The 41,549-nt window shown below is 60.6% G+C and carries 46 protein-coding genes and 1 pseudogene; 11 read left to right on the forward strand and 36 right to left on the reverse strand.

Features of this window, described 5'->3' with window-relative positions:
* Positions 1–387: HU family DNA-binding protein (locus AC1DS6_RS36880; protein ID WP_477104350.1), on the forward strand; the 387-nt coding region annotated here is incomplete at its 5' end.
* Between the two features lie 604 nt (positions 388–991).
* Here the strand turns inward: AC1DS6_RS36880 and AC1DS6_RS36885 are convergent.
* The 3 genes from AC1DS6_RS36885 to AC1DS6_RS36895 form a co-directional block, all read right to left on the reverse strand.
* Positions 992–2,218 (reverse strand): serine hydrolase domain-containing protein, encoded by a 1,227-nt coding sequence (locus AC1DS6_RS36885; RefSeq protein ID WP_477104351.1) that lies wholly within the window; start codon positions 2,216–2,218, stop codon positions 992–994.
* A 69-nt stretch (positions 2,219–2,287) separates the two neighbouring features.
* Positions 2,288–3,430, reverse strand: a complete 1,143-nt coding sequence (locus AC1DS6_RS36890; RefSeq protein WP_477104352.1) for a CaiB/BaiF CoA transferase family protein — start codon at positions 3,428–3,430, stop codon at positions 2,288–2,290.
* An 81-nt stretch (positions 3,431–3,511) separates the two neighbouring features.
* A complete protein-coding gene (locus AC1DS6_RS36895; RefSeq protein WP_477104353.1) occupies positions 3,512–4,498 on the reverse strand; it encodes a Bug family tripartite tricarboxylate transporter substrate binding protein in 987 nt (328 codons plus the stop codon).
* 97 nt (positions 4,499–4,595) lie between these two features.
* Between AC1DS6_RS36895 and AC1DS6_RS36900 the strand changes: the two genes are divergently transcribed.
* Complete coding sequence (locus tag AC1DS6_RS36900; RefSeq protein ID WP_477104354.1) at positions 4,596–5,648, forward strand: LysR substrate-binding domain-containing protein; 1,053 nt, start codon at positions 4,596–4,598, stop codon at positions 5,646–5,648.
* Positions 5,649–6,276: 628 nt separating this feature from the next.
* Here AC1DS6_RS36900 and AC1DS6_RS36905 read toward each other — a convergent pair.
* The 4 genes from AC1DS6_RS36905 to AC1DS6_RS36920 form a co-directional block, all read right to left on the reverse strand.
* Positions 6,277–6,720 (reverse strand): SDR family NAD(P)-dependent oxidoreductase, encoded by a 444-nt coding sequence (locus AC1DS6_RS36905; protein ID WP_477104355.1) that lies wholly within the window; start codon positions 6,718–6,720, stop codon positions 6,277–6,279.
* Positions 6,721–6,743: 23 nt separating this feature from the next.
* On the reverse strand, positions 6,744–7,343 hold the full coding sequence (locus AC1DS6_RS36910) for an ABC transporter ATP-binding protein (RefSeq protein ID WP_477104356.1): 600 nt from the start codon (positions 7,341–7,343) through the stop codon (positions 6,744–6,746).
* Positions 7,344–7,501: 158 nt separating this feature from the next.
* Positions 7,502–7,804: an outer membrane protein OmpK gene (locus AC1DS6_RS36915; RefSeq protein ID WP_477104357.1), complete on the reverse strand. Its 303-nt coding sequence runs from the start codon at positions 7,802–7,804 to the stop codon at positions 7,502–7,504.
* Positions 7,805–8,342: 538 nt separating this feature from the next.
* The gene (locus AC1DS6_RS36920) at positions 8,343–9,512 is read right to left on the reverse strand and encodes a metal-dependent hydrolase family protein (RefSeq protein ID WP_477104358.1); all 1,170 of its coding nucleotides are present in this window, start codon (positions 9,510–9,512) and stop codon (positions 8,343–8,345) included.
* On the opposite strand from AC1DS6_RS36920, the gene AC1DS6_RS36925 reads away from it, so the two are divergent.
* Entirely contained in the window at positions 9,489–9,740 is a 252-nt protein-coding gene (locus AC1DS6_RS36925; RefSeq protein ID WP_477104359.1) for a hypothetical protein, read from the forward strand. The two genes, AC1DS6_RS36920 and AC1DS6_RS36925, sit on opposite strands and share 24 nt — an antisense overlap.
* Here AC1DS6_RS36925 and AC1DS6_RS36930 read toward each other — a convergent pair.
* Together AC1DS6_RS36930 and AC1DS6_RS36935 are read right to left on the reverse strand one after the other, a co-directional pair.
* Positions 9,722–10,507 carry an alpha/beta fold hydrolase gene (locus tag AC1DS6_RS36930; RefSeq protein WP_477104360.1) on the reverse strand — a complete coding sequence of 262 codons (786 nt, stop codon included), beginning with the start codon at positions 10,505–10,507 and terminating at the stop codon, positions 9,722–9,724. The genes AC1DS6_RS36925 and AC1DS6_RS36930 overlap by 19 nt on opposite strands.
* The gene (locus tag AC1DS6_RS36935) at positions 10,504–11,385 is read right to left on the reverse strand and encodes a fumarylacetoacetate hydrolase family protein (RefSeq protein WP_477104361.1); all 882 of its coding nucleotides are present in this window, start codon (positions 11,383–11,385) and stop codon (positions 10,504–10,506) included. Before AC1DS6_RS36935 ends, AC1DS6_RS36930 begins: the two co-directional genes overlap by 4 nt.
* A 147-nt stretch (positions 11,386–11,532) precedes the next feature.
* Between AC1DS6_RS36935 and AC1DS6_RS36940 the strand changes: the two genes are divergently transcribed.
* Positions 11,533–12,252, forward strand: a complete 720-nt coding sequence (locus AC1DS6_RS36940) for a FadR/GntR family transcriptional regulator (RefSeq protein ID WP_477104362.1) — start codon at positions 11,533–11,535, stop codon at positions 12,250–12,252.
* A 280-nt stretch (positions 12,253–12,532) separates the two neighbouring features.
* Here AC1DS6_RS36940 and AC1DS6_RS36945 read toward each other — a convergent pair whose 3' ends face one another.
* The 7 genes from AC1DS6_RS36945 to AC1DS6_RS36975 form a co-directional block, all read right to left on the reverse strand.
* Positions 12,533–14,308 carry an adenine nucleotide alpha hydrolase family protein gene (locus tag AC1DS6_RS36945; protein WP_477104363.1) on the reverse strand — a complete coding sequence of 592 codons (1,776 nt, stop codon included), beginning with the start codon at positions 14,306–14,308 and terminating at the stop codon, positions 12,533–12,535.
* A gap of 77 nt (positions 14,309–14,385) precedes the next feature.
* Positions 14,386–14,538 (reverse strand): hypothetical protein, encoded by a 153-nt coding sequence (locus tag AC1DS6_RS36950; RefSeq protein ID WP_477104364.1) that lies wholly within the window; start codon positions 14,536–14,538, stop codon positions 14,386–14,388.
* 67 nt (positions 14,539–14,605) lie between these two features.
* Positions 14,606–16,927 carry an SMC family ATPase gene (locus tag AC1DS6_RS36955; RefSeq protein ID WP_477104365.1) on the reverse strand — a complete coding sequence of 774 codons (2,322 nt, stop codon included), beginning with the start codon at positions 16,925–16,927 and terminating at the stop codon, positions 14,606–14,608.
* A complete protein-coding gene (locus tag AC1DS6_RS36960) occupies positions 16,915–17,433 on the reverse strand; it encodes a hypothetical protein (RefSeq protein ID WP_477104366.1) in 519 nt (172 codons plus the stop codon). Before AC1DS6_RS36960 ends, AC1DS6_RS36955 begins: the two co-directional genes overlap by 13 nt.
* A gap of 161 nt (positions 17,434–17,594) precedes the next feature.
* The gene (locus AC1DS6_RS36965) at positions 17,595–19,031 is read right to left on the reverse strand and encodes a metallophosphoesterase family protein (protein ID WP_477104367.1); all 1,437 of its coding nucleotides are present in this window, start codon (positions 19,029–19,031) and stop codon (positions 17,595–17,597) included.
* A gap of 144 nt (positions 19,032–19,175) precedes the next feature.
* Positions 19,176–20,513: a recombination directionality factor gene (locus tag AC1DS6_RS36970; RefSeq protein WP_477104368.1), complete on the reverse strand. Its 1,338-nt coding sequence runs from the start codon at positions 20,511–20,513 to the stop codon at positions 19,176–19,178.
* Positions 20,462–20,836 carry a DUF7696 family protein gene (locus AC1DS6_RS36975; protein WP_477104390.1) on the reverse strand — a complete coding sequence of 125 codons (375 nt, stop codon included), beginning with the start codon at positions 20,834–20,836 and terminating at the stop codon, positions 20,462–20,464. Before AC1DS6_RS36975 ends, AC1DS6_RS36970 begins: the two co-directional genes overlap by 52 nt.
* Positions 20,837–21,420: 584 nt before the next feature.
* Here AC1DS6_RS36975 and AC1DS6_RS36980 point away from each other — a divergent pair.
* Genes AC1DS6_RS36980 through AC1DS6_RS36990 form a run of 3 tightly spaced genes read left to right on the forward strand, consistent with a single transcriptional unit; the run spans position 21,421 to position 23,153 of the window.
* Entirely contained in the window at positions 21,421–22,017 is a 597-nt protein-coding gene (locus AC1DS6_RS36980) for a hypothetical protein (RefSeq protein ID WP_477104369.1), read from the forward strand.
* 42 nt (positions 22,018–22,059) lie between these two features.
* Positions 22,060–22,713, forward strand: coding sequence for a hypothetical protein (locus AC1DS6_RS36985; RefSeq protein WP_477104370.1), 654 nt, complete (start codon positions 22,060–22,062; stop codon positions 22,711–22,713).
* A gap of 2 nt (positions 22,714–22,715) precedes the next feature.
* Positions 22,716–23,153: a bactofilin family protein gene (locus AC1DS6_RS36990; RefSeq protein WP_477104371.1), complete on the forward strand. Its 438-nt coding sequence runs from the start codon at positions 22,716–22,718 to the stop codon at positions 23,151–23,153.
* Between the two features lie 93 nt (positions 23,154–23,246).
* Here the strand turns inward: AC1DS6_RS36990 and AC1DS6_RS36995 are convergent, their stop codons facing one another.
* Positions 23,247–23,633 carry a hypothetical protein gene (locus AC1DS6_RS36995; protein WP_477104372.1) on the reverse strand — a complete coding sequence of 129 codons (387 nt, stop codon included), beginning with the start codon at positions 23,631–23,633 and terminating at the stop codon, positions 23,247–23,249.
* A gap of 605 nt (positions 23,634–24,238) precedes the next feature.
* On the opposite strand from AC1DS6_RS36995, the gene AC1DS6_RS37000 reads away from it, so the two are divergent.
* Positions 24,239–24,460 (forward strand): DNA-binding protein, encoded by a 222-nt coding sequence (locus AC1DS6_RS37000; protein WP_477104373.1) that lies wholly within the window; start codon positions 24,239–24,241, stop codon positions 24,458–24,460.
* A 7-nt stretch (positions 24,461–24,467) separates the two neighbouring features.
* Complete coding sequence (locus AC1DS6_RS37005) at positions 24,468–25,784, forward strand: type II toxin-antitoxin system HipA family toxin (RefSeq protein WP_477104374.1); 1,317 nt, start codon at positions 24,468–24,470, stop codon at positions 25,782–25,784.
* Between the two features lie 211 nt (positions 25,785–25,995).
* On the opposite strand, the gene AC1DS6_RS37010 is transcribed toward AC1DS6_RS37005, so the two are convergent.
* The 13 genes from AC1DS6_RS37010 to AC1DS6_RS37070 form a co-directional block, all read right to left on the reverse strand.
* Positions 25,996–27,219: a vWA domain-containing protein gene (locus AC1DS6_RS37010; protein WP_477104375.1), complete on the reverse strand. Its 1,224-nt coding sequence runs from the start codon at positions 27,217–27,219 to the stop codon at positions 25,996–25,998.
* 7 nt (positions 27,220–27,226) lie between these two features.
* Positions 27,227–27,475, reverse strand: a complete 249-nt coding sequence (locus AC1DS6_RS37015; RefSeq protein WP_477104376.1) for a hypothetical protein — start codon at positions 27,473–27,475, stop codon at positions 27,227–27,229.
* Position 27,476: 1 nt separating this feature from the next.
* Positions 27,477–28,139: a hypothetical protein gene (locus tag AC1DS6_RS37020; RefSeq protein WP_477104377.1), complete on the reverse strand. Its 663-nt coding sequence runs from the start codon at positions 28,137–28,139 to the stop codon at positions 27,477–27,479.
* 83 nt (positions 28,140–28,222) lie between these two features.
* A complete protein-coding gene (locus tag AC1DS6_RS37025) occupies positions 28,223–28,483 on the reverse strand; it encodes a hypothetical protein (RefSeq protein WP_477104378.1) in 261 nt (86 codons plus the stop codon).
* A gap of 350 nt (positions 28,484–28,833) precedes the next feature.
* Positions 28,834–29,307, reverse strand: coding sequence for a hypothetical protein (locus AC1DS6_RS37030; protein WP_477104379.1), 474 nt, complete (start codon positions 29,305–29,307; stop codon positions 28,834–28,836).
* An 11-nt stretch (positions 29,308–29,318) separates the two neighbouring features.
* Entirely contained in the window at positions 29,319–29,699 is a 381-nt protein-coding gene (locus AC1DS6_RS37035; protein ID WP_045239498.1) for a hypothetical protein, read from the reverse strand.
* Positions 29,700–29,884: 185 nt separating this feature from the next.
* Positions 29,885–30,307: a hypothetical protein gene (locus AC1DS6_RS37040; protein ID WP_477104380.1), complete on the reverse strand. Its 423-nt coding sequence runs from the start codon at positions 30,305–30,307 to the stop codon at positions 29,885–29,887.
* Between the two features lie 262 nt (positions 30,308–30,569).
* Positions 30,570–30,881: a hypothetical protein gene (locus AC1DS6_RS37045; protein ID WP_477104381.1), complete on the reverse strand. Its 312-nt coding sequence runs from the start codon at positions 30,879–30,881 to the stop codon at positions 30,570–30,572.
* Between the two features lie 114 nt (positions 30,882–30,995).
* Entirely contained in the window at positions 30,996–31,469 is a 474-nt protein-coding gene (locus tag AC1DS6_RS37050) for an outer membrane lipoprotein (protein ID WP_477104382.1), read from the reverse strand.
* 192 nt (positions 31,470–31,661) lie between these two features.
* Entirely contained in the window at positions 31,662–31,943 is a 282-nt protein-coding gene (locus AC1DS6_RS37055) for a DUF3085 domain-containing protein (protein ID WP_477104383.1), read from the reverse strand.
* Positions 31,944–32,114: 171 nt separating this feature from the next.
* Positions 32,115–32,543, reverse strand: a complete 429-nt coding sequence (locus AC1DS6_RS37060) for a hypothetical protein (RefSeq protein WP_477104384.1) — start codon at positions 32,541–32,543, stop codon at positions 32,115–32,117.
* 264 nt (positions 32,544–32,807) lie between these two features.
* Positions 32,808–33,062 (reverse strand): hypothetical protein, encoded by a 255-nt coding sequence (locus tag AC1DS6_RS37065; protein WP_477104385.1) that lies wholly within the window; start codon positions 33,060–33,062, stop codon positions 32,808–32,810.
* A gap of 31 nt (positions 33,063–33,093) precedes the next feature.
* The gene (locus AC1DS6_RS37070) at positions 33,094–33,672 is read right to left on the reverse strand and encodes a hypothetical protein (protein ID WP_477104386.1); all 579 of its coding nucleotides are present in this window, start codon (positions 33,670–33,672) and stop codon (positions 33,094–33,096) included.
* A gap of 1,151 nt (positions 33,673–34,823) precedes the next feature.
* On the opposite strand from AC1DS6_RS37070, the gene AC1DS6_RS37075 reads away from it, so the two are divergent.
* Positions 34,824–35,078 carry a hypothetical protein gene (locus tag AC1DS6_RS37075; RefSeq protein WP_045239504.1) on the forward strand — a complete coding sequence of 85 codons (255 nt, stop codon included), beginning with the start codon at positions 34,824–34,826 and terminating at the stop codon, positions 35,076–35,078.
* 13 nt (positions 35,079–35,091) lie between these two features.
* Here AC1DS6_RS37075 and AC1DS6_RS37080 read toward each other — a convergent pair whose 3' ends face one another.
* Positions 35,092–35,889 (reverse strand): Crp/Fnr family transcriptional regulator, encoded by a 798-nt coding sequence (locus AC1DS6_RS37080; RefSeq protein WP_441633099.1) that lies wholly within the window; start codon positions 35,887–35,889, stop codon positions 35,092–35,094.
* 345 nt (positions 35,890–36,234) lie between these two features.
* On the opposite strand from AC1DS6_RS37080, the gene AC1DS6_RS37085 reads away from it, so the two are divergent.
* A complete protein-coding gene (locus AC1DS6_RS37085; protein WP_400102049.1) occupies positions 36,235–36,885 on the forward strand; it encodes a TetR/AcrR family transcriptional regulator in 651 nt (216 codons plus the stop codon).
* Positions 36,886–37,106: 221 nt separating this feature from the next.
* Here the strand turns inward: AC1DS6_RS37085 and AC1DS6_RS37090 are convergent, their stop codons facing one another.
* The 5 genes and pseudogenes from AC1DS6_RS37090 to AC1DS6_RS37110 form a co-directional block, all read right to left on the reverse strand.
* Positions 37,107–38,804 (reverse strand): tannase/feruloyl esterase family alpha/beta hydrolase, encoded by a 1,698-nt coding sequence (locus AC1DS6_RS37090; protein WP_477104387.1) that lies wholly within the window; start codon positions 38,802–38,804, stop codon positions 37,107–37,109.
* A 330-nt stretch (positions 38,805–39,134) separates the two neighbouring features.
* Positions 39,135–39,857: an enoyl-CoA hydratase gene (locus AC1DS6_RS37095; RefSeq protein WP_477104391.1), complete on the reverse strand. Its 723-nt coding sequence runs from the start codon at positions 39,855–39,857 to the stop codon at positions 39,135–39,137.
* A gap of 120 nt (positions 39,858–39,977) precedes the next feature.
* Positions 39,978–40,451: pseudogene (locus AC1DS6_RS37100) on the reverse strand (thiolase family protein); the annotation flags it as partial.
* Positions 40,452–40,456: 5 nt separating this feature from the next.
* Positions 40,457–40,573, reverse strand: coding sequence for a hypothetical protein (locus AC1DS6_RS37105; RefSeq protein ID WP_477104388.1), 117 nt, complete (start codon positions 40,571–40,573; stop codon positions 40,457–40,459).
* Positions 40,530–41,483 carry an ISL3 family transposase gene (locus tag AC1DS6_RS37110; protein WP_477104389.1) on the reverse strand — a complete coding sequence of 318 codons (954 nt, stop codon included), beginning with the start codon at positions 41,481–41,483 and terminating at the stop codon, positions 40,530–40,532. Before AC1DS6_RS37110 ends, AC1DS6_RS37105 begins: the two co-directional genes overlap by 44 nt.
* Between the last annotated feature and the right edge of the window lie 66 nt (positions 41,484–41,549).

Genomic DNA, 41,549 nt, shown 5'->3' on the forward strand with positions numbered 1-41,549 from the left:
GCCAAGAAGGCAGCGCCGGCCAAGAAGGCAGTAGCACCGGCAAAGAAGGCCGCTGCGGCTGCACCGGTGGCGAAGCCGCTGAAGGAAACCTTCACCAAGGCGAGCTTGCTGGCCCACCTGGTCGCCCAGACCGAGCTCGACGCCAAGACCGTCAAGACCGTGCTGGCCCACCTGGAAAACATGGTCCTGAGCGCGGTGCACAAGAAGGGTGCGGGCGAGTTCACGCTCCCTGGCCTGCTCAAGGTCACTGCCCTGCAAGTGGCGGCGACCAAGAAGCGCTTCGGCAAGAACCCGTTCACCGGTGAGGACCAGTGGTTCGCGGCCAAGCCGGCCACCGTTAAGGTGAAGGTCCGCCCGCTGAAGAAGCTGAAGGACGCCGCCCTGTAAGGCGTACCGACCTGTTGAACGAATGGAGCCCGCGAGGCTCCATTTTTTTCGACCCCGGCTGGCAAGAGAATAGGCCCCTTTCCGCGGGCCCCGAACGACGGGTCAGCAGGGTGGATGTCAAGGCAGGCGGACGGCCGAGATCGGCCATAAACGGTCTCCGGTCGACAGCCCAACACGGACATTCGGATGGCGGCTCCGCCCCAGTTAGCGGACCCACACCTGTGAGAGCACGCAATTGTGATTCGCTGAGACTAGCGGTGAGCTCGCAAGGATAGCCGAACCGACCATACGGGTTCATGGGGGTATCAACCCCTGGCGGTAAAGCAGCCGCGATATCCATGCGCGTCGTCTGCTGCGACAGCGGAACCTGGTTGACGCCATCAAATACCGTCGTTGCCTGGGCACCCCAATCGCACCAGATATTGGTGCGCACATAGGGCTGCCACACCTGCTCGTTTGCACCCTCAATGCTCCGGCAGCGTGTGCCGGAACATGACTGGGAGCTCAGGTATGTTTCACTCTCTTTGTCTCCCGTTCCCGGTGTATTTCTTTTGTTTTGCATTATGCGCACTGTTGCGCAAGACGAGCGAAAAATCACCGATCGTCAGGACACCCGCTCTAGAAGAGCATCAGCGATAGTCTGGAATCCCGCTAGGCGCAGCGGCTCCATGGCAGACAGCGTGGGATCAACGGCGAATTGCGCCACCACGGTCTCAGCGTTCGGCGCGATCCATAGGCGCTGCCCATACTGCCCGCGGCAGGCGAAGGAATCGTGCCGGTCGTGGTAGAACCACATTTGACTGCGGTAGGAGCCACCGCCAATGCCGCCGCCACCTCCGTCACCGAAAGCTTCACGATCACCGCCCTGCCGGATGCTCTGGTACACAGCTTCTGGCAGAATCTGTCGCCCGTTAAATGCACCGAAGCAACGTAGCGTCTCTCCCAGCCGAGCAAAGTCGCGCAGGATCGCGCTCATGCCTGCCGCGGCCCATTCGGTACCGCCGGCATCGATGGAAATACTTGCGTCGCGCTCCGCGCCGAGATGTGACCAAATGAGGGAGCTGATGAGTGCGTCCAGGCTTTGCCCAGTCGTCTTGCGGAGGATCCACCCCAACGCGTCCGTACTGCCGTTGTCATAGCGGAAGCTTCCGCCGTGCTCGCCCATCGGTCTGGCGGCACTCAGAAGCTCATAGACGCCGTTTGGTCCGGTATAGTCGGCAGGCCTGGGGATGAAGCCCAGGCCCATGATGTAGTCCACTTGAACCTGCCCCGGTACTTTGGGCTTGTCGGAGAACATGAAGCTTGCACGCATGTCCTGCAGTTCCCGCAAGGTTGCGCTGCCTACAGGGGACATACGCAACTCCGGCACATAGGCGCTTGCCGGCTTCGTCTCGTCCAGGATCCCATCGTGAATCAGTGTCTCCGCAAGCAAGCCCACGACACTCTTTGTGCATGAGTACATTGAATGGACCGTAGAGGCATCCATGTCCCCTAAATAAGCTTCGTAGACGACATTGCCTCGGTGCATCACAAGCATTGCGTCTACCCCTGTGCGGCAAAGCACTTCCTGCATCGACAGGGTCTGTCCATCCCCGGTGTCGACCGGGAGTGACTCCAAAGCCAGCACATCGCCCCACGGCAGCGGAGAGATTGGCTCGATTCCCCGAGAAATGCGGGCGGAAGGAAACAAGCGAGACGGGTTCTGGATTCTCCACCCCATGTTTTCCGGCTGGTAGCAATTGCTTGTCGTGACGCGCTTGTCCGCAGGAGGCGGGAAGCCGACCATGATCCCCTGACTTTTCGGGGAAATATTTGGGTTGTCGATTTGCACGGGATTCCTTTTAGGCTCGGTTGTGCGGGGATCCACTACCATGTATCTTCATAGTGACCATGCGAGTGCTCATGCCTCAGACATCTCCTGACCAGCCGAGGGGTAGGGCATGTTTCCACCGCCGTACAGTCCACGTGCCCTGAAGCCGAGGCCTGGTACCTTTACCGCATCGGCATCAGGCAAGATCCACGGTTCGATCAGGTTATAGGTCATGGCGTCTTGAACACATTCTCCAAGATCGCGTACGCACGCAGCGGGAACACCGGCCGCATTCAGGCGCGTCTCCAAATCTGTGGCAGATCTGCGGTTCATTTCGTCATGCAGCAACGCGCGCAGTGAATCACCTTGCGCCGCGTCGACAAAGCCGCGAGTCTGCCCGGCGAGCAGCGGCTTAACCTCCTCCTCAATGCCTAGCACGCTCGCCAGCCCCAGCAACTGCTGCGGCGTATTTGCTCCCACCGCCAGGAATCCGTCCTGACAGCGAAAGGTCTCCGCACCCGGACTACCGGAGTACCCGACGTTGCCTACTCGCGCGGGAGCCTTGCCGGTGGCCATCACATCCACGGTCATCGGATACATCAACTGGAGTGCAGCCCCGAACATAGAGACATCAATGCTCTCGCCAAGCCCAGTCAGGTCGCGCCGCCGGATGGCCGCCAGCACGGCAAGGGCGGCCAAGATGCCCGTGGCGCTATCGACCACAGGGAAGCCCACCTTGATCGGCCCGTCCCCCTGTGCCCCAGTCAGCAGCGACATGCCGGACGCGGCTTGGATGACGTGGTCATAGGCGGGGCAATCAGCCCACTGGCTCTGACGCCCATAGCCACTGATGGCACAATGAATCAGTTCAGGCTTGCGAGCGCGCATATCCGCCTCACCAAATCCGAACTTATCCAGAACACCGGGACGCATGTTGTCCACGACAACATCTGCCTCTGCGAACAATTCCCACGCACGTGCCTGACCGCATTCCGTGGCCAGATCGAGTTCGACTATCTCCTTGCCGTGGTTGAGCGACGCAAACGACTGTGGTTTGTTGCGGAGCGAATCTCCGCGATGAGGGTTCTCAACCTTGATGACACGTGCACCTAGTGCTACGAGGTAGTATGTCGCGAACGGGCCCGCGATTACATTTGAAAAATCCAACACAACGATGCCATGCAGGGGCGAAGTGGAGGCAGGCAGCGCTGCTGCCCGATCCGAAAATCTCATGATGAACTCCGGCTAGGGAAAGGATCGGCAAGCGCCATAACGCCAATGAAGTACTGCCCCAAAGGAAACGAGAAGAACAGCTCAGCGCTTGGATGCATCGACGAGTCTGGCGAGTTCCGTCATCGCGGCCAAATCGCCCTCGATCAACCTGTGGAATTCATCCGGGCTCTTGCTCAAGGTACGTACCAGCCCGGTAGCCTCGATCGCTTGAGCCACTGAAGGTGCATTCAACGCCCCCGCAATCTCCTGCCGCAGGCGCTCCGCAATTGGGAGCGGGGTTCCCGCACGGACCACATAGCCACTCCACAATCGCCCAAGGGGCAACTTGATTCCCGCCTCATCCAGTGTCGGAACGTCGGGCAGCGAATGGATGCGTTCGCTGTTCCGCACGGCCAGTGATCGTAGTTTGCCGGCAGGAACAAACTGCATTGCCGTGAAAACGTTGATGAGTGTGAAGTCAATTTCGCCAGCCATGACTGCATTGACCATTTCCGGGCCGCCCTTGTATGGCACCGGAAGTCCGCGAAAACCTGCCGCGCGCTCCAAGGCGAGTTGGCTCAGGTGCTCGTAGCTGCCGACCCCTAGCGTGCCGTAAGTGAGCTTGCCGGGGTTCGCTCGGCCATAGCTCACCAACTCCCTGATCGTCTTGAACTGCGATTTCGGGTTGACGACGAGCACGCCGGGTGTTTCTCCAGTCTTGATGAGCGGCTGGAAGTCCTTCAGGAGGTCAAACCGCTTTTGCACGGCTTGCACTGCGACGAAACTGGAATTGACGTAGAGAAGCGTGTAGCCATCCGCTGGTGCCGACAACGCAGATTGCACGGCAAGTTGATACAGGCCGCCAGGCTTGTTCTCGACAACCACTGGCTGCCCAAGGCTCTTCTCCATCTGTACGCCCATCAGCCGCACAACAACGTCGGCGCCTCCTCCGGCGGGCAAGCCAACCACAATCCGCATTGGCCGCGCCGGAAACTTCGGCTGAGCTATGGCGGGAAATGCGGCGTAGGCGCCAGCCACGCTCAGTGAGGCAAGAAATTGCCTGCGATTGACGCTCGTTGACTTGCTCACGTGCGGTCTCCGGTAGTTGTTCTGCGTAAGGAAAATCGTATCGGCACCACCCATAAAAATCAAATATGATAGTCTGATCGAAGCATCATGATTAAATATGGCAGAGAACAGAACTGATCCCGACTACGGGTTGCCCGAAGATGACCCGCGTTCAACACCTCGGAATGGAAAGCTTGGCCGCCTGCGGGTCCGCCACTTGCAACTGCTCGATCACATTGACCTGACCGGCTCGCTAACGGCGGCCGCGGCTGCCATTGGTGTGAGCCAGCCAGCCGCAACGATCATGTTGCGGGAGGTTGAAGAAGCGTTTGGCCGCTCGCTGATTGAGCGTTTGCATCGAGGTGGCCGCCTGAATGCGGCTGGCGCTCAGGTGCTTGTCCGGCTGCGAGTGGCGCTAAGCGCGCTCGATGCCGCTACGGCCTCCCTCCATGCGGACATAGCGCTACCGCTCGTGAGAATTGGCATTCTGCCGCTTGTTGGTATCGAGGCAATCTGCAGCGTAGTAGGCAAGCTCGAGGTCGCCGGCGACTTGCCGCGTATCGAAGTGCAGACAGGTACCGTCGGAGAACTGCTGAAGATGTTGAGTGACGGCGTCGTCGATTGCGTGGTCAGTATGTTCGATCACGATACCGCCGCGACAGATGTCCAGCGTTTCCAGCTAACCAGGCTTTGGGAAGAGCGGCTCGTCATCGTAGCGGCCGCAGGCCATCCACTTGTCCGCCGCCGCTCCGTGGAGCTCCACGAACTACTGGACGAAGCCTGGATTCGTGCGCCAGAAGGCAGCAGAAATCGGCACTCATTGGATAGATTCTTTCTGAGCGCCGGATTGACACCACCGCCCGCACGCGTCGTAACGAGATCGTTTCACATCGGCCTCGGACTGGTATCCGCAAGTCGCATGCTGGCTGCTGTCCCTGAAAGCACCTTTCGGCAGTATTCTGGCCGTGTATGTCAATTGCGCATCGGGGCGCAGTTTCCTTCCAACCACGTGAACCTGATGACGCTTCGGGACGTTACACCACCGCCCGTGGTTAAGACGCTTGAAGCCGCGTTCAAAACGTACGCTGATGAACTTCAGGGAGGCGCGAGGAAAAATTCATCACCGGTCTCTCAGAATAAGAAAACTGCTGCAGACAGATCTAAACATTAGATCGAAAGTGCCTTGTGTCGGGACGAAGCTCTCTCTTTCCCGAAGCAGGTGACCTTCGGCTGGATAGTTGGCACCTGGCAAAGGAATCGGTTCATCGGTCGGCGGCAATGGATTGCCGCAACGCTAAACTGAAGAATGTAAATCATCACGAATCTCGAGACTGCTACCACGACAGGCATATGGCCGCTGCCGGCCAGAAAGCGCCATCCGACCGTACCGTCAATCAGACGATCAAACGTCTCATCCGCAACCGCGAACGGTCACTGAATTTGGAATTCGGCTGCCCCCCATGCGGGTAATCAAAACAGGGAGTGAATCCTTCCAGCGGATTCACGCTGGGGCGAAAAGGAAGCTCTAGCTATGAACACCAGGCCGAGGGCTCGGACGATGGACAGATTGCCGGGAACCCGAATTGATGCCGGCTTCCGCACCAACCGAAGCGGAATAAATGCCCCGGCCGACACTGGCGACCAGGTGCCCCCGGGCGAAACGCGCCACGCGCGCGATGGCTTCAGCCACGGCCACCCCGGGCAGGCGCGACGCTGCAACAAAGAAGATCGGCACCATACTGGCGGCGCCCAGGCCCATCGAACTCCGTCAGTTCGGTGCTCGGCGTTCATCGCGGACGTCAAGTCAGCGACAGGCCACCATCCACCTTCATGATGCTTCCGGTAGTCCACGCCGACTCGTCGCTAGCAAGATGAACTGCGATCCCTGTGAGGTCCTGCACCGTCCCTATGCGACCGAGCGGGCAAAGGCGCGGAATCGACTCCGCTAGCCTGGCCTGCTGCTCGCCAGGAAGAGCGCGAATCGTATTTCGTCGTAGGGCGGTATCCACCGTACCTGGAGCAATTGCATTGACGCGAATTCCCCGAGGCGCCAGTTCAAATGACATAGCCTTCGTCAGCGAGTTGAGTGCACCCTTTGTGAGCGAGTAGACACAAGATGGACGATCCCACAGCAGCTTGTCGGAGAAGTACGACGACATGTTGATAACTGACGCACCAGGTGCGCGCATCATTGGCAGCAAACTTTGAGTCAGGAACAAGGGCGCAGCGACATTGAGGCTCACCTGGTCGTCGAACTCCTGGCCAGTCACGCTCCCCAGAGGCGTAAACACTGATACACCGGCGTCAGCGCGACGTGCTCGGCTGCCGCTAGGCCAGCGCGCATGTTCTGCTCGACAAGGAGAATTGCTATGCCTTCTTTGTGGCAATCGGCGAGTAGTTGAAGTACGGATTCGACAATCAACGGCGACAGACCCTCGGACGGTTCGTCGAGAATCATGAGCCGCGGATTGGTTAGAAGCGCGCGCGCGATGGCGAGCATCTGCTTCTCCCCGCCGGACAACTGGTTACCGTAGTTGTTCTTTCGCTCAGCGAGACGTGGTAGCGCGTCGTACACGCGATTCGTGTTCCAGTTCCCCGGGTGGCGTCCTTCCATCAGACGCATATGCTCATCCACGGTAAGCGAAGGGAATACGCGACGCCCCTGCGGCACGAGCGTGATGCCAGCGGCTGCAACTTCGTGCGACGACTTCCCGACCAGTTCCACATCGTCGAGCATGATTGACCCGCCACTTACCGGTAATATCCCCATGAGCGCAAGGCACAATGTCGACTTTCCGGCGCCATTGCGACCGAGTACCGTCAGCGCAGACCAAGCTGATACGATGCCTTTCCTCCAATTTCCCATAGCGCTTCACCCCGCTCGAAGACTTCTGTGCGGTTGTGCTCGCTACCACTGATGAGGGAAAGGAGGTTGAAATGGAAGCGCTGCGTGAATAGCTCTACCGGTTCCGACATCAGAACGGAGCGCCAGAGCGTATTGCGGTAAAGCAGGCCGGATTCGAACTAAGTAAACCCTGGCACCTTGAAGTTTAATGAAACGCCGTAGTTCTGGGAATGAAAATGGTCGCTGCTCGGATAGCTTCCTAGCTCCCAGCGAGCGATGAGCGAAACATCCGATATCGGGCCAAGCGACAGGTCATACCCAGTGGTTTTTCCGAGCGATAGTCTCGGGTTCAATACCATCAAACTCTGGAAATTTTTACCAGTATCGAAAGGCGTTCCGACGTTCTTTCCCTGATATGCCTCCGCATCGAAGTAGACGTCACCCCAGCTATGTCCACTAAAATGCTCGAACTGATATGTCATCAGCTTTTCGTTGCTGGTTCCACATATCCAAAGATTGCATCCGGCTTCGCCTGATTTGTTGCGATGACGATAAAACTATTAACATAAAAATCTGCTGCGGTTGATGTTCCAGGAATTTCTAGCTGCCCAGCGACAATTTATGAACCAAAAATCACTGATTTAATTTTCGCCATCTCTTCCAGTTCACATAATTATTTTTTAGACAGCAAAATTCAAAGCGAAAGGCAAAAGATCTTCCGCAACGACAAGCCATTTGGTAGTCGAATCGATTAAAAATCGTTTCTGGAATTACGTGCCGTAATTGCGAATAAATTTTGGCGACTAGTTTTGCGATGCGACGACTTACTGTCGCATGCGAGTTCGGAACGTCCTCGGCGCTCGCCCCGCTGTCGGCAAAGTGTGGCTTGTATTCCGAGAGGGACCCGCGCAGCGCGGGTCTTGCCTCACGGAAGTACTACTCGAAGCGGTCTTTGGCTGGCACCTCCTGCAAGCGAGAATCTTGTACTCGTTTGGTGATGTGAAGTGAGCTTAGGTAGACTCAATGAATGGCCGGTCGTTGCGCCTTGCCAGTACCTGCATCTTCCATTGACTGGGCAGCCAGGAAGGAGAGGTCTGGGGCCGACTCCTGTTGGCCGCGTTGCTTGACCACGGCACCGTCCTTCATCACCATCAGAATCTTCGCCGGTTCCTGCAGCACCTTTAGGTTCTCCAGCGGGTTGCCATCGACCAGCACCATATCGGCGTAGAAACCAGGAGCAATTTGGCCAATACTGTCGGGCTGCATCATGATTTCACCGCCCAGCTTGGTCGCCGCCACCAGGATTTCCTTCGGCGTCATGCCGATGTATTTCTCGAAGTGCTCCAGGTCGCGCGCGTTCGTCCCGTGGGGCATCCATGCGAAGCCGTAGTCGCCGCCCGGCAGAATCCGGATGCCACGCTTGTGCATCTTCTGCAGGGTCTCGGAAGCGGTTTCCAACTCGCGCGCATAGCCCATTTTCGTGGCGGTCTCGGTCGAGATGCCCCACTGCTCTGCGTGATACATCGTGCTGACCAGCCAACCGATACCGGGTGCAACAAAGTGCTTGTCCTTGTTCGCTTCCAGCATGTCGAGCGCCTCTTCATCGGCGAAGCTGGCGTGATAGACCAGTTCGATACCGTGCCGCACGCACTGCTTTACCGACTCGGCCGAGCGTGCGTGTGCGGCGACGCGCTTGCCAGCCCGCTTCGCTTCCGCAGCCAGTATCGCAATCTCTTCCTCCGAGAACGGCGAGGCTTCGGCCGGGATGCCGGCAATGTATTCGCCTGACAGATTCACCTTCAGATGGTCCACGCCATACTTGATGAACATGCGAGCCGTGCGGCGCATCTCCTCCGGACCAGACACGACAGCGCCGAAGCTGAGTTCGGGGAACGGCAGGTGCGGCAGGGTGTTGTCGCCGAGCCCGCCCTGGACGGTGATCTCCTGGCTGCCGGCCAGATAGCGCGGCCCGGGGAACTCGCCCGCATTGATGGCGTTGCGCGTCACCACGTCCAAGCGCGGCTTCGCGGTGGCCGCACCAATGGCCGAGGTCCAGCCCATCTCGAGGTAGCGCTTCGCCACGCACACGCACCACAGAATGTGTTCCTCGGGCGGCATGAACTGGATGGCGCTCAGCGTGGGCTGGTCATTCCAGGAGAAGTGCGTGTGCGCTTCCGTCATGCCCGGCATCAGGAACTTTCCGCCGCCGTCGACTACCTGGGCCCCAGGGGCGTCGATGATTTCGCCGGCTTTCGAAACGCTCGCAATCCGATTGCCTTCGACAAGGACTTGCCCGATGAACGGGTCAGCTCCGCTGCCGTCGAAGATATTGACATTGGTGAATACGATCTTGCTCATGTCCCCTCCACTCATTGTTGGCGGATTACTTGGTTACTTGATTACTTGGCCGTGTTGTAGAAGGCCAGCAGTTCAGCCACACACTCGGCCGGCTTTTCGAAGGTAGTCCAGTGGCCGCAACCGTCAAGCACGGTCACCTTGCTGCCCTGGATGCGCTCGCCCATCGCTTTCACGGCCGCAGGCTGGCCGACACCGTCTTCGCTGCCGGTCACCAGCAGAGTTGGCACGGCAATCTTCTCGACCTCGGCTGCCTTGGCACCCGCGAGGGCCTCGCAGCTCTGCGCGTAGCCTTCGGCCGTCTGACGCATGACACTTTCGCGCACCAGCGTCAGGGTTACCGGGCGCTGGGTCTTCGTTTCAGCGCTGGTCGCGCCCTTCACGATGGCATCGGCCACTTCCTGCACACCGACGATACCCTTCTCACGGCACAGTGCTGCACGTGCCTTCATGCCAGCACGACCAGCCTCGGGCGGCTCAATCAGCGGACCGAACAGCGCCAGGCTCTTCACCAGTTCCGGATGATTCACCGCCAAGTGTTGCGCTACGATGGTGCCCATCGAATGCGCGACCACGTGCGCCCCGCTTACCTGCAGTTCCGCCAACACGGCGGCAATCGTCTCGACGTACAGGTCGATGGACAGCGGCTCAGCGGCAAGCTCTGAGCGTGAGCTGCCCGGCAGGTCCAGTCGGATGACCTTCATGCCCTCGAAGGCCGGCTGCACCGGCGTCCAGTTGTTCGAGGAACCTGCCAGACCATGGATACACACCACCGGCTGACCTTCGCCCTCAACTTCCACAACTACGTTTTTGACTAGAATCGTCGTCATTCACCCACCTCATTCTCAAGTACACCAACGTTTTCAATCTCGATGCGAACCACATCGCCCTTCTGAAGGAATCTGGGTGGCGTAAAGCCAATCCCGACTCCTGCCGGCGTGCCCGTCGCGATGACGTCACCCGGTTGCAGTTCGATGCCAGCAGAGAGCGTCTCGATGAGCGTCGGAATGTCGAAAATCAGCTTCGACGTGTTCGAGTTCTGACGTAGTTCACCGTTGACCCAGCATTTGACATCGATGTTCTGTCCGTCGACTTCGTCCGCCGTGACGACGTACGGACCCATCGGGCAAAAGCCGTCCAGCGACTTGCCCAGGAACCACTGCCGGTGCAGCTTTTGCAGGTCCCGCGCGGTGAAGTCGTTGATGACCGTGTAGCCGAACACGTAATTCATGGCGTCGGCCTGGCTGATGCTTCGCCCCGCCTTGCCAATCACAACGCCCAGCTCGGCCTCGTAATCGAGCTGGCTGGTAACGCCCACGTGACGCGGAATGGTTGCGCCCGGGCCGATGATGGTCGACGCCGGCTTAGTGAAATACACAGGCGCTTCCGGCGCGTGCTCGCCATTCTTGGCACTGCTGTCGAAGCCCGAGTTCTGGAACTCGGCGGCGTGCTCGTGATAGTTCTTGCCGACGCAGAAAATGTTGCGGCGGGGGTTGTCGATGGGAGCCAGCACCTTGGCATCGCCCAAAGGCATCCCTGCTTCGCGACGGCGGAGGTCGCCCTTAAACTGGTCGAACTGTTGTACCAATTGGACCATGTCGCCTCGGAACTCGGGAATCAACGACTGCACAGGCCAATACCGCGAGGTGCCCGTATCCACGACGGCGATGAACTTTTCGCCGGCCAATTCTAGGTTTGCAAGTTTCATCTGGGTGGTCTCCTTTGTCTGCCCAATTGGTTTGCGCAGACTCAACTGTAGGACCATATTGGGTAGATTGCAAGCGTAAATTTACAGAGCCTTGACCAATTGGTACTGTTGCGTTAGGATTCGAGCACTGGGGATGCGGGGATAGTGATGAACGAAATCGAAGCCAAAGGCTCGGTTCGCGCGGCTGGCGCCAAGGCGCTTGCCGCATATCTGACAAGTGAAATCGCCTCCGGCCGGATGGGTGACGGCATGAAGCTGCCCGCTGAGCGGCACTTGAGTGAGCAATTCGCAACCTCACGTGGAGCCGTAAGGCGTGTGCTTCAGGACTTGAAAGACCGCGGCTTAATTACCCAATCGGTTGGCAGCGGTACCTTTGTGCGGCCTGGCGCGGCGCAGTCATTTCCATCGTCGGTTAGGCCGGAGGAGGACGAGGAGCTTTCGGCAAGCCAAACCAGTCCAGCGGAACTGATGGAGGCGCGACTGCTTATCGAACCGCTCATGCCGAAGCTCATTGCCCGCAACGCAACCAGCTCAGATTTTGCCAAGATGGTTGAGTGCCTTGACCGGTCAAAGGCAGCAAAGACCATCGAGGATTTTGAGTACTGGGATGGCGAACTGCATCGGACGTTCGCTCTTGCTACCCACAACTCTTTCTTCCTTAAGATTCTTGAGCTTACGAACCGCGTGCGAGAGCAAGGGGAATGGGGCCGTCTTAAGCAGCGCTCACTGACCCCCGAGCGTCGCAAGGAATATGAGACGCAACATCGAGCTATTGTTGAGGCACTCCGCGACCGGGACGCACAGGCTGCGAGCGACGCGTTGACTGGGCACCTGCGTCAGATTCAGCACAACTTGTTTTCAAGTTGACACCCGCAGGGCACCGCGGAGTCGCTACTGCAGGATATGGATGCGGTGCGTGCTTTCCAGCTTTCGAGGCGGGGCATTCGGAGCGCATGTGGCGAACGGCGGTTGTATTTCGGAAGCGGTCGTTATGGCCTATCAAGTCCGAAAGGCAGCATAGGGTCGAACTCGGCCATCGGCCGGCATCAGGCTTGGCAGCTTGACCCTACCCTTCCCGAAGTTTGGCGGCCAACAAACAAAAAGACCCCGTCACCTTGGTGGCGGGGTCTTTGCGTTGCAGGGTTGGTCAGGCGGCAAACGGCAGTTCCTCCTGATCTGTTGCCGCGTGGCTCCATGCAATGCGGGCCTCTGGAGGCATCGCGTGGAAGTCGACGGCTAGCGATCTCAGCCGCTCAGTATCGTACTCGAGCGTCAGGCCTAAGCGGTCCTTGTACGCCGTGCGGCGGCACACCTCGTCATGCTCGGTCTGCTGTGCGCGCGACAGCGTGAGGCAACCGTATTGCAGGTACCAGCGGTACCCCGCAGTGACCTGGCCGGGCTGGACACCCATACCATGGGTCTCCAGCATACGGTCCAGCTCAAAGTCCTGGAGCATGCAGGCAGCTTCGAAATCCACGGAGAACGACTGTTCCGTTGGCAGTCTCCATAAAGTCCGCCCCCCTGCCGTCACCGTGATCTCCGGCTCACAAGGCGATTCCGCGGTCATCGCTTCAGTGAACGGATCGCGCATGCCGGTCCATTCTGCAGCCGGCGCGAGATCATCCCATTCGCTCCCAACGTAGAGAAAGCGAGCGGTTGGCACCGTCGTTTGTGCGACAGCCGGAACCTCCGGAATGTCGAATCGGATGCCGCATTGATGAATATCGCGCCAATCCGCCCACATCGCAAAAGGCCTTGCCACGCCATTCAAAGACTGAAGCGCGTCGACGGCAACAATCATGTCGAGTGGCAACAACTCGAAGCGAGGCGCCTCCCCTGCCCGGCTCGCACGCTGCTGTTCGTCATAGTCGAGTTGCAACATGTACCGGCTCAGTTCCCGCAACATGGTCGGATGGTAAGTATCTGGCTGAATTTTGACGAAGTTGCCGCGGATCGTGCGACCGACCCAATGCCGCCGGCGCCAGTCGAAGCGTGTGTTCCGGATAAACCGATTCAGTCGCTGCAGGCCTTCGGCGTACGCATAGCGCTCGTCGTAAGCGATCATGTTGGCGAGGCTCTTGTCCTCAGCCATTTGGCACACATGGCAGCCCAGGCGGGCGCCACATTTTCCCTGCTTGCGCCCTGAACCCTCAAGGATTGCATCGGCGACGACGGCGCACGAAGTGCCGACCGAATGCGCGTACAGCCGCCTGGTCTCCTCGAAGTCCGAGTAGCCCGGGCGGCTCCCACCGCCATACAGCGCGATGGCCTCCCATACGGCATCAGAATTCCAGTGAGCGATCGGGCTAAGAACAAGCTCACCCTCCTTGTTGCTTGCAGGTCGGTCCGCAGACTCACCACGTTGGCGCATGTTGCTTGCGCGGCGTGCCCCCTCATCAAAGCGTGTACCGAGGCAGGTCACGGGTGTGGCCGCGCTTCGCTCAGCGAGGCTACGGAAAAGCTGCTTGCGGAACGCGCGTTGTGGGGCAATTTTTAGATCAAAACTGCAGTCCCCATGCAAGCCGGGGAAGCTGGGCAGCGCCCGTCCAGTCAGCACTTTCACCTGGAAGGTAGACGCCAGTTGCGGCTCGACGACTTTCGCAATGACCGTGAATCCGTGCTGTTCTCCAAATGCGCGCATCCGCTTCAGTTCAGCCCGGTAATGTAGATTAACTTCCGGGCTTTCGACCTTCGTATCGCTTGTGGTGACGATCACCAGCGGCTCGCCCCCGGCGGCACGGTGCAGCAACGCCGCGTGCAGCACCAACGCTGCCACGACGCTACTGTCCTTGCCCCCACTATAGGCGATGACCACCGGATGCGCAGCTTGGAACAGACGAAGGATCGCACCGATGGCACGGTCAATCTTCTGCTCGATGGGGTCGTGCGCGCCCTGGGGAAACAGCTCAATGGTCTGGCTCATGGTAGAGACCTCTTGTAGGAAAGAAAACGGCGCTCCCGAGGGAGCGCCGAAGGTTAAGAATGGCCCGGGGGCTGGGGTCAGCCGAGTGCGGCCGCAACAATGTGACTGCCAACGGCATAGACGACGGGTCGCCGCATCGGCTCCTTGCTTGCCGGCCGCGTGTGATGGTCACAAGCGGCCAGGACGCGCAGGACGAGGTAAAGGAGGAAGAGATACTTCACGAGTTTCATGGGCTGCCCTGTACGGGGGGACAGGGCAGCCCCGATGGGGCGTGCCCCATCGGGTTAAAGACAAAACCTAGGCAGCGAGCGCCACCAGGTCAATCACTGCGTCGGCCTCATCAACCGACTCAGGCGTGTGGGAAATGAAGAATTCCCGCTCATAGCCGCCCTGACGGAGCACCTCGCGCTTCATTTGCATGAAGGCACGCTTGCGCTCCGGGTCGAGCGGGCCGTCGGCCTCATCAGTGAACAGCGTCTGGAAGGGCTGACCCGAGTCCTGCGCCCGGTAGAGCGCAATACCCCGGGTCAAACACTCATTGATCCAGATTTTCTGCCCGCCGGACAGCAAAGCGAAGTTCTTCACGCTGTCCCGGTCGGCATCGTTCACCTCGATCTCGATGCCCTCACGCTTCTCGCCATTGGCCAGCGTCGTCTGCGTCTGAATCGCGATGGTGAATCGCGCTCCATAGCAGGCGAGCAACAGGTCGTTGACGATCCGCGTGAGCGCCGGACCGGCGTCGTCGATGGACAGCGCGATCACGCCGTCGTTGCCGAGCGCCTTCGCCAGCAGCTTCCACTGCGCGATTTCGTCGGAGAGCCGATCCGCCTTGCCCTGTACCGCAGGCTGGCCGGACAGCACCAACTCCAAGCGTTCGCGCTCGGTCGCAAGACCGGTTTGCTGGCGAATCAATGCCTCGATCCGGGCATCCAGCGCAACCACAGCCTCGCGGCTCTGTCGCAGACGGGTGTCCAAGGCGGCGATGAGGCCGGTGACGTCCTCAGTTGCCAGCCCGGACAACTCGCGCTGCACCACCGACAACTGCGACTCGGCTTCGGCAACGTCCCGGTCATACCGGGCCGTGCTGGTGGCTTCCTCGTCAGTCAGAGCGGTCGCGTCGCGTTGTGCCTGCGCCAACCCTTCCTGCGCCACATCCAACATCGGCTTCTTGGCCGCGAGGGCGGTCAGCCGTTGCAACTCCTGCTGATCGCGAGACAGTGCCGTCTGCAAGGCCGCCAGGGCGGCGCGTTGGGCTGGCAACTCACCCAGGGCTTCCGCCATCGGCTTCATCGACTGCTGCTTCGCCTGGTAGCTGGCCCGCAGATCCTTCACGAGGATGACCTGCTCGGCCAGCTTGCCCTTGGCGTCACGCGCCTGCGCGAGCAACGGGCACGTGCTGTGCATGGGATCGGCCCGGCATGGCACCGTCTCAATGACATCGGCCTGGCCTTTCAACGAGGTGGCGAACTGGGCGGCGGACCTTCCGCGCGCTTCTAGTCCCTGCAACTCGGTCGCGAGCGCGGCATGCTGCGCCTGCTGTGCGTCCAAGCTGCTGACCGCCTGCTGTAGCGTGGCAAACTCGCCCTGCTTCTGGCCGATGATCATTTGCAAGGCGTCGCGCTGCTCGGCGGCTGCGAGGATGGCCGGCCCTTCGGCCAGCATCAGCTTGCGGCCGGCGATCAGCTGCTCCAACTCCCGGCGCCGCGTGGCGGCGCGGGTGGCCGCAACACGCTGGTCAGCATCCAACTGCCGCCGGCGCGCTCCCAGCTCGGTTTCCCGCTGCCTGAGTTCGCGCAGACGCGCTTCGGTGGCTGCGCTCGCACTTTGCTGGGCCGCCAGTGTCGCGCGCTCCTGCAGGAGCTTCGCGCCATCGGCAGTCTTCGCATCGCGATCGCTCCGCGCCCCGATCAAAGCCTCGTCGGTTAGACCAATGTCCCGTGCCAACTGGCCCGCCCGCTCACGTTGAGTGGACAAGCCGACCAGGTCGCGCTGCAGGGTGTCCAGATGCCGGCCCAGCCCCTTTGCAACCTCGCCGGCCTTGGCCGACAGATCACGCAGGTGGTCGATGCCCAGCAACTCGGCAAGCAGCTTCTTGATCTCGCCGGCCTGGTAGCTGGCGATTGGGCGCCGGTTCTGCGCCGAAAACACGCTGGTGAAGAACGCTTCGGGCGAGCCTAGCACCGCCTCGATGCAGCGGTTGTAGGTATCCGCCTTGCCGTCCGACAGCGTGCCGTCGGGCAGTTGCAACGGTACCCAGTCGCCGGTGGCGCCCTTCTGGAACAGGTAGTACTCGGCCTTGCGGCTCTTGCCCGGATTACGGAACGCGAAAGCCGAACGGTACTGCGTGCCGGCGTGTTCCCATTCCAGATCCTTCTCGCCACGGGTGCCACAGAGGTGATCCCAGTAGGAGAACGCATCCGCGGACATTTTCGAGGCGTGGCTCGGCATGATCGGGTACGGGTGCAGGTTGTCCATCAGCGTGGTCTTGCCGGCACCGTTAGGGCCAACGAGCGCGATCAGCCCAGTGGGCAGGTTCGCGAGGTCGAGCGTCACGCTGTCGCGCTTCATGCCGTCCCGGACGCCGTGGAACCCGGTCAAAGTGAGTTTCAGCGGGCGCATTCGGACACCTCCGCACCGGTCATGGAAGTCAGGTAATCGGCGGGCAGTTCCATCATATCGCCGTCGTAGAACGGCATGTCTGGGGCCACCGTGGCGGCATCCCGCTCGGGCAGGCCCGACAACGCACGCTCCAGGGAGCGCACGGCGGCGGCGAATTGCTGGCGGGCCAGCGCGATCACCTCCGGCCAAGCGGTGCAGCCACAGAGCGCCCTGAGTTCCAGCGCGCTCCACTGGCTGGCATAGCCATGCGAGAACGACCAGAGCAGGTTCTGCATCTCCAGCGACGGTGTCACCTCGTACCAGTGCTGGCCGTCCGCGGCGTGTACCGCGAGGACCAACAGATGGTCGCGCTTGGCGATCACCGTGCCGCGCCCTGCGCCGAACGGCTGGAACAGGGTGCTGCGGGTGAAGCCGTGCGCGTCCGCAAGGCGAGCGGCCAGTGTAGACGCGGCTAGTGCGGTTTCAAACGTGTGGGCCCAGTCCGGGCCAGCAGGGTAAAGCATCATGATGCACTCCAAGGGAGACGGAGTGCATTCCCGGACGGGAAGCACCCGTCAGGGTTCAATGAGATGGAACAACGGTCGATGCGTCCGAAGGACGCGGGGTAAAACGATGTTTCGACAGCCCCGGAGGGCTCTCGGAACATGGCTTTGGCCACGTTCAAGGGTTAGGCGGCGGCTTCCGCAAACAGGTCGTCGCTGAGCCAGTCCATCGCCGCGGGCGGCGCGCTGGGTTGCCTCGCAATGGGCACGGGAACCTCTAGCGGTACCGGCATGACTGCCGTAACAGGCTCCGATTGCATCGGCATCTGCATCGACAGCGCGGCGGGAGCCGCGACCACCAATGGCTTGTCTACGCTTTCCAGTTGCTGCAGCACCAGGTCCGCGATGGCCTGCGGGTCCGCGTGCTCGAGCATCGACAGACGATCCAGCAACGGGTTGGTATCGACATGGGTCAATTCCCCCCATCGCGTGACCTTCTCCGACAGGCTGGCGGCGCGGCTGATGCCTTCGGCTCGGCTACGCACGGCAGGCAATACCCGACCTTCCAGCTTCACCTCGGTCGCCTTGAGGAACAAGGCGCCGATGGCGTCCCGACCGACCACCTGGCGGTGCTCTTCGTCGACGACCCAGCGGATGCGCACGAACTTGTCCGACGCCTCGGCGGCGACGCGAGCCAGCTCCGCCATGTCCGGCGGGCCGTCGAAGTCAATGCACAGTGTCTCGCGAGCGGGCGTCACAATGGGCGTGGTTTCGGCCTGCCCCGGCGCGACGCGCCATTGCAGGTAGGTCTTGTCACCGATTTCCCCATAGTGGAAGCGCCCGATCGAACCCGGATACGCCACCAGCCGGCCCTCGCGATCCCATTGCTGGGCGCGGTGGATGTGACCGAGCATGAAGCCGTCGCATTCCGCATCAAACAGCGCCCCGATGGTGAATTCGTGATCGAATCCGGCCATCGGCACACCGTGCTCGGTCTGGCAGCCGTTGACGGTGCCGTGCGAGATGCCTATCGTGCGGATGCCGCGAGCACGCAGCGTGCGGTTCACGCCGCCAGCGGCGTGCAGGTAGGCGGCCAGATGGTCGCCGACTGCGGTCGCAGCCTCCTTTGCGCCGACTGCGGCAGCGAGCATGGCCTTGTTGACCGTGGGCACACAGGTGAAGACCACCTCCGGGGTACCGTCAGCAAGCAACGCCTCAATCTCGATGGGAGTGAAGAGCGCACCGTCCGAAGCGGTGAACCCGCCGTCCCGCAGTGCGACCTGGTGGATACGGTCAGCGATGTAGACGGGGTGACGACTGCCAACGAGGCGGAACAGATCCAGCGTGCCGGGCGGCTCGTGGGAAAAGGTGCCCTGGAGCATCACAATCGCCATATGCTCGGAAAGCTGGCGGATGCGCTCTGCCAGCACGCGCAGCGCCGGTGTGTGGGCGTCCAGGCGATGATCGGTCGAATCGCCGGAGACGACGGCGACCTGACTTCCGGCCGCGATCGCGTGTTCGACGGCAAAGCCGAAGCAGCGATCCGCCTCGGCCAGATTGCCGGTCGAGTAATGCAAATCAGAAAAGTGAGCCAGCAGCAGGCTCTCACTCGCCTCGAGCATGATGTGATTCTCCAAAGGAATGGTGCGCCGATTTAGCGCGCGGGGAAAAGAATGTGGCCCGGCTGGGCCACAGGTGAAAGGAAATGGGGCAGAAGTGGAAAATGAGGTGAACGACGCGTTGCACGCCGTTCACCTATTCCATCGTCAGACAGGCTGTGTGGCTTCCCGGACGCGGGAGCGCACCTGCTCACGGAAGGCCAGTGGGTTGGCCAGCGCGGTTTGCATCTCGCCAATCATGCTGTCAACGTCCTTAGGCCGCTTCGTCCAGCCCTGACCGTACTCGATCCGGGCAAAGGTCAGCAGATCCATGCGCTCCTGCCCTACCGACATACCAAGGCGGGCGGCGAGGTCGGCGAGGATGCTCTCTCGGTCCTCGGGATCGGCCGCGGTCGACATCGGTGCCGGCATCGGCGAAGCGACCGGTGTCGACGCGGGCGTGCGAGGCCGTTCAGGCTCCAGTGGCATTGCGCCTGAGATGTCGACGAGCGGCGCCATGGAAGGCGCATCACCTGCGGGCATTGCGCCTTCCAGCAACGCGACCGACTTGCTTGCCGCGTCCAGTGCCGGTGCCATTTGATCCGCGCTATCCAGCAGCGCGCCCAGATCAATTTCCGCATCCAGCATGGTGAGCATCTGCTCCTGCCGAATCGGCAGGCCATTCTCACCAATGCGGGTAATGTCGACCGCCTTCTTCGAAAGCCAGAAGTGCATGCCTGCGAGCCGGCCGCCACGCGCCATCGCCACCGTCTGCATCGCGGCGTACGCCTTCTGCAACACATAGATGGAAGTGGTCGGCAACTCGATCAGGCCGAGGCCCTTTATCTCCGGGACGCAAAAATACAGACTGGCGGAGAGGTTGCAATGTCGGCCCTGGTACTGCGGGCACTGGTGCGGATCGCACACGCCATCGGGAATGGCGTCGTCCTGCCGCAGGATAACCGTGCGCCCGCCAAACAGCCGCTTGGCACGCTGGGCGCGCTCATCCACTTCCGGCGCGGCGTACATCTTGCAATGCCGCTTGCCGTCGGCGCCGTACTCGGAGAAGTACTGCAGGCCGCGTGCGTTCCAGACCTTCAACTGGTTGGGCATGTTGGCCAGCCAGTCGTCGAAGGCGAAGATGACCGGGAAACGCCACAGCTTCAGGCCATCGCCACGATCCTCACCGTACTTCTGGAGGATCTCGTCGGCGGTGGCCGGATTGGTGAAGTCCGAACCGCGGCAGGTGAACCAGGCGGTGTTCTTGGGCACCAGTGCGTTCCGGATCTTCGTCTTGCGCTCGATCTCTTCGCCGATCGCTTCGAACGAGCCGCCCTGAGCGAGCATGGTGTCGTGGATCTTGACCGCTTGCTCGTTTTCCTTGGCCCTCTTGGTGAGGACCTTGATGCCGGGGCGGATCTTGCCAATGATGGGTGGCCGCTGGGGCCGTTCTTCTATGAGACTGCGGGGATGGCTGAAGTCGGTGTAGCCAATGGCTCGTTGCATGATGCGTTGCTCCTGCGTTCAAGAAATTGAACGACGGCGACGCGGATGGACGCAGCATGCTCCCGAAGGCGCAGGGCTATGTCGGCCCCGCGCTGGGTCGTTACTTGGGAAAGGAACGCCGCTCGGGCGGGTTCCGCTAGACCGGCCACGTGGGCCGCTTCACACAAATTGCGCCACGCATTCGGTTGTCCGACGTAGTCGGGCCGTCGACGGGCTAGCGTGCTCGCGATGGCGGCACGAATCTCGGAGTTCAGATCGACAGCAGAGTGCATGGTTGGCTCCTGTTCGAGGTTCCTACAAACAAAAAAAGCCCGCTCCGACATGGCGGAAGCGAGCTTGTTCGAAGGAAAACCCGTCGCCACGCCCCTTCCGGGGGCGTGGCGAACAGGGAGCGATGCGCGAATGCGCTGGCTCTATGCGAGGACGTAAAGTCGTCCTCGTGCAGCAAGGTCACGCTGCACTTCAACCCATTTAGAACACAAGGTTCTCCGCAGGGGTCACGGATCAGCCTACAACGGCCGTTCTGCCCAGGAGGGGCCAAGAGAGAGAGACGCCACATGGTCCCAGGCTCGAACGGTGTCCACAGCGCATGCCGAAGCAGCACTGATACTGGACGCGTATTACGGCTGATGGATGGGGAGCAAACGGCGAAGTTGCTCATCACAATGGAATGTCCACACCGGTAGCCAACCGGTCGGCGCATGCGCTAAGGCACGACTTGAGAAATGCAATGAACTCGCTGTGGAGTCAGGTCGATGCGTCGGAGACGCGAGAAGTGAGAGCATTATGCACCGATTGTGCTCTCGTACAAAGCGCGTAACCTCGCGAAAATCGCATACCTTACGCAGCGCACCTGCACCCTGTCCTGACCGAAAATCTCCCCCGAGAGAGACTCACGAGTATGGACATGGCCGAGCAGCAAGGGGAATTCCCTGCCAACCCACCTGAACCCCCATCCAGCGCGCCGCACGCCGCTGCCACGGATGGCCCCGCACCGGACACCGGCCTCAAGCCCATCACGCGGCTAATCAGCGAGGACCGCATTTCGCGCATCGTCCCCGAGACCACGACGAAGGTTGAGGTGTCTTTCTCCTCTGTCTTTACGCGCCGTTTCCTGCACGATGACTACAATTTTTGCGCGTCCAAATGCTCGGTCGCGCGAGGCGGCAAGGTCAAGGCGCTCGATGAGGCCTTCCGAGAGGCTGAGGTCTGGTTCAGTCGCGTGAACGATTGGCTCGCGTCGAAGAATCAACTTGAGTTTTCGATCGGCTACGAATCCGTCGTCTTGGAAGTTCCCAATGCGCTCGCCGGGCGACTGCTACGCCTGCTGGGCCAGTACGACAAGCTCGCCTCGGCCACGCTGTTCGCGCACGTCGGGCGCTCCATTTCTGGCACAGAACGCGATACGCAGCTCGATATCGCTGGCCGGCGCATCAATACGATTCACACCCTCTGCATTCCGGACAACGACCGGTTTGCCGATGACGGCAGCCGGCTCGCCTGAGCGCCCTTTCCATTCCCTCCCTTCCGAACCCCAAGGAGCACCGTGGACATTCGAGACATCCAGCGCCTGCACGAGCAGTTCGCGCACGCCCCGCTCACCATTGAGGCGCAAACCACGTCCCACAATCCCGCCGGCCGGCTATTGCCCCCGCCCGCCTTTGGCGCCGCGAGTGCGACCCGCCGGTGGGCCGGCCGCGCCGGCAACACCCGCCAGGTTGCCAGCATCGTCGTCGGCATCGTGGCGGCCGGTGCCCTCGGTATGTCCATCGCCAACTGGCAGCACGGGCGGACAGCGGATGCGGCAAAGCCTGATACCGCAGCCCCCGTCAAGGCAGAGGGCACGCAGGACGCGCCGGAACTTGGTCAAGCGCCGGTAGTGGCCATCGCTGCCGCGTCCAGTCCCGCAACGACTGATACCGCAACGACTGATACCGCACCGATGAACAGCGCCGCCTACGGTGCCGCCCAACCCGTTGAAATCCCGGCCAAGGGCGCAGAGTTGGTGCAGCAAGTTGCACAGCCGCCCGCGGCAGTGATTGCGCCGGTGTCCCGCCCTCAGCCAAGCCAGGCTCCGGCGGCTCGGGCGATCCCGCCGGTCGTGCGCAAGGTCGAGCCGGCCCCAGCACAGGCGAATGCCGTGCCTCAGTCCCCCCCTGCGCATCGCCCTAACGCCGCATCCGAGATAAAGCTGTTCTGACTATGAAAGACACTCCCATCTTTAGCGTGCTCAATCGCGGCATGAGCATCCACGGAGACGTGGCCGCGGACCACGGCATCACCTGCCTCGGCCTGATCGACGGCAACCTCTCCTCGTCCGCCGGACTGCTCCATGTCGGCAGCGGCGGTATCGTGCGCGGCAAGGTTGAAGGCGAGCATGTGATCGTGGACGGCATCGTGGAGGGCGACGTTGCCGCCCGCAGCACGCTGATGATCAATGGCCGCGTCAAGGGCGAGATCTTCTACGCTGGCACAATCCGGCTTGGCCTGAATGCGAACCTGGAGAGCCGCATCTCACGCGTTGCCGCCATCGGCACCGGGAGCGACGCGCACGTCTTTACACGGGAGGCGGTCCAGGCGAGTCCGGCCGATCCCGCTGAGCTTGCCGACGCGAGCACAGCGGGGACCCCGAGCACATGAGTCCACCCTATAGGTGGAAACGCGCATGATTCGCTATCTCTTATGAGCCTTAGAGAGCCCGGTCAAGCCGGGCTTCATGGTCTTCGGAGACAGCTAACGCACCACTGGCTGCAACGACACCAGTTCGTCGACCGAGAACAATCCGGCGATGGTAAGCCACGGCAGGCTCAACCCCTGCGCGCGTACAAACGACACAAATGGAAACTGGCCGTCCAGCAGGCAGCGGAAATCCCGCAAGCCGCGGATCGGGTCCTGAACCTGATAGCAGCTGCGGTGCTGAAGCCTAAATACCGCCGGCCCCTGCCGGTACACGCACTCGACGGGCGCACGCGGCCAGAGTTGACCCTCCAGCCAGCGGTCGTAGTCCAGGTCCGTCTCGCCAGTTGCCTGCGCTCGTAGCCAGTTTGCGTGCAAGGCTAACGGCACGTCGTTCGACAGTTGGTTGACATCCAATGGCGCCAATGCGTCCTTCTTCTTCAATTTTCCTCCTGTCTGCTGAGCGCTGTTCCAATATGCAAGTGCTACCTTGCAACGACACCCACGCTCTCTTCTCTCCATAAGACGTGCTGCTAATGTCCTATCGGCAACAGGCGGAAGGGGATAAATCCAACTTGGTTCGAAAAGTGCTGCCGGGCCGTGCTTCTGCCCACGCAGAAACCATCCCTTCAGCGCAGCCGGCCTGTAGGCGCAACCACATTCGATCCTCGTTTGGCGCAGGCATTCGGTGGCGCTGTGCGCGCCCGCCGGATGATGTACGGCATTGCCCAGGAAACACTGGTCAATCTGGCCGGGATTGAACGCACGTATGGGGTCACCACGGATTCGGCGCACAGCCTGCCTGTAGCGCCGAATCTGCTGGAGCGGTCCTTTGAACAGACACGGACCTCTGTTTTCCGTACATATAGATATTGACCAAATTGGCTGTTTCGATATAATCTATGTGTATGCCGAAAACTGCCCGTGCCCTCCTGCAGCTCCCGCCGGCGACTGCTGGCGCCATCGAGAAGCTTGGCGCTGACCTAGCTGTGGCCCGCTTGCGCCGCAAAGAGTCATTGAGGACCTGGGCGAAGCGGATGGGTGTTTCTGTGCCCACGCTGCAACGGCTCGAAGCCGGTGACCCGTCTGTGGGCATCGGCATCGTTGCGACTGCGCTCTGGCTCATCAAGCGCGACGGCGAGCTGAGAAATCTCGCGGCGCCCGAGCACGACCAAGGCGCCATTGAGATGGACGTCCGTGAGGCCGTCGAACTGGGTCGCGCACGCGCCCAGGCCGCCGCGGAAGCACGCGTGCGCATGAACCGGGCATAGGGCTGAGATGCGTCTGGACGACTTGTACCTCTGGTACCTGGGTGACTCGGCCACACCGCGCTACGTCGGCGCATTGAAACTGGTCACCGCCGGCAAGGGGGTCTCCTTGCACTACGGCGAGGAGTGGCTGGCTAACGGGTTCGCTCTGAGCGAGGACCTCCCTCTCGTCGACAACGAGTTCTTGCCGCCAGGCCGCTTGGCGACCGATGCGCAGCGCGCGGTCGGCGCGATCGACGACGCGCGGCCGGACCGCTGGGGCGAGAAGGTCATTCGCTTCGTGGATAAGCCCAAGCGCCTCTCCCTGATGGAGTGCCTGTACTACGCAGGAGACGATCGATTCGGCGCGCTCGGTGTTTCCACGTCGTCGAGTACCTACAGCCCGCGAGCCGTGAGTCCGCTTCCTCGGCTAGAGGCTGCGCAACAGCTCAGTGAGGTGGTGGCCAAGATAGAGGCCTCGGAGCCCATCACCGCCCTGGAAGCAAAGATTATTGCTGGCGGTAGCAGTCCGCTCGGTGGCGCGAAGCCCAAGGCACTCATCGACATTGACGGCGAGCAATGGGTGATCAAGTTCTTCAACAACGAGCCCGTCGACGCGCCGCTCATCGAGCACGCGACGATGACGCTGGCCGAGCGCGCGGGCATCACGGTGGCCAAGACGCAGGTTATCCACCTCCTCGGGGCGAACGCGGTCGCCATTCGCCGCTTCGACCGCGACCAGGGTCGGCGAATTCACAGCATCTCGGCCGGCACCGCCATTCGCGCGGCCACCGCATCGGGCGAGGAGCCACAGATGGGCTACCCCGAACTGGCGCGAATCCTCCGCCGGGTCGGCATCGCCCAGGACGACATGAACCAACGCGACGCGCGCGAGCTCTTCCGTCGCATGGTTTTCAACATCCTGGTCGACAACACCGATGACCACGAGAAGAACCACTCCCTGTTGGTCGTGAACCCGCTCGAGAATGGCCGCCTGAAGCTGGCACCGGCGTACGACGTCTTGCCGACGAACTCAGGGCACGGTTACCAGGAGTTCATCTGCGGTGCTCATGGCCCGGACTCGACGCTCGAAAACGCGATGACGCAGTGCGATGCATTCGGCCTGCTGCCCGCGGATGCCGCGGCCGAGATTGCCACCGTCATCGACATCGTGAACACCTGGCAGGAACACTTCGCGCAGGCCGGCGTAACGGAGCGCGACATCGAGAGCCTGGCCGAGCGCATCGACGGCGAAGCGCTCCTAACCCAGCGCACTGGCTTCGACCAGACCCGATTTTCGTCCGCGCCGGCCAAGAGAAAGCGAGAAAGTCCCTTCCGGCGCACCTGAAATCCTCGCACGACAAACCAGTCCCTGGCCAAGCGAGTGGTACCAACAGAAGCCGTTCGACACGCGGTTCACGTTCTGCCGCCTGCGGGAGAAACTGAAGGCTCGCATTTGCCCGTCCTCCGCAAGAGGAGCCTATTCGACCAGCGGGGTCATGCAACACTTAGCTCAGACAGAGCAAAAAAATAACCCCGGACGCACGCCCGGGGTTGGTCTAAATGATGACCTCCACCGCCTCGCCAAACGGCGGCGGAGCCATCGTGTGGAGCGGCGTGGTCGACGCCCATAAGGTGGGATACGCCGGCGGCGCAGCCGGGAATTTCCCGTGCATGTCCGTCAGGTAGACGAGGAACGCCGGAGCAATTCCCTGTTCGTCCAGCCAGGCGAATGGCGCACGGAAACTCGTGCCGCCACCGCCTCGGATGGGACCCAGCTCGATGGCCTCTCCGCGTTCAAAGCACTGCACCTGCGTCACGCGAGTGTCGCAGTCCAGCACGAACAGGCGCCGCGGCTGCAGCACAGTGAAGACCGTCTCGATCTCCGCCCCGAACTGCTGCTGCGCCTCGCCGAACACCGAACCGCTGGTGTCGCGCACAAAGACCGCATCGCCGACCGACTGGTCGTGCAACGCCGGCAGGTACAGGCCCATATGGGTGTACCGCCGGTTCGGCATGGCCCAGCTATAGTCCGACCGGGTCTGCTCGAAGGCAAAGCGGTGTAGCACCGAACGCCAGTCCACCGATGCCCGCGTGGCCGACTCCACCATCGCACTCAACTCGCCGGGCAGCTTGCCACGCATCTTTGCGGCTTTTGCTGCCTGCATCGTCGCCACCTTCCACTCGTTGGCCAGCGTTTGCTGCTGTGCCTGCGGCTGCTGGCGAACTTCGCCGGGTGAAAATTCCGGCGAGGCCTGCGACGGGTCGGCCCCGGACGTGCCGTTGCCTTTGCCGTCCTGGCCGTTGGGCTGGGACGGATTGTTGCCGTCGGCCTTGCCGTTGCCGTCCTGCTGTGGCTGCGGTTGCGGTTCTGGCTGCGGTTGCTCCGATGCCTCCTGGCGCAACATGGCATAGATTTCCTCTGCGGACTTGCCGAGAAATCGTCCGTCGATTAGCGCGCCGGCCGGCAACTGCAAGCCGGCGTTAAGCACCAAGGGATTGATCGCATAGTCGCAGGCCTGATTCCAACGGTCAGGGTCGCGAACGCCGCAGCGCCAGCAATGCCCGTTCGCCGGATGCAATACCTCGTGGGCAAGACAGCCGCGTAGCTCAAGATCGCTCAAGGTGGCGACGAATGCTGGGTTGTAGCCCAGCGATACGCCATCCACCCAGAAGGTCTTGCACGATGGATCTTCGACCACCCGTAAGCGCATCAACAACGCGCCGAAGAACGGCTGCGACAGGATGAGCTGGGAACGCTGCTTCGAGATTCGATCGCGCATGCTGGCCTCACCCTGTCAGCAGTTCAAACATCGACGAGGTCGGCGCAGCCACCACCGGCGACGGCGGCGGACCACCCATGAAGGCGGCCATCTGTGCCTCAATCTCCATCGCTTTTTCGGCAACCTGCTTGCGCAAGTCGTTCGAATTGCGAAGGTCCGCCCCGGTGTGACAGGCCAGATGCTCGCGCGTCTCATCCAGGATGCGTGTGAGCGCCGGATCCCCGGAGAAGTTCAGCTTGGGCAGCAGTGCGCTCAACTCACGCACCTTGTCGGCAACATCCAGCCGCACGTTCGTAGCCCCGTACAGGCGGTTGGCGAAGTGCTGCACGGCTTCGAAGAGCCGGCCCACCAGGTCGTCGTTGGCGGTTTTCACCGCGCCGAGCACGCGCTGGTCGATATGCGACATGGACCTCGTGGCGCGAATTGATGCCGGCGCCGGGTGAGTACTCGGGCCCGTTCGTGCCGAAGCCGAAACGAGCACGAAATTGCTGCTCCACGTAGCAGGCGGGGTCGACGAATGCTGCATCAGGATCTGCGAACAGCGTGCCCTGGTCACTGCATTCCGGCGCCAGAGCCTCCTCCGGGAAATAGCCCAGGCGACCAGCGGCCACTGCTGCTTGCCAGGCGTCGCGGCTGACCTCGAAAGGCCTAAGCACTTTCCCGTCCGGGCGAAGGATGAACCGGTCCACTTCACCGATGATGGTGTCGAGGATCCCGCGCATGGAACCCTTGGGCCGGACAGCAAAGTTGCCCCTTGCCAGCCGGATGAGGGGGATGTCGCCGCGGGCGATATGGCGTAGTCGCACGGACTCCACCGGTGTGCGTCGTCGCAGGTCGTCGTCGCAGTTGAAGAAGGCCAGCACACCGGCCAGTGTGGTGCGGGATTCAACCCGTCCCGTATCAAAGGTAATCACGTACATGGGACTTGCTCCTAAGCACGAAGCAAGCCCCCCAAGGGGCGTTGCCCCGTGTGGGTGAGAGAGGAATACTCGGATACTTCGATTCAAGCGGCGACGCGGCGGCGGGGCCGTACCGAGGCCTCCGTTCGCGCGGTCGCGATGGCATCGAGCAATTCTTGCGAAACGATCCGCCAGACTGAAGCGAAGCCGTCACCGTAGGGAACGTGGCGTGCCTCGGCGAACAAGCCGGCTTCCAGGAAGCTGGCTGCCAAATCCCGCGGCAGGTTCCAGCCAGCAGAGACGACAAACTCGTCAGTGGCCAGCTCGACTTCGGGCAGGTTGGTGGTCAGCGAGCCATACGGCATCCCGTCATCGCGCACCTGAGGGTGAGCGCGGCGCGATAGTTGGTCGAATACAACTGGACGTTAAGGCGAACACCGGGAGGGTGGCTGGCCAGGCCAGCGCCGTAAAGACGGTCGATCATGGTTGGGGTAACTCCTGAGGTCGTGGAGCTGCCCCACAGGGACGCGCCCCGCGTGGTAGACGAAAAAAAACGCACCTCGAGGGGTGCGTCAGTTTGATGGCCCGGCATTGCCGGGCGAAATAAGACAGTGGGTTGGCGTTCAGTCCTTATGGACGCGACGCCCGTTACGGTCTGCCCACAGCAAGTAGGCCGAAAACAGCAACGCAAGAACCAAAAGAGGAGGACCAAACATCACTTTTCTCCTTTCGAGAGGACTGCTCCTACAGCGAATAATACAACGGCGATACCGAACAGGCTTGCGCCATTCGCGACGGCGGTCAGGTTCCATCCCGGCCGGCTGGTAAGGTAGCCAGCCAAGCCAAGGATTGCGGCAGCGGAGAGCGTATGAGCGAAGCGCCCATACTGCAACCGTTGGTCCTTGGTCGGAGCCGCAACGGCCATCCTGGCTTCGTCCATCCAGCCGCGTTTCGCCGCCTTGGACCGATCCACGTTGTAGACCGCCGGTTCCATGCGGACCAACGGAAACTGATAACCGTCTTCTAGCAGCAAAAGGACGTGACGCTCACCCATCGCAATGGAGGCATCGACAAGGTTGTCCAGACGCACCGGTAGTGTGACAACGTTGGCGTCTGGCTCATAGTGTACTGAGCACGAGTACTCGTCGCCGCTGGTGGATTTGAGGATGACCTTGGCAATACGTGTCATGGTCAGTCCCCTCAACCGCGCCGGCCCGCCACCACGCGCAGCGTAGCAACGAGCGAGGCGTAGCCTTCGGGCGAGCCGATCGACTGCAGGCAAACCGCGTTGTCGCGGCCACCCGTATAGTCGTCTCGGCCGCGGCACGTGCGAAAGCTCATGCGGGCAGCGGATTGCTGCGGCGCGTGGGCAATCTGCACGTACAGCGTATCGGTATGCAAGGCATAGACATCGGCCCGCTGGCGGCGCTGACGGCGTTCGCGGACGGTGAACTCGCGGGGACGCAACCCGAGGTCGTTCGCCAGACGGCGGATGACACGGGAGGCATCACGTTTGAGGGAGGCGCAGGCTGTGGCATTGCCGGGGGCGTGCGGTTGGGTAAAGGATTTGGGGATCTTCATGGCAGTCTCTGGTGAAACGGGACAGCCATCCCCAGCGGGACGGTGTCCCGCAATGGGTAAGGTCTGGACAGGCCAGACGTGGTTCGATGCGTCGGTGACGCGATCACGTTTGCCGAAGCGGTTATACGTTTCCGCAAGCGCTCTTGTATGAGGAGGCCGGGCGCCCCCCTTGGGCGCCCTACCCCTCAGACTAGGTCCAGGGCTTCCGAAATCACCCGGGCGATCGAGAACGCCAGGTCACGACCGAATACCTTCGCGCAGAGCAGTTTCCGTACTGCCCAGTGCGGACCGGAGGCATCCTGCGTGAGATGGATCTGATCGACGTTCACGGTCCAGCCCTCCGACGATCCACGGAAGACGGAAACAGCAATGCGATCGCGGGCGCCAAGTTCCGGCCACGGCGCGTCCGCACGCAAACCGTGGGTGCGCTCATCGTCGCGATAGCGATTGGTGGCGGTAATCCATTCGGGCTCCAGCTCCATGCCGCGCAGCATGGTGTAAAGCTGGAGTTCGACTTGCTCGACCGTGAGGCCGGTCGTATCGATAGCTGCGACCCTGGGACGTCTCACAGTAACGGACTGCGGAACAGACAGTGTGGAATCCAGCATGGGGATCTCCGATATGCGGAGCGCTCCCACTTCGCGGGAGGCGTCCCGCGAATGCGATGGAAGGGTCTGAATTTGCCAGACGATGGTTCGATGGGTCGAAGACGCGATCAAAAAAGGCTTGCCCAACCCCTGGTAGGGGTTGGGCAAGCCACTGATGGTCCGCCTGCTGACCTGCGTCAGACCACGTTCAAGGCTTCCGCCAAGACCCGCGCCGTTTCCCAGGCGTGGTCACGGCGCGCAACCTTGGCGATCAGCAACTTGCTCACGCAAGCTTCGAGCGCATCACCACGCCTGCGAAGTGAATCAGGTCGACGTGGACGCTCCAGCTGTCCGACAGGCCGCGGACGACAGAGACCACAATGCGGCCTTTGTCGCAGTCCGGCCAGTTCGCGCTGGGCAGCAACCCGTAGGCTTTCTCGTTGCGATTCTCGCTAAAGTTCGCAGCGCACAGCCACTCGGGATCAAGTTGCGCGGCACAGAGCGTATTGCCCAGTGCTGCAGCCACCTCTTGCACGGTCTTACCGTTCGTAACGACCGGAGCAACAGCCAAGATGGGTTCAACGATGTTTGTCATTTGAATGCCTTAATGGTTGCGCGAGGCAAGCATCCCCCCAAGCGGGGGCGTGCCCCGCAAGGGAGAAAAGACAGAAGGAGAAAGGAAGAAAGCCCGAGAATCCGGACTAAGTCATTAGCGCGTCAGTCTGTATCCGCTACCACCTGAAACCAGGTAGAGGCGTTCACCAGACACGAACTGTTGGTCGGCATCCTGCGTGACGGCAAGCTGGCGGCCATTGTCCGTCCGGACAATGATCTCCACGCCATCACGCCGGCTGAACCGATCCGCTGCCACTTGGGCAACGACACCGGAAACCGTGCCGGACATCGCACCAGCCAGATAGCGGCCGTTGCCATTGCCGATCACGTAGGCGCCCAGAATCGCGCCGACTACCGCGCCGGCGACGCCTGGCATACCACTGCTGGCCGATACGGGCCCGTCATTGCCAACGATGCTAACTGGCCGCACTCGGAGGACAGTCACCTGTTCGGCTGCGCCAGTCCGCAAAGCTTCGGACCCGCGATAGACATTGGGGGAGCTTTGCTGAGCGGCGCAACCGGTAACTAGGGCGCACAAAACAACGAAAATCGGAAACGCTTTGAACATGATGGCCTCGCAGAACGAAAAAGGCCAACATGCCTACGGGCAGGATGGCCCGTAGGGGGGGAAATTACTGTGCCAACTGAACAGTCGGCGGGGGTCGATGCGTCGGAGACGCGATAAGTGCAGCTATGTTATCAGGCAAGCCAGCGTTTGGGGAGTCCATTCGAGCCAGCCGGCGCGACGATGGCCCCAAACTTATCCGGTCAGCCCGTCAATGCGAATGCTGCTGCGCGTGACGGTGACGCGCACCTTCATGCAGGCCGGCTCGGCTAGCATCTTAACGAGGTCAGCGACGGGAAAGTACTCGCCAAAGTCGTCGCCGCCGAAAGCGCGCCTCGCGTTCTCGTAAAAGTCCTTGTCGACGGCCGGATTGCAGCCCTTAAAAAAGAATAGACGTTTCTGCGAGGGCGCAGGGCCAACGCTGCACCCGATATAGGCGCCGTGATCTTTGGCAATGAAGAAGCGCTGCGTGTTCACCCTCTTCGCTGAAGGTAACGAGAGATTGGACTTCCGCGCGGGAAAGGGTGATTTGCGGCATGGATTGCTCCTTTAAGTGATGACGGAGCACGCCCGTAAGAGGCCGTGCCCCTACGGGATGGAATGAACCCGGAACGCGTCATGCGGCCGGATCGAACGAGAGCGCGTGCACTACAGGTCCGCGCGCTCCCAGCAATAACTATCGCCGATGGCGTAGCACTTCACGACCTTTCCGTCGATGGTCAGGTTCGTGGCGCCGCACCACTGCGGCTCGTCGCCTTGTAGGCAAAACTGGTCTGTCGCCTCGCTGTAGTAAAGCTCTGGCATGTGCTCGCGCAGAGCGAGTGCAGCCTCTAGGGTGAAGAATGGGATGAGCCAGCCATTCCACAGCTGCCCGTTCGAGAATGCGTCAATGACGACTTCCGGTGGCAGCCAGTCGCCGGTGACCTTCATAGGTCTGAACGGCGGCGGATCGACCGGCGAAAACTTGCGCTGAAACTCGAGCCAGGAAATGTTCCCGCCTCGTACAGATACCTTGATGGGCTCGACGAGCTCACCGCTCTCGATGTTCCTAAATATTTTGATGGGGAGACTATTCACGTGTGTGCGCCAAAAAAGAGGGGCACTGCCACAAGGGACGGTGCCCCTGCGGGTGAAAAAGCCTGACCGGGTGCCTGGCTTCGACTTTGCTCAGGTCAGCTTACGACTTTCGAATCAGGAAGTACCCGATAACGTAGTTCAAGCCTTAGCGAACAAGGGACTCCAGTCATGCGACACCCATGCCGTCACAAATGCCAGGGAGCCGAAGTTAATCAGGATACCGCCCAGTTCGTCGAACGTAAGCTCAGCGTAGTACCGAGCGTTCTACGCCTCGGCGTCGGTCCCGGCCTTACGGCGGATAACCGCAAAGATGGTCAATACCACAATGGCGGCAGCTACCTGGTACCAGAACAGCCCGACGTCGTAGTACTTGTCGATGGCCCTGGCTGGTAACAATGACTTATCCGCTGTGAAGCAAACTACAGCACCGAAAGCGAACCACAGGTGCCAGTTGGTAAAGATTCGGCGCGCAGGTTCTCCCTTCTTGTTGGAAGGCAAAAAGATAGACATAAAGTTCATGTTTGGTCAGATATCGCTTGGTGGGAAAGGGTTAAACGAACGATGGAGAATCGGCCCACGGCAGATGAGCCGGGCCTTCCAATGCCCGCGGTCGTACAGTGCCAACGAAATCCTCGCGCCCGTTAATGCTGACGCGCGTGTTTTCGTTGCCGTTGTGGTGTAGGTAGACACCATTCCGGTCAGGAGGCAGCTTTCCTTCCATCGCCTCGAGGACGCGATGGAAGTCGTGCAGATGGCGAGGGTCGTACTGCCCAGCCTCTCCGCTGCCACGATGTGGTCCCAGGGCGCGACGGTATATCGGATACCCGCCGTCAACCGTGAGGAACTGGAACGAGGTGCCCCCGTGGGTAAGCTCGGCCAATCGCGGAACGGCGGGGTCGATGCGAAGCTCCAATTGCGCAAACCTGCCGCGACTCGGCCTCACAAAATCGAGTGCGTCGTGGGGAAGGATTGCGCTGGCCTGGATGGCGCCGGCTAGCTGGTTGGCCTTCGCGGCTAGGAAGACGCCCATGCGCTTCCCGTCCATCGCAACCAGGCGTGTTTCAGTCGAAGTCGCTTCGACGAAGACGCCATTGAGCCAATACCGTTGGTCGGTCTTGGGCGCGAGCAAGGCGATGGCCTTGAGCTGCCGCGCGGGTCAATCTGGATGATTTGAATCACGTGTGTGCTCCAAAAAAATAGGAGCACGGCCACAAGGGACAATGCCCCTGTGGGTGACGAGACGCCTGGCGGATGCCAGGCAAGGATTCGATGCGTCGGCGACGCGGAAAGTGCCGAAATATTATCAGGACGGATCTTCTTTTGCACCCCCCAACGACAGGTAATTGCTTGTCGCCGCAGGCAGGCCATCGAAAGGAAAAGGCTCGTCGCCGAATTGTGGGATGGGATGGCAATGTGGCTGCCAGGGTGGGCGGCCGGACTGCGGTATGTTACGTGGATGAGTCGGGCGGCCGAGATCGCCAGTTTCCGACACTCGCCGGCGTACGCGCGTGGACACTTGAACGGCCGCTCCGCCTTGGCAACGGACCTTCCAACATCGAGAAGAATGAACCGAACGCGGTTGAGGGAGGCTCACTGCATTCGCGGCGATCACGTTGAGCCGCGATGAGAGTTCACTGAGTCTAATGCGTTCCCACCTCGTCAAACTCGGCTCGGATACTACAGTTTCTGTAGGAAACCGGAATTAGCCGGACTACGTGCGCTTTTGCTGGACTGGAAATCCGGAATTAGCCGGAACGGCGTGAAATCCCGTGACGCTGAGCCAGAACCTGACGGTCCGGTTCACCGTCGCCTTTTGGTTGACGTAAGCAGTAGATGGGTCAAGAAATCGGGGAGCGGACGTCCCAATACGAGACACCACCATTTCCAGCCTGAGCCATGCGTTTCATCCCGATCCGAGACCTGCACCTCGCTATCCGAGCCCGCGACCGCGATGCCTGGCGGGCACGGGCGGAAGGGATATTTGACGTCGAAGGTCTCATTCTGGCATGCGTTCCGGATGCCGCCACTTGCGATCCAAGCGTTGTGGCCGACGCGATCCGGGAGTGGTTCGACGTCGCAAGAGCTATAGAAAGTCGGCACGGGGCTGCTAACTCTTTCTAGAGTAGGAAACCGAAATAGGCTGGACTACCGTGCACTATGGCTTCTCCGCATTGAGACCGAGCCCGCAGACCGTGGTCTTTCCCTGCCGCTGCCGCCCACCCGACTGGAGCCGCAACCCCTCATGCCTGGGGCGCGTCCTTCATCCGGCCAAGCCCGGCCATGGAGGCGCTTTGGGTGCCCGAGCCGGGATTCTGGCTGCTGCCAGAGCGGTACCCGGAATACGCCTTCCACTCGAAGGAACTCCTCCAGGAGGGGCTGCAGCGACCCGTCGATCCGAATGTGCCCTTTGTGGGCGGGCGTCGACCGATCGTTGTCGGTGGCATGAGCATGCGCTGCGGGCACAAGGACTTTGCGTTGGACGTCTTCCATCGCGCGCGCAAATCCGCCTCGCGCATCAGCGTGCGGACCCGATAACAGTTGCGCCTCTTCAATCCCCGGAGTGTGCGAATCTACGCAATGCCGCCAAATCCAGTATCTGAATCGACCCATACTCAGCAACCACTAACCCTGCATCTTCCAGTTCGCGGATGGCCCGATTCGTGTTCTGCCTTGAAAGCCCGCAAAGCCTCCCAATTTCCTCCTGGGAGAAGCCCAACGTCTTGTCCGTGGCTGGATAGAGCTGCTGATTGAAAAGCTCTGCCAAACAGAATGCCACCCGCGCAGATGCTTCATGCAGCCGAAGGTTGTGCACCAGTCCAACGTAGTAGCCACATCGAGCGTTGAGTTGGTCGATCACGTATCTGCTGAACGAGTGGCTCTGCTCAAGGAGCCAAAGGAATGTCGACTTGGGTACGAATGCTAGGCGACTATCCCGGATCGCAACAACAGAATAGGGCCGTGGCTCGTCTTTCAGCACAACACCCTCACCGAACCACGAGCCGGCAGGAACGCCCGCAAATGTGATAACCCGCCCCTCTCTCGAGGCGGTATCGACCTTCACGATCCCTTCCATCACCGCAAGCCAGTGGTCGGCAGGATCCCCTCGATGGCACGCAACAGCACCAGCATCGTAGGATCGGTCAAAGCTATCACGCATAACTCGAGTCTTCTGCTCAGAGGTCAGATTCGAGCACCAGGGCGCCTGCAAAAGAAACGCCTCCAGACTTAGATGGCCAGGCTTGCAAAAACCATCATTGCGATTCTGCAAGGTGGAGTCGACCAAGCTGCTGGATTTCGAGAGGACGACGGGCGAAACTCGCATCGGTTCCGCTCGCTTGGCTTGCATGCCATTCACGTGGTTCATCATTTGGAGCCAGTATTGCGCAGTTGCATGATCACCTGTTTGCGCTGAGCACCCGTCGCCGACTTGATACCGCTGGCATGTGGCAAGCACTGTGCAGAAGTCCAGTCTTCCAGTTCCTTGGCAGACCTCCGACCTGGGAAGCTGTCGGGATCGAGTGGGATTCGACGTTCCGTTAAGTGAAATCTGGATTCGCTTTAGATTATGGCCCGAAAGGGATACTGTCAAGCGAAGCACGGCTAGGTGTTTGTACGGAGAGCGCTATAATGGCCACCATAAAGGTGAGCGGTGTACTGCACAATTGCTCGTCGAAAAGCAGGCATAACTGAAATGGAAATTCCACATAGCCCTCCGCGCATTCGGATTCGCCGGCGGGGTGCCGACAAACATCCGTTGATCCTCCAAGCCGCACGAGATTTGGTGGCGGAATCTGGGTTCCGAGAAGCCCAGATGTCGTTGATTGCCGAGGCTGCAGGCATCGCGATCGGCACGTTGTACCGCTACTTTCCGTCCAAGACCGAGTTGTTGGTCGAACTCGTGAAAACGACGGCGCAACGGGAAGTCGACGTCGTAGCTGGTATCGCCATGCGTGATGGGACCGCACTAGAACGTCTTGGTGCGGCCGCATGGACGTTCGCGAGTCGCGCCTTGCGAGGCCGACGCTTAGCCTACGCCCTAGTTGCTGAACCTGTTGAGCCAGATGTCGAGGCTGCCCGGCTCACTTATCACCGAGCACTGGCCAGGGTATTCAAGACGATCATTGAGCAGGGTATGGCGAATGGCGAGTTCCCTGCACAGGATGCCGCCGCATCAGCCGACTGCATAGTCGGCTGCCTTTTCGAAGGCCTGGTGGCACCGCTCACCAACAACGCTACAGCCGATGCTGTCCAGGCAGCCGCCCACGGCTCGGCCATCATCACTTTTTGTCTGCGAGGGGTTTCAGGCTTACAGGCGCCCGCCTATAGGATTCCGACTGTGTAGTCGCTTCCTTCAGGAATCGACCGTCTCTACCGGCTAGCGGAGGACGATCTCAACCCCCGACCTCGCCTTCCGCAAGGATTTCTGTCGCGCCGACTACCTCTACAAGCCTCTTGCGCTTAGCGGATGTGCTGCCGGCCTCGTGTTTTCGGCCGGCAGCACAAGAGGACTGAAGTTGTGAAGTGACTTGATCCGCCTGTGACAATATTGTCACAGGCAGTGGATCAATTGGAGCACGTATAGCTTGATGCGGCGTTCACGTCCCCGCTGACGTACTTTGGCCACTTGGGGTACTCGCACAGAGGCCGAGTGCGTCCCGCAGTGGGCGGGTTCAAGTCGGTAACGACGAGATTTTGCGGAGCCGTGCCTTTCGTGACCCAGTTGTCCAAAGCAGTCAGCCCATCATATGCCGCCTCAAACTGCCCACCCGTGCCATGTGCGGCACCGGGAACCAGATAGAACTTGAGGAATGACGACAACGCATTCTGCCCATAGTTCGCCAGCAATCGGTTGTAGTAGTCAATCGACATTTGAGCCGGAATGAACTGGTCGGATTGCCCGTGCTGAAGGATCACCTTCCCACCTCGGTTCTTGAAGTTGTCCAGGTTGACAGTCGTGGAGTCCATCATTTGACTCACCGTCTGTGTCCTAGCGGTGAGCAACCCTGGATCCGTGAAGTTGAAGGACATCAAATCGAGCGAGGGATCCCTTGCAATAGCGTATCGCACGAGGCTATTCGGGAAGGCATAGAAGAACGACCATTGTGCAGTTGCATTTGTCCCAGGGTCCAGTACGGCGTCTGCTGGAGAGTCCCCCAGCGGTAACAAGAAGCCACTCCAGAAATCGGTGCCTGCGAGGATGTTGTAACCCGGAATGCTGTGAATACCGTTTGCGAAATCAAAGTTCGTCTTCAGCGGCGTGGCCATGGTATTGACAGTGCTGATCTGGGCGTCAGACAGGCAAGTGTCGCCCGTGTCGGCGCCCCCCGGGCATCGCACAGTCGCCGGATCGAACGTACAAGGACTCGGATTGCTGATCAGGCCGTCTGTCGCGCCGTCCAAACTGTCACAGGCCGACATCACAGCCTTCTTGAGCATAGCGGCCTTGTTTGCGTTGATGAAGCCGCCTCGGGCAAGTGACGCCTGAGAGATGCGCCCCATTTGGAAGGCCAGCCCCATGATCCCGGACGCGGGATAAGTCGAAATGATGCCATCGTAGTCTGAGGCGTACTTCTGCGCAGCGATAAGCGCCTGGCGACCGCCGCCAGAGCCACCAATGTAGTAGCTATGCGCGAACGTCGCCCCGTAGCGCTGCTTGGTTAAAAACAGAGCGACATCATGCGTTTTCTTGATGTGGTCGCCGGCATAGTTCGCCAACGCCTCATCGTTCTGAGCGAACCGGCCATCCCCAAAGCTTCCTTCATGCCCGCTATCGCTGCCAAGCGTCACATATCCGCGCGCCAGCGGAGTCAGAACCCCCTTCGGTTCGCCAAAGGATGTGAGGCCGGTTTTTGTGAAGCCTGTTGTGGCCGGGACAGACCCGTCAAGCCCACCACCACCGAAGTGAACAGATTTCCCGTTCCAAGTGGACGGCAAATCAACTTCGAACTTGATGTCCGGCGCGGCCGGGTCCACGGGATGAATCCCCCCCAAGACCTTGCAGAACTCGCCATTTGTATTGCCCGACGCCGTCGCAGCAATGAGCGTCGCCGACGCGATCGTGGCGCCAGTCGTTGGCAAACCAATCGCGGAGGCTGGTACGGCTGAACCTTGAAGCGCCGCGCACTGCTGCGCTGGCGTCAACTGGGGCGTGGCATCGGCTACGACAGAGTCGCTGCCTCCTCCACAACCAACGACGAGCAAGGCCGATAGCGTTGCCACAGTGGGTGCAAGCCATTGCGGCCTGACTTTGGTGAACTTCATGACGTTGTCTCCTAGCAGACGCCGGGACTTCTAGTTGTCCACGAGTCGCTTTCGTTCAAGTAAATAGTCCTGCGAGGTACGTCGTCACTGACGAGCATGGCGGCGAAGCACCTCGATGACGACCATACCGATCGGGCCTGCTCAGGATTGTCTTGCGCAAGACGATTGGAAATTTCGAGCCGTATTCAGTCGAAGATGTTGGAGTAGCCCTGCCATATTCAGGTTGGGCCACTCCTTGATGTACAGAAAACCTTGTTCAAGCTGGCAGTCGTTTTCGTTCTGGAATGCCGGCCGCTCTGTGGTCTCGACACCTTAAGCATTTAACCGCTGTCAGCGGTGCTTGAACGTTGGTTGCCGTTTCGACAGGAAGGCGGACATCCCTTCCTTCTGGTCATCAAGTCCAAACGTGGAATGAAAGGCGCGGCGCTCGAAGAGCAGGCCCTCAGCCAAAGATGCCTCGTATGCCCGATTGATCGATTCCTTGATCATCATGACTACAGGTAACGAGTAATTGGCAATCAGCTTGGCAGCTTCCAGCGTTTCGTCGAGTAGTCGATCGCAGGGATAGACCCGCGAGACAATGCCCCAACGCTCAGCCTCGGCCGCATCAACCATGCGCGAGGTCAGAGACAGGTCCATTGCCTTGGCTTTGCCGACAAGCCGTGGCAGGCGTTGCGTTCCGCCAGCACCAGGCATCGTTCCAATCTTGATTTCGGGCTGTCCGAACCGTGCCGCATAAGAGGCAAAGATCAGATCGCACATCATCGCCAATTCGCATCCGCCACCCAACGCGTAACCCGACACCGCGGCCAAAACTGGTTTTCTCGCCTCCCGAACCTTCTCCCAATTTCTCGAGATGAAGTTGCCTTTGTAGACCTTCTGGAAATCGAAATCCTTCATGTGCGCAACATCCGCACCCGCTGCAAACGCGCGCTCATTGCCGGTCAGGACGATGCATCCGATGTTGTCGTCCCGCTCGTACGCATCAACAGCAGCACCAATTCCGTCCATGACATCGTCATTGAGCGCATTCAGCGCTTCCGGGCGGTTGATCTAAATGAAACCGACCCGGTCGATTGTCTTTCGCAAAACCACTTCACTCACATTTGGCTCCGACCAACAACTTCACGACGCCACCTGCCTCGCGTCGAATGCGAGGCAGATGGCCTTTCCTTACAACAGCTCGACCGCAACCGCCGTTGCCTCACCGCCGCCGATGCAAAGGCTTGCCACGCCACGCTTCTTTTCCGCCTTCCTGAGGGCGCCAAGAAGTGTCACAAGGATCCGTGCGCCAGACGCACCGATGGGATGCCCAAGAGCGCACGCTCCACCATGAACGTTGACGGTCTCAGGGTCCAAGCGCAGGTCATGAATCGCCGCCATCGTGACTACAGCGAACGCCTCGTTGATTTCCCACAAACCGACATCTGCGGTCGACCAGCCGGTCTGACCAAGCAGCTTTTGGATGGCCCCTACCGGAGCGGTGGTGAACTCCGCCGGTGCTTGTGCATGTGTTGCGTGGCCAACGATTCGGGCGAGTGGCTGCACACCCAGCTTCCTGGCAGTCGATTCCCGCGCCAGCACCAACGCAGCAGCGCCGTCCGAAATCGAGCTTGAGTTCGCCGGCGTCACCGTCCCCCCTTTTTTGAGGTTCATCCGACTTTCGTGTGGGTCAGCGCAGCTGGATGTAGGTTGAGACCACCGCAGTGGAAGTAGACGGCGATCTTAAAGTGGTCCGGATTGCGATAGCCGCAGGCTCGCTTCTGCACAGTGGCGATCTTGGAATTCAACCCCTCGCAGTGCATTGAAGCGTTCCCTGGTCGGCTCCAGCATGTTCTCCGGGTTGGTCAGCCACAGGTATTTGCTGCGGGCGAGGGTGTCGTCTCCGGCTTTCAGCAACGCCTTGTGCTCCTGCTTTCTGACTTTGTCCACCGCCTCAATGACATGGCGCATGATGTGGAAGCGGTCAAAGACCATCTTCTCGTCTGCGCCAGGCACATTGGCCTGGCAGGCGTTGATGTAGGCCGGCCACATGTCCAGGCTGATAGCGTCAATGGCCTCCCGATACGCCACCGGGAAAGCCTCGAAGTAAGCGGCCAAGCTGGCCTGCTTGCGCTCTTCTCCGATGTATTCCACYGTCGCTTCTTCCAGATCGCACACCAGCGTCATATAGCGATGTCCCTTGGCGATTGCCTTTTCATCCACGCCCATCAGCCGGGGCATCTCGTTGGCTTTCGCCGCCCGCCCCCTCAATACAGCTCTTTCCATCACGTGCCAGGCTTCGTCCCACGTAATGCGCAAGATCTCCGCGGCTCGCTTGACATTCGTTGCCAGCAATATGTCGATTGCCAGCGCTTCAAACAGATGCGTAAACCGACTCCCAGCCTCCGCCCACGGCATCCTCACTTGCCTCACGCCATGCTCCGGACACGACACTCGCGGAGGCCGCGCGTGCAGATACGTCAGGAACTGGCAGCTATCCAGGTGTCGCCACACCCGTTCTCCAAGGTGGTCATAGACCGCCAATTCCTTCCCGCAMTCGGGGCACGAAAAACGCTGTCCCTCCAAGTGCCCTACATGCACTTCGACATGCTGCCGCGCCACGTCCAGGTCGACACGCTCCACCGTCCATGGCGCAGTCACGCCAAGCAGCTGCCGGTACAGTTCCACGCTGTCCATCGCACACCTCCTTACCAAGCCATGCGCGAAAGCGTACTACCTACCCACACGAAAGTCTGAAGAACC

It is taken from the genome of Cupriavidus sp. 05L310 (assembly GCF_056398185.1).

Bases quoted from the DNA above. Each gene is read 5' to 3' on its own strand.
- AC1DS6_RS36890 (WP_477104352.1), bottom strand. From the start codon at position 3,430: ATGAGATTTTCGGATCGGGCAGCAGCGCTGCCTGCCTCCACTTCGCCC.
- AC1DS6_RS36900 (WP_477104354.1), top strand. From the start codon at position 4,596: ATGGCAGAGAACAGAACTGATCCCGACTACGGGTTGCCCGAAGATGAC.
- AC1DS6_RS36910 (WP_477104356.1), bottom strand. From the start codon at position 7,343: ATGGGAAATTGGAGGAAAGGCATCGTATCAGCTTGGTCTGCGCTGACG.
- AC1DS6_RS36915 (WP_477104357.1), bottom strand. From the start codon at position 7,804: ATGACATATCAGTTCGAGCATTTTAGTGGACATAGCTGGGGTGACGTC.
- AC1DS6_RS36920 (WP_477104358.1), bottom strand. From the start codon at position 9,512: ATGCCGGGCATGACGGAAGCGCACACGCACTTCTCCTGGAATGACCAG.
- AC1DS6_RS36930 (WP_477104360.1), bottom strand. From the start codon at position 10,507: ATGACGACGATTCTAGTCAAAAACGTAGTTGTGGAAGTTGAGGGCGAA.
- AC1DS6_RS36935 (WP_477104361.1), bottom strand. From the start codon at position 11,385: ATGAAACTTGCAAACCTAGAATTGGCCGGCGAAAAGTTCATCGCCGTC.
- AC1DS6_RS36940 (WP_477104362.1), top strand. From the start codon at position 11,533: ATGAACGAAATCGAAGCCAAAGGCTCGGTTCGCGCGGCTGGCGCCAAG.
- AC1DS6_RS36945 (WP_477104363.1), bottom strand. From the start codon at position 14,308: ATGAGCCAGACCATTGAGCTGTTTCCCCAGGGCGCGCACGACCCCATC.
- AC1DS6_RS36950 (WP_477104364.1), bottom strand. From the start codon at position 14,538: ATGAAACTCGTGAAGTATCTCTTCCTCCTTTACCTCGTCCTGCGCGTC.
- AC1DS6_RS36955 (WP_477104365.1), bottom strand. From the start codon at position 16,927: ATGCGCCCGCTGAAACTCACTTTGACCGGGTTCCACGGCGTCCGGGAC.
- AC1DS6_RS36960 (WP_477104366.1), bottom strand. From the start codon at position 17,433: ATGATGCTTTACCCTGCTGGCCCGGACTGGGCCCACACGTTTGAAACC.
- AC1DS6_RS36965 (WP_477104367.1), bottom strand. From the start codon at position 19,031: ATGCTCGAGGCGAGTGAGAGCCTGCTGCTGGCTCACTTTTCTGATTTG.
- AC1DS6_RS36970 (WP_477104368.1), bottom strand. From the start codon at position 20,513: ATGCAACGAGCCATTGGCTACACCGACTTCAGCCATCCCCGCAGTCTC.
- AC1DS6_RS36975 (WP_477104390.1), bottom strand. From the start codon at position 20,836: ATGTCGGAGCGGGCTTTTTTTGTTTGTAGGAACCTCGAACAGGAGCCA.
- AC1DS6_RS36980 (WP_477104369.1), top strand. From the start codon at position 21,421: ATGGCCGAGCAGCAAGGGGAATTCCCTGCCAACCCACCTGAACCCCCA.
- AC1DS6_RS36990 (WP_477104371.1), top strand. From the start codon at position 22,716: ATGAAAGACACTCCCATCTTTAGCGTGCTCAATCGCGGCATGAGCATC.
- AC1DS6_RS37005 (WP_477104374.1), top strand. From the start codon at position 24,468: ATGCGTCTGGACGACTTGTACCTCTGGTACCTGGGTGACTCGGCCACA.
- AC1DS6_RS37010 (WP_477104375.1), bottom strand. From the start codon at position 27,219: ATGCGCGATCGAATCTCGAAGCAGCGTTCCCAGCTCATCCTGTCGCAG.
- AC1DS6_RS37020 (WP_477104377.1), bottom strand. From the start codon at position 28,139: ATGTACGTGATTACCTTTGATACGGGACGGGTTGAATCCCGCACCACA.
- AC1DS6_RS37025 (WP_477104378.1), bottom strand. From the start codon at position 28,483: ATGCCGTATGGCTCGCTGACCACCAACCTGCCCGAAGTCGAGCTGGCC.
- AC1DS6_RS37030 (WP_477104379.1), bottom strand. From the start codon at position 29,307: ATGACACGTATTGCCAAGGTCATCCTCAAATCCACCAGCGGCGACGAG.
- AC1DS6_RS37035 (WP_045239498.1), bottom strand. From the start codon at position 29,699: ATGAAGATCCCCAAATCCTTTACCCAACCGCACGCCCCCGGCAATGCC.
- AC1DS6_RS37040 (WP_477104380.1), bottom strand. From the start codon at position 30,307: ATGCTGGATTCCACACTGTCTGTTCCGCAGTCCGTTACTGTGAGACGT.
- AC1DS6_RS37045 (WP_477104381.1), bottom strand. From the start codon at position 30,881: ATGACAAACATCGTTGAACCCATCTTGGCTGTTGCTCCGGTCGTTACG.
- AC1DS6_RS37050 (WP_477104382.1), bottom strand. From the start codon at position 31,469: ATGTTCAAAGCGTTTCCGATTTTCGTTGTTTTGTGCGCCCTAGTTACC.
- AC1DS6_RS37065 (WP_477104385.1), bottom strand. From the start codon at position 33,062: ATGAACTTTATGTCTATCTTTTTGCCTTCCAACAAGAAGGGAGAACCT.
- AC1DS6_RS37075 (WP_045239504.1), top strand. From the start codon at position 34,824: ATGGAGGCGCTTTGGGTGCCCGAGCCGGGATTCTGGCTGCTGCCAGAG.
- AC1DS6_RS37080 (WP_441633099.1), bottom strand. From the start codon at position 35,889: ATGCAAGCCAAGCGAGCGGAACCGATGCGAGTTTCGCCCGTCGTCCTC.
- AC1DS6_RS37085 (WP_400102049.1), top strand. From the start codon at position 36,235: ATGGAAATTCCACATAGCCCTCCGCGCATTCGGATTCGCCGGCGGGGT.
- AC1DS6_RS37090 (WP_477104387.1), bottom strand. From the start codon at position 38,804: ATGAAGTTCACCAAAGTCAGGCCGCAATGGCTTGCACCCACTGTGGCA.